Origin of the sequence: Burkholderia sp. IT-111MI5 (assembly GCF_949752865.1) — a bacterium.
GTDB classification, from domain to species: domain Bacteria; phylum Pseudomonadota; class Gammaproteobacteria; order Burkholderiales; family Burkholderiaceae; genus Burkholderia; species Burkholderia pyrrocinia_C.
In genome coordinates, this window is sequence record NZ_CATKIF010000073.1 from 1 (window position 1) to 57,144 (window position 57,144).

At 66.3% G+C, this 57,144-nt stretch carries 48 protein-coding genes and 1 riboswitch; of the genes, 24 read left to right on the forward strand and 24 right to left on the reverse strand.

Translation table 11 applies throughout. From position 1 onward, the window contains the following. The coding region (locus tag ACM6JT_RS34495) for a hypothetical protein (RefSeq protein ID WP_414858141.1) at positions 1-509 on the forward strand (509 nt) is incomplete at its 5' end. Further along, the gene (locus ACM6JT_RS34500; protein WP_414858142.1) at positions 502-1,926 is read left to right on the forward strand and encodes a DHA2 family efflux MFS transporter permease subunit; all 1,425 of its coding nucleotides are present in this window, start codon (positions 502-504) and stop codon (positions 1,924-1,926) included. The genes ACM6JT_RS34495 and ACM6JT_RS34500, both read left to right, overlap by 8 nt. Before the next feature lie 276 nt (positions 1,927-2,202). Here ACM6JT_RS34500 and ACM6JT_RS34505 read toward each other — a convergent pair whose 3' ends face one another. From ACM6JT_RS34505 to ACM6JT_RS34515, 3 genes are all read right to left on the reverse strand, one after another. Continuing rightward, positions 2,203-2,946: a 2OG-Fe(II) oxygenase gene (locus ACM6JT_RS34505; protein WP_414858143.1), complete on the reverse strand. Its 744-nt coding sequence runs from the start codon at positions 2,944-2,946 to the stop codon at positions 2,203-2,205. A gap of 294 nt (positions 2,947-3,240) precedes the next feature. Then, positions 3,241-4,833, reverse strand: coding sequence for an inorganic phosphate transporter (locus ACM6JT_RS34510; protein WP_105393479.1), 1,593 nt, complete (start codon positions 4,831-4,833; stop codon positions 3,241-3,243). 180 nt (positions 4,834-5,013) lie between these two features. Then, positions 5,014-5,601: a histidine phosphatase family protein gene (locus tag ACM6JT_RS34515; RefSeq protein WP_414858144.1), complete on the reverse strand. Its 588-nt coding sequence runs from the start codon at positions 5,599-5,601 to the stop codon at positions 5,014-5,016. 52 nt (positions 5,602-5,653) lie between these two features. Next, positions 5,654-5,790: riboswitch (cobalamin riboswitch) on the forward strand. Positions 5,791-5,822: 32 nt separating this feature from the next. Between ACM6JT_RS34515 and ACM6JT_RS34520 the strand changes: the two genes are divergently transcribed. Both ACM6JT_RS34520 and ACM6JT_RS34525 read left to right on the forward strand, forming a co-directional pair. After that, a complete protein-coding gene (locus ACM6JT_RS34520; RefSeq protein WP_034184976.1) occupies positions 5,823-6,032 on the forward strand; it encodes a CbtB domain-containing protein in 210 nt (69 codons plus the stop codon). 13 nt (positions 6,033-6,045) lie between these two features. Next, positions 6,046-6,774: a CbtA family protein gene (locus tag ACM6JT_RS34525; RefSeq protein WP_414858145.1), complete on the forward strand. Its 729-nt coding sequence runs from the start codon at positions 6,046-6,048 to the stop codon at positions 6,772-6,774. A 22-nt stretch (positions 6,775-6,796) separates the two neighbouring features. Here ACM6JT_RS34525 and ACM6JT_RS34530 read toward each other — a convergent pair whose 3' ends face one another. Further along, positions 6,797-7,705, reverse strand: a complete 909-nt coding sequence (locus ACM6JT_RS34530; protein ID WP_034184974.1) for a LysR family transcriptional regulator — start codon at positions 7,703-7,705, stop codon at positions 6,797-6,799. Positions 7,706-7,832: 127 nt separating this feature from the next. Here ACM6JT_RS34530 and metE point away from each other — a divergent pair, with 127 nt between their 5' ends. Beyond that, positions 7,833-10,127 carry a 5-methyltetrahydropteroyltriglutamate--homocysteine S-methyltransferase gene (gene metE / locus ACM6JT_RS34535; protein WP_414858146.1) on the forward strand — a complete coding sequence of 765 codons (2,295 nt, stop codon included), beginning with the start codon at positions 7,833-7,835 and terminating at the stop codon, positions 10,125-10,127. A gap of 195 nt (positions 10,128-10,322) precedes the next feature. Here the strand turns inward: metE and ACM6JT_RS34540 are convergent, their stop codons facing one another. Next, positions 10,323-11,648: an MFS transporter gene (locus tag ACM6JT_RS34540; RefSeq protein ID WP_414858147.1), complete on the reverse strand. Its 1,326-nt coding sequence runs from the start codon at positions 11,646-11,648 to the stop codon at positions 10,323-10,325. A gap of 54 nt (positions 11,649-11,702) precedes the next feature. After that, positions 11,703-12,659, reverse strand: a complete 957-nt coding sequence (gene speB / locus ACM6JT_RS34545; RefSeq protein ID WP_034180920.1) for an agmatinase — start codon at positions 12,657-12,659, stop codon at positions 11,703-11,705. Between the two features lie 139 nt (positions 12,660-12,798). On the opposite strand from speB, the gene ACM6JT_RS34550 reads away from it, so the two are divergent. Next, positions 12,799-13,710, forward strand: a complete 912-nt coding sequence (locus tag ACM6JT_RS34550) for a LysR family transcriptional regulator (protein ID WP_034180919.1) — start codon at positions 12,799-12,801, stop codon at positions 13,708-13,710. A gap of 57 nt (positions 13,711-13,767) precedes the next feature. Here the strand turns inward: ACM6JT_RS34550 and ACM6JT_RS34555 are convergent, their stop codons facing one another. Further along, on the reverse strand, positions 13,768-14,232 hold the full coding sequence (locus ACM6JT_RS34555; protein WP_414858148.1) for an Lrp/AsnC family transcriptional regulator: 465 nt from the start codon (positions 14,230-14,232) through the stop codon (positions 13,768-13,770). A 134-nt stretch (positions 14,233-14,366) separates the two neighbouring features. On the opposite strand from ACM6JT_RS34555, the gene ACM6JT_RS34560 reads away from it, so the two are divergent. From ACM6JT_RS34560 to ACM6JT_RS34570, 3 genes are all read left to right on the forward strand, one after another. Further along, positions 14,367-14,987 (forward strand): LysE family translocator, encoded by a 621-nt coding sequence (locus ACM6JT_RS34560; protein WP_034180917.1) that lies wholly within the window; start codon positions 14,367-14,369, stop codon positions 14,985-14,987. A gap of 256 nt (positions 14,988-15,243) precedes the next feature. Continuing rightward, positions 15,244-16,836 (forward strand): S53 family peptidase, encoded by a 1,593-nt coding sequence (locus tag ACM6JT_RS34565; RefSeq protein ID WP_414858149.1) that lies wholly within the window; start codon positions 15,244-15,246, stop codon positions 16,834-16,836. Positions 16,837-16,909: 73 nt separating this feature from the next. After that, a complete protein-coding gene (locus tag ACM6JT_RS34570; RefSeq protein WP_111018937.1) occupies positions 16,910-18,586 on the forward strand; it encodes a S10 family peptidase in 1,677 nt (558 codons plus the stop codon). A gap of 77 nt (positions 18,587-18,663) precedes the next feature. Here ACM6JT_RS34570 and nadE read toward each other — a convergent pair whose 3' ends face one another. The 3 genes from nadE to ACM6JT_RS34585 form a co-directional block, all read right to left on the reverse strand. After that, the gene (gene nadE, locus ACM6JT_RS34575) at positions 18,664-19,569 is read right to left on the reverse strand and encodes an ammonia-dependent NAD(+) synthetase (protein WP_105393486.1); all 906 of its coding nucleotides are present in this window, start codon (positions 19,567-19,569) and stop codon (positions 18,664-18,666) included. A 247-nt stretch (positions 19,570-19,816) separates the two neighbouring features. After that, the gene (locus ACM6JT_RS34580) at positions 19,817-20,686 is read right to left on the reverse strand and encodes a DMT family transporter (RefSeq protein WP_034180914.1); all 870 of its coding nucleotides are present in this window, start codon (positions 20,684-20,686) and stop codon (positions 19,817-19,819) included. Between the two features lie 239 nt (positions 20,687-20,925). Continuing rightward, the gene (locus ACM6JT_RS34585) at positions 20,926-21,111 is read right to left on the reverse strand and encodes a hypothetical protein (protein WP_006480515.1); all 186 of its coding nucleotides are present in this window, start codon (positions 21,109-21,111) and stop codon (positions 20,926-20,928) included. A 216-nt stretch (positions 21,112-21,327) separates the two neighbouring features. Between ACM6JT_RS34585 and ACM6JT_RS34590 the strand changes: the two genes are divergently transcribed. Both ACM6JT_RS34590 and ACM6JT_RS34595 read left to right on the forward strand, forming a co-directional pair. Next, a complete protein-coding gene (locus tag ACM6JT_RS34590; protein WP_034180913.1) occupies positions 21,328-22,086 on the forward strand; it encodes a DeoR/GlpR family DNA-binding transcription regulator in 759 nt (252 codons plus the stop codon). 105 nt (positions 22,087-22,191) lie between these two features. Next, complete coding sequence (locus ACM6JT_RS34595) at positions 22,192-23,979, forward strand: phospholipase D-like domain-containing protein (RefSeq protein WP_414858150.1); 1,788 nt, start codon at positions 22,192-22,194, stop codon at positions 23,977-23,979. 65 nt (positions 23,980-24,044) lie between these two features. Here the strand turns inward: ACM6JT_RS34595 and ACM6JT_RS34600 are convergent, their stop codons facing one another. The 3 genes from ACM6JT_RS34600 to ACM6JT_RS34610 all read right to left on the reverse strand — a co-directional run bounded on the left by ACM6JT_RS34600 (position 24,045) and on the right by ACM6JT_RS34610 (position 27,816). Then, entirely contained in the window at positions 24,045-24,719 is a 675-nt protein-coding gene (locus ACM6JT_RS34600; protein WP_034180911.1) for a TetR family transcriptional regulator, read from the reverse strand. 115 nt (positions 24,720-24,834) lie between these two features. Then, on the reverse strand, positions 24,835-26,103 hold the full coding sequence (locus tag ACM6JT_RS34605; protein WP_414858151.1) for an NAD(P)/FAD-dependent oxidoreductase: 1,269 nt from the start codon (positions 26,101-26,103) through the stop codon (positions 24,835-24,837). Positions 26,104-26,235: 132 nt separating this feature from the next. After that, positions 26,236-27,816: an amino acid permease gene (locus tag ACM6JT_RS34610; RefSeq protein ID WP_414858152.1), complete on the reverse strand. Its 1,581-nt coding sequence runs from the start codon at positions 27,814-27,816 to the stop codon at positions 26,236-26,238. Positions 27,817-28,444: 628 nt separating this feature from the next. Here ACM6JT_RS34610 and ACM6JT_RS34615 point away from each other — a divergent pair. From ACM6JT_RS34615 to ACM6JT_RS34625, 3 genes are all read left to right on the forward strand, one after another. Continuing rightward, on the forward strand, positions 28,445-29,956 hold the full coding sequence (locus ACM6JT_RS34615) for an aldehyde dehydrogenase family protein (protein ID WP_034180907.1): 1,512 nt from the start codon (positions 28,445-28,447) through the stop codon (positions 29,954-29,956). A gap of 528 nt (positions 29,957-30,484) precedes the next feature. Then, complete coding sequence (locus tag ACM6JT_RS34620) at positions 30,485-30,994, forward strand: hypothetical protein (protein ID WP_414858153.1); 510 nt, start codon at positions 30,485-30,487, stop codon at positions 30,992-30,994. 584 nt (positions 30,995-31,578) lie between these two features. Further along, complete coding sequence (locus ACM6JT_RS34625) at positions 31,579-32,100, forward strand: hypothetical protein (RefSeq protein ID WP_414858154.1); 522 nt, start codon at positions 31,579-31,581, stop codon at positions 32,098-32,100. Here ACM6JT_RS34625 and ACM6JT_RS34630 read toward each other — a convergent pair. Beyond that, positions 32,081-32,452: a hypothetical protein gene (locus ACM6JT_RS34630; protein ID WP_414858155.1), complete on the reverse strand. Its 372-nt coding sequence runs from the start codon at positions 32,450-32,452 to the stop codon at positions 32,081-32,083. The two genes, ACM6JT_RS34625 and ACM6JT_RS34630, sit on opposite strands and share 20 nt — an antisense overlap. 247 nt (positions 32,453-32,699) lie before the next feature. On the opposite strand from ACM6JT_RS34630, the gene ACM6JT_RS34635 reads away from it, so the two are divergent. After that, positions 32,700-33,482 (forward strand): TolC family protein, encoded by a 783-nt coding sequence (locus ACM6JT_RS34635; RefSeq protein ID WP_414858257.1) that lies wholly within the window; start codon positions 32,700-32,702, stop codon positions 33,480-33,482. A 51-nt stretch (positions 33,483-33,533) separates the two neighbouring features. On the opposite strand, the gene ACM6JT_RS34640 is transcribed toward ACM6JT_RS34635, so the two are convergent. Further along, positions 33,534-35,978 (reverse strand): DUF3772 domain-containing protein, encoded by a 2,445-nt coding sequence (locus tag ACM6JT_RS34640; protein ID WP_414858156.1) that lies wholly within the window; start codon positions 35,976-35,978, stop codon positions 33,534-33,536. A gap of 431 nt (positions 35,979-36,409) precedes the next feature. On the opposite strand from ACM6JT_RS34640, the gene ACM6JT_RS34645 reads away from it, so the two are divergent. The 4 genes from ACM6JT_RS34645 to ACM6JT_RS34660 all read left to right on the forward strand — a co-directional run bounded on the left by ACM6JT_RS34645 (position 36,410) and on the right by ACM6JT_RS34660 (position 41,988). Continuing rightward, positions 36,410-37,828 carry an MFS transporter gene (locus tag ACM6JT_RS34645; protein WP_217590179.1) on the forward strand — a complete coding sequence of 473 codons (1,419 nt, stop codon included), beginning with the start codon at positions 36,410-36,412 and terminating at the stop codon, positions 37,826-37,828. Between the two features lie 389 nt (positions 37,829-38,217). Next, a complete protein-coding gene (locus ACM6JT_RS34650) occupies positions 38,218-39,555 on the forward strand; it encodes a hypothetical protein (protein WP_414858157.1) in 1,338 nt (445 codons plus the stop codon). A gap of 179 nt (positions 39,556-39,734) precedes the next feature. After that, complete coding sequence (locus tag ACM6JT_RS34655) at positions 39,735-40,847, forward strand: porin (protein ID WP_034180901.1); 1,113 nt, start codon at positions 39,735-39,737, stop codon at positions 40,845-40,847. A gap of 88 nt (positions 40,848-40,935) precedes the next feature. After that, the gene (locus ACM6JT_RS34660; protein WP_414858158.1) at positions 40,936-41,988 is read left to right on the forward strand and encodes a nucleoside hydrolase; all 1,053 of its coding nucleotides are present in this window, start codon (positions 40,936-40,938) and stop codon (positions 41,986-41,988) included. A gap of 27 nt (positions 41,989-42,015) precedes the next feature. Here ACM6JT_RS34660 and ACM6JT_RS34665 read toward each other — a convergent pair whose 3' ends face one another. Then, entirely contained in the window at positions 42,016-42,927 is a 912-nt protein-coding gene (locus ACM6JT_RS34665) for a LysR family transcriptional regulator (protein ID WP_034180899.1), read from the reverse strand. 94 nt (positions 42,928-43,021) lie between these two features. Between ACM6JT_RS34665 and ACM6JT_RS34670 the strand changes: the two genes are divergently transcribed. Continuing rightward, the gene (locus ACM6JT_RS34670) at positions 43,022-44,371 is read left to right on the forward strand and encodes an NCS2 family permease (RefSeq protein ID WP_034180898.1); all 1,350 of its coding nucleotides are present in this window, start codon (positions 43,022-43,024) and stop codon (positions 44,369-44,371) included. Positions 44,372-44,415: 44 nt separating this feature from the next. Continuing rightward, positions 44,416-45,516, forward strand: a complete 1,101-nt coding sequence (add, locus tag ACM6JT_RS34675; protein ID WP_414858159.1) for an adenosine deaminase — start codon at positions 44,416-44,418, stop codon at positions 45,514-45,516. A gap of 36 nt (positions 45,517-45,552) precedes the next feature. Here add and ACM6JT_RS34680 read toward each other — a convergent pair whose 3' ends face one another. Together ACM6JT_RS34680 and ACM6JT_RS34685 are read right to left on the reverse strand one after the other, a co-directional pair. Beyond that, positions 45,553-47,784: a penicillin-binding protein 1A gene (locus ACM6JT_RS34680; protein ID WP_414858160.1), complete on the reverse strand. Its 2,232-nt coding sequence runs from the start codon at positions 47,782-47,784 to the stop codon at positions 45,553-45,555. 97 nt (positions 47,785-47,881) lie between these two features. Further along, the gene (locus tag ACM6JT_RS34685) at positions 47,882-49,417 is read right to left on the reverse strand and encodes a PLP-dependent aminotransferase family protein (RefSeq protein WP_414858161.1); all 1,536 of its coding nucleotides are present in this window, start codon (positions 49,415-49,417) and stop codon (positions 47,882-47,884) included. 123 nt (positions 49,418-49,540) lie between these two features. Between ACM6JT_RS34685 and ACM6JT_RS34690 the strand changes: the two genes are divergently transcribed. Continuing rightward, positions 49,541-50,179, forward strand: a complete 639-nt coding sequence (locus tag ACM6JT_RS34690) for an FMN-binding negative transcriptional regulator (protein ID WP_414858162.1) — start codon at positions 49,541-49,543, stop codon at positions 50,177-50,179. Positions 50,180-50,757: 578 nt separating this feature from the next. On the opposite strand, the gene ACM6JT_RS34695 is transcribed toward ACM6JT_RS34690, so the two are convergent. The 3 genes from ACM6JT_RS34695 to ACM6JT_RS34705 form a co-directional block, all read right to left on the reverse strand. Continuing rightward, positions 50,758-51,390, reverse strand: a complete 633-nt coding sequence (locus ACM6JT_RS34695) for a type VI secretion system amidase effector protein Tae4 (protein ID WP_414858163.1) — start codon at positions 51,388-51,390, stop codon at positions 50,758-50,760. Beyond that, a complete protein-coding gene (locus ACM6JT_RS34700) occupies positions 51,383-51,964 on the reverse strand; it encodes a PAAR domain-containing protein (RefSeq protein ID WP_414858164.1) in 582 nt (193 codons plus the stop codon). The genes ACM6JT_RS34695 and ACM6JT_RS34700 overlap by 8 nt, the downstream gene beginning before the upstream one ends. Positions 51,965-52,126: 162 nt before the next feature. After that, the gene (locus ACM6JT_RS34705) at positions 52,127-52,699 is read right to left on the reverse strand and encodes a thioredoxin family protein (RefSeq protein ID WP_414858165.1); all 573 of its coding nucleotides are present in this window, start codon (positions 52,697-52,699) and stop codon (positions 52,127-52,129) included. Between the two features lie 219 nt (positions 52,700-52,918). Here ACM6JT_RS34705 and ACM6JT_RS34710 point away from each other — a divergent pair, with 219 nt between their 5' ends. Together ACM6JT_RS34710 and ACM6JT_RS34715 are read left to right on the forward strand one after the other, a co-directional pair. Next, complete coding sequence (locus tag ACM6JT_RS34710; RefSeq protein ID WP_111018914.1) at positions 52,919-53,659, forward strand: response regulator; 741 nt, start codon at positions 52,919-52,921, stop codon at positions 53,657-53,659. Next, positions 53,656-54,978: an ATP-binding protein gene (locus tag ACM6JT_RS34715; RefSeq protein ID WP_034180891.1), complete on the forward strand. Its 1,323-nt coding sequence runs from the start codon at positions 53,656-53,658 to the stop codon at positions 54,976-54,978. Before ACM6JT_RS34710 ends, ACM6JT_RS34715 begins: the two co-directional genes overlap by 4 nt. Positions 54,979-54,998: 20 nt before the next feature. On the opposite strand, the gene ACM6JT_RS34720 is transcribed toward ACM6JT_RS34715, so the two are convergent. The 3 genes from ACM6JT_RS34720 to ACM6JT_RS34730 form a co-directional block, all read right to left on the reverse strand. Further along, on the reverse strand, positions 54,999-55,733 hold the full coding sequence (locus ACM6JT_RS34720) for a metallophosphoesterase family protein (RefSeq protein WP_034180890.1): 735 nt from the start codon (positions 55,731-55,733) through the stop codon (positions 54,999-55,001). 104 nt (positions 55,734-55,837) lie between these two features. After that, positions 55,838-56,374, reverse strand: a complete 537-nt coding sequence (locus tag ACM6JT_RS34725; protein ID WP_414858166.1) for a GNAT family N-acetyltransferase — start codon at positions 56,372-56,374, stop codon at positions 55,838-55,840. A gap of 12 nt (positions 56,375-56,386) precedes the next feature. Beyond that, on the reverse strand, positions 56,387-57,019 hold the full coding sequence (locus ACM6JT_RS34730) for a LysE family translocator (protein WP_105390239.1): 633 nt from the start codon (positions 57,017-57,019) through the stop codon (positions 56,387-56,389). Positions 57,020-57,144: the final 125 nt, after the last annotated feature.

A 57,144-nucleotide genomic window follows, 5' to 3' on the forward strand; every position in this document is an offset into this window, starting at 1 on the left:
TCAGCGGCGGAAATGCGGGGACGGCCAAGCAATGGCAGCGCAGTCGGAGCCAGAGCCGGAGTGCCGAAGGCATCGATTTGCGCAGCTACCGTTCTCGAGCGATCCGCAGTTCTGCGCCGCTGAATTTTTCAGGTGTCTTCTTCTACGCATCGTATCGATGCACCTTCAGCCGGTGCTTAGCGCACTTCGGCACATTCAAAGGTGATGTTGTAATGGTCGCTGATGGGCGACGTTCATCGATGATGCTCGATAAATGGCGTGTTTCTGCGAAAGACATCCATCCTCCCATGCTTCGCCTCGACCTGTCCGAGGACGTCACTCGGCGAGCGCAGCACGAAACCGTCCCCGAAATCTATGCGCATAAAGTCCATTCGTGTGACATGAGTCGGCGAAGCGAAGGTAAAGCCCTTCAGGGTAATATCGCCATTCGCCCCCGATCCCGGTGCTTGTCTGCACCTATTGGCGGTCGGTGTTTTCCGCATTCCGTCTCCTGCACCGTTCATGACTGACAGCTCTGCCCAAGGTGGTCGGACGACCGACTTCTTGCCGTACCTCGTCGCCGCAACGTTCTTCATGGAGTACCTCGATACGACCGTGATCGCGACCGCGCTGCCGCAAATGGCGCATTCGTTCGGCGTCGGGCCGAATGCGCTGAGCCTTGGGATGACGGCCTACATGCTTGCGCTTGCAGTGTTCATCCCGATCAGCGGTTGGATCGCGGATCGATATGGATCGCGCACCGTGTTCGCCAGCGCGATCGTCGTCTTTACGGGCGCGTCGGTGCTGTGCGGGCTGTCCGATGGCGTGGTGACGTTCACGGCTGCGCGGCTGCTGCAGGGTGTCGGCGGGGCGATGATGGTGCCGGTCGGACGGATGATCGTCGTGCGCAGCACCGAGAAAGCAAAGCTGATGCGTGCGATCGCGACGATCACGTGGCCGGGCATCGTCGCGCCCGTCGTCGGGCCGCCGATCGGCGGCTTCATCACCACCTATGCGTCCTGGCGATGGATCTTCCTGTTGAACGTCCCGTTCGGCATCGCCGCGCTCGTCTGTACCTGGCTGATCGTCCGGAACACGCGGACCGCCGAGCAGCGGCCGCTCGACTGGGTCGGCTTCGTGCTGGCCGGCGGAGCACTGACCTGTCTGTTGATCGGTACCGAGGCGGCCGGCCAGCAGGATGTCCACTTCACACGCGCGGCCGTCCTGGTGGGCGCGAGCGTGTTGTTCGGCGTGGCCGCGTGGCTGCATGCGCGGCGTTGCGTGCATCCGCTGCTCGATTTCACAACGCTGAAGGTGCCGACGTTCTCGGTGACCGTGATTACAGGCTCGATCACGCGGATGGCGATCAACGCCGTGCCGTACCTGCTGCCGCTGCTGTTTCAGATCGGTTTCGGGCTGTCGCCGTTCCAGTCCGGTTTGCTGCTGCTCGCGAGTGCGCTCGGCAATCTCGGCATGAAGGCGGGAACGTCGTGGATCCTCGACCGCTACGGTTTCCGGCGCGTCGCGCTCGTCGACGTGACGCTCGTCGGCATCTTCATGATCGTATGCGGCTGGCTGACCGCATCGACGCCGCTGACGATCACGCTGTTCGTCGTGTTCGTCTACGGGCTGACGCGGTCGATGCAGTTCACGACGCTCGCGACGCTGGCCTATGCGGATATCCCGGCTCACCAGACGAGCGCGGCCAGCACGTTGTGGAGCGCTGCGCAACAAATGACGATCGGGATGGGGATCGCGTTCGGCGCGTTGTCGCTGCGGCTCGCGGCGTTGGTGCGTGGCGATGTGGCCGGCATGCATTACGTGCTCGACGATTTCCGCTGGGCATTCGTCGCAGCGGGCGTGCTCGCACTGCTGACGTTGCCGGGCTACGCGCGATTGGCCTCCGATGCAGGCGATCGGCTGCGGGCGAATGTGGCGCGAGGGTAGGACGGACTGCTAATCGCGTTTGTGTCGCGACAGGTGAGTGTTTTGGTTTCCTGTCGCTCGCCAGCAACGTCGAATCGTCTTGGCTGGGATGACCTGACGGGGAGCGAAAGCTGTCATCCGTCAAAGTGGACGAGCGGGCAGATCGCGCGGCGATGCGTGGCCGTAACGTCCGCGGAACGATTACACGCGACTGGCGTGACAGACGCGCGGTGTTTACCGCGCGAACCCGTCGGCGTGATCAACCGCACGACCATATCGCGCTCGTCCCGATTACCGTCACTGCGCATCATGGAAGATGATGCCGACCGTGTGGCGATGGCCGCTTCTGATCCGGCTTACGCCGTGGCGCAGATTGACGCGATAGACGCCGCGCGTTCCCTGCACGGGCCTGCCGTGCACGGCGAAGATCACTGCGTCGCCTTGCGTCAGCGGCACCACTTCCGCACGCGACTGCATGCGTGGCCGCTGTTCCGTCAACACGAATTCCCCTCCGGTGAAATCGCGGCCCGGCGCCGACAGCAGGATCGCGACCTGCAGCGGAAACACGTGCTCGCCATACAGGTCCTGATGGAGGCAGTTGTAGTCGTCGGCACCGTATTGCAGGATCAGCGGCGTCGGTCGTGTCTGTCCCGCCGCGTGGCAGCGATCGAGGAAGGTCGCATGGTCTTTCGGATAGCGAACGTCGATCCCGAGTGCCTGGTTCCAGCGATTCGCGATCGGCGCGAGATGCGGATAGATCGTCGCACGCAACTCGGCGACGATCGCAGGCAGCGGATAGGCGAAATACTTGTATTCGCCGCGCCCGAATCCGTGTCGCGCCATCACGATGCGTGAACGATAGAGCGCATCCCGCGCATAGAGCGATGCGAGCGCATCGCACTCGCTTGCCGAGATCAGGCCCGGCACGCGCGCAGATCCGTAGCGATCGAGTTCGGCATCGACGGTCGTCCAGTCGACTGTGTCGACGCGTTGCGCGATGTCCAGCGATTCGACGGCAGGTTGCAGATCGGCGATGTTCACGGGCGTACCTCGTTTGTCAGTAGTGTGGCGCCGTGCGGTCGCGCGGAATACTCAGGAAACATCGCGTGCGCGGTTGAGTCCACGATAAAAGTTGATGAACCCAGTCTAGCGACGTTCCTGCGCCGGCGCGCTCCAGATCTTGCGCTCCAATTCGGAAAAGGAAGAGGGGGAAAGCCGCGACGTGGCATGGGCGCACGCGAATGTGTCGACGTCGGAGCACGGAAGCGAAGAAGCGAGGGTCGAATCTTCAACAGCAGGCGGCCGGCTTCCGCCGGCCACCCGCAGTGGCCCCGATCAGGCCAGCGACCGGAACAACCAGTAGAGCCCGCCCGCAAGTGCGATCGACGCCGGCAGCGTCAGCACCCACGCGAGTACGAGGCTGCGCACCGTGCTCCATTGCAACCCGGACCCGTTCGCCGCCATCGTGCCCGCGACGCCCGACGACAGCACGTGTGTCGTCGAAACGGGCAGCCCGTACACGTCGGCGGCGCCGATCGTCAGCATCGCGACGAGTTCGGCCGACGCGCCCTGTCCGTACGTCAAATGCTGTTTGCCGATTTTCTCGCCGACGGTCACGACGATCCGCTTCCAGCCGACCATCGTGCCGAGGCCCAGTGCGATCGCAACGGCGACCTTCACCCAGGTCGGAATGAACTTGGTCGCGTGGTCGAGCTGCTTGCGATAGTTGTCGATCGCGAGCTTGTCGTCGGCGGCAAGCGCGGGCTGGCCCGACTTCTCGATCAGGCGAATTGCTTCGGATACCAGATACATCGTGTTGCGCACGTTGTCGACGTCGCGCTGCGGCACGGCTGCCATCGAGCCCGACGTGCCGACCGCGGTCGCGAGCGATGTCGACAACTGCTGTACGGCCGGCAGCACGGCGGGCGTCAGCTCGCGACGCTGCACGTAGTGCTCGACGTCGGCGCGCGGGTTCGCGGACGGCGCGACGCCATTCGTGTATTTCCCGAACGTCGCGGCGGCCTGGTTCGCGACCGCAACGAAGGTTTGCGATTCGGCAGGCGTAACGGCCTTGTTCAGCGCATACGCGGTCGGCACCGTGCCGATCAGGATCAGCATGATGAGGCCCATCCCTTTCTGCCCGTCGTTCGAACCGTGCGCGAACGACACGCCCGTGCAGGTCAGGATCAGCAGGCAGCGAATCCAGAACGGCGGCGGCTGATCCTTCGGCGGCTCCTTGTACAGCTCGGGAATCCGCACGACGGCCTTCAGCACGAGCAGCAGCAGCGACGCGCACAGGAAGCCGACGATCGGCGAGAGCAGCAGCGACTTGCCGACGCCGAGCGCCTGGCCCCAGTCGACGCCGCTCGTGCCCGACGGCCCGTGCATCAACTGGTTCATCAGCCCGACGCCGATGATCGAGCCGATCAGCGTATGCGAGCTCGACGAAGGCAACCCGAAATACCATGTCGCGAGGTTCCAGACGATTGCGGCGATCAGCAGCGCGAACACCATCGCGAAGCCCGCGCCGCTGCCGACCTGCAGGATCAGCTCGACAGGCAGCAACTGCAGGATGCCGAACGCGACTGCGCCGCTCGAAACCATCACGCCGAGGAAGTTCCACATGCCGGACCAGATCACCGCGACGTTCGGCGTCAGCGAGTGCGTATAGATCACGGTGGCGACCGCGTTCGCGGTGTCGTGGAAACCGTTGACGAATTCGAAGCCGAGCGCGATCAGCAGCGCGGCGCCGAGCATCAGGTACGGGAATAGCGATCCTTCGCGGACCGGCGACAGATCGTCGATCAGGTGCGTGGCGATATAGACGGCGCCGATCGCGAGCACCAGCAGGAAGAAGGCATAGCCGACCTGCCGGTTGCGCTCGAAGGAGCCGCGATTGTTCGCGGCGGACGAAGCAGGTTGATTCATGACGGTATCTCGTGAGGGAACCGCGTCCGATCCTAGCCGCGGGCAGCAGTCAGTTTGATGACAATCGGGATGACGAACGGGTTGTCTTACGGCGGCGTAAGGTGAACGTCGGCATGCGACCGAGATGCGACACGTCGGCCCGTATCGTGGCTCACATAGTGAACACGACACGGCTGGGACTTACGCATCGGTGTCGCGCCGATCGTCGTTCGTCATCAACGCCCAGCCGTGCGGCGACGCAACGAAGGTCGTGCACGACAGCGGCGCGACGTCGATGCGGGTTGCAGCGTCGGGATCCATCCGCAGTGCGTGTGCGACGGCCGCGCGAACGATCGCCGCATGCGTGATCGCGACGATGTCGCGGCCGGGCGGCAGCGCGTTCAACCATGCTCCGACGCGGCGAACGGCGGCTTCGAACGATTCGCCGCCGTGCGGCGACGCAGACGGATCGGCGATCCATGCGCCCAGTTCGTCCGGCAGGTCGCGCGCGAGGTCGTGCAGCCGCTTGCCGCGCCAGTTTCCGTAGTCGATGTCGCGCAGCGCGTCGTCGACGTCGGCATGCAGCCCGAGCGCATCGGCGGTCTGCCGCGCGCAGCACGCGGGGCTGCACAGCACGAGCGAGCCGGCGACGCCTGTCCACCGGGCGCGCAGCGCAGCGGCGTCCGCGAGCCCGTGTGCGTCGAGCAGATCGTCGTCGGGAAACGCGCCGGTGCGCATCGCCCGGGTCGATGCGTGTGCGATCAGGCGCAGCGAGGCATGCATGTTCATGTCGGTTTTCGGATGGGCCGGGGCGGGTGTGCGGTCGTCCGCGACCTTCACTTCAATACGCGGACTTTCGCGCGTACAATTCGCCCGATACGAAACGCGGAAGCCGGTGCAATTCCGGCGCGGTCGCGCCACTGTAACCGGGGAATCCCGATCCCGGAAGCCAGACCTGCCTTCGTACCCATCCAACATTTGTCGGGGCGCGATTCCCCTGAGGTGCATCCATGAGCGAAGCAGTGCTGAAGCCGGTTGTCGTGCCGGCACCCATCCCCGTCCGTGAACTGTTGCCGTGGGCCGTGTTCGTCGGCCTGATGCTGCTGCTCGCACTCTATTTCGTCGGCGCGGAACAAGGCGCGACGTCGCTCGTGCCGGGCATGTACGTGCACGAATTCGTCCACGACGGCCGCCATCTGCTCGGCTTTCCCTGCCACTGACGCGGAGTACACGATGGTCGGAAAGCTGCTCATGCGCGGGATGCTCGCAGGCATCGCCGCGGGCCTCCTCACGTTCGGTTTCGCGAAAATCGTCGGCGAACCGCAAGTCGATCAGGCGATTTCCTTTGAAGAAAAGCTCGAGGCCGCCAAAGGCGACGTGCCGGAGCACGAGCACGAGCTGGTCAGCCGCGACACGCAGGCCGGCCTCGGCCTGTTGACGGGTGTCGTGACCTACGGCGCGGCATTCGGCGGGCTGTTCTCGCTGGTCTTTGCGTATGCATACGGGCGAGGCGGCCGCCTTCCGGCACGGCCGCTGGCCGCGTGGCTTGCGCTGGCGGCATTCGTCGCGCTCGTGATCGTGCCGAACATCAAGTACCCGGCCAATCCGCCGTCGGTCGGCGATCCCGACACGATCGGCCATCGCACGGGCCTGTTCTTCCTGATGATCGCGATCTCGATCGCGACGATGGCGTTCTCGGTCAGCGTGCGCCGCCATCTGCTGGCGAAGCTCGGCCAATGGAATGCGTCGATCGTCGCGGGGCTCGTGTTCATCGCGATCATCGCGGCCGTGCAGTTCGGACTGCCGTCGATCAACGAAGTGCCGGCCGGGTTCCCGGCCGACGTGCTGTGGAAGTTCCGCGTCGCGGCCATCGGCATGCAGGCGATCATGTGGACGACGATCGGCCTGCTGTTCGGCGCTTGGGTCGAGCGCGGCGAACGCATCGGCATGCGCGCCGCCTGACGCGCATTGCAACGGGGCGCGCCTAGCGCAGCATGCGCGGCGCGCTCCACGTCGATTCGCGCGCCAGCGCGACGAACGCGGCCAGATAGTCGATCGATGCGTCCGCTTCGCGGATGCCGAGGAAGATCTGCTTCGCGATCCCCTGCTTGCCGAGCTTGACCGGCACGACCGGCATCCGGTCCGCGTATTCGTCGGCGAGCCATCTCGGCAACGCGGCCACGCCGCGCCCGCTCGCGACCATCTGCAGCATGATGTCGGTCGTCTCGATCGACTTGTGGCGCCTCGGCACGATGCCGGCCGGCGTCAGGAACTGGTTGTAGATGTCGAGCCGGTCGGTTTCGACCGGATAGGTAATCAGGATCTCGTCGGTCAGTTGCTCGGGCGTCACGTAATCGGCATTTGCGAACCGGTGTGAGTCGGCGACCACCAGCACCTGCTCGTAGTCGAACACGGGATCGAAGCGCAGGCCCGGCTTGTTCAGCGGATCGGGCGTGACGAGCACGTCGATGTCATAGCCGAACAGCGCACCGATGCCGCCGAACTGGAAGCGCTGCTTCACGTCCACGTCGACGTCGGGCCAGCGCGACAGATACGGCGACACGACCTTCAGCAGCCACTGATAGCACGGGTGGCACTCCATCCCGATGCGCAGCGTGCCGCGCTCGCCCTTCGCGTACTGCCTCATCCGCTCCTCGGCGAGCTCGAACTGCGGCAGCAGCCGGTTCGCGAGCTTCAGCAGATAGTGCCCGCCCTGCGTGAGCCGCAGGCCGCGGCCTTCACGATCCCAGATCGGCGTGCCGAGCTGCTGCTCGATTTTCCGGACGGTGTGGCTGAGCGCCGACTGCGTGAGATGCAGCGCATTGGCGGCTGCGGTCAGCGAGCCCTGGCGCTCGACTTCACGAATGACGACGAGATGGAATCGTTCCAGCATGGATATCGCTCGCGCTACGGATGCATGAGTGAATTTAATGGATGAATGAAATAATGCCATTTTATTTCATGGTTTGAAATCCCTATCATGGCTGCCGGATCTTCTATTTCATCTGGACGGCAGCTTCATGGTCAGGACACACAACCTCGGTTTTCCGCGCATCGGCGCGAAGCGCGAACTCAAGTTCGGTCTCGAGCGCTACTGGAAGGGCGAATCGTCGCGCGACGAGCTGAAGGCGCTCGGCGCCGAATTGCGCCAGCGCCACTGGAACGAACAGCGCGATCTCGATCTCGCGCCGATCGGCGATTTCGCGTTCTACGACCAGGTGCTCGACATGAGCTTCATGCTCGGCAACCTGCCCAAGCGCGTGCAGGCTTTCCACGGCGACGTGCTCGACAACTATTTCCGTGTTGCGCGCGGCCGTTCGGCGCAGTCGGCGCAAGAGCATGCGGCGTGCTGCGGTGGCGTCGCGGCCGGTGAAATGACGAAATGGTTCGACACGAACTATCACTACATCGTGCCGGAATTCCACGCGGACACGAACTTCTCGCTCGACCCGTCGCGCCTGCTGCAGCAACTGGCCGAGGCGAACGCGCAGGGCGTGAATGCCAAGCCGGTGATCATCGGCCCCGTCACGTATCTGTGGCTCGGCAAGGCGAAGGACGATTCCGATCGTCTCGCGCTGCTGCCGAAGCTGCTGCCCGTGTACGGCGCGCTGCTCGACACGCTGACCGCGCAGGGCGTCGAATGGGTGCAGATCGACGAACCGATTCTCGTCACCGAGCTCGACGCCGAATGGCGGCAGGCGTTCCGCACTGCTTATGCGGTGCTGGAGACGCGTCGCGTCAAGCTGCTGCTTGCCACGTACTTCGGCCAGCTTCAGGACAACCTGACGCTCGCGAGCTCGCTGCCGGTCGACGGGCTGCATGTCGACGCGATCAATGCACGCGACGAAATCGACGCTCTGGTGCGCGAGCTGCCGGCCGAGCGCGTGCTGTCGGTCGGCGCGATCAACGGCCGCAACATCTGGAAGACGGACCTGAACGCGACGCTCGACTGGCTCGAGCCGCTCGCGAAGCAACTGGGCGATCGCCTGTGGCTCGCGCCGTCGTGCTCGCTGCTGCACGTGCCGGTCGATCTCGCGAGCGAGGAGAAGCTCGACGCGGAGATCCGTTCGTGGCTCGCGTTCGCGCTGCAGAAGCTCGACGAGCTGAAGGTGCTCGCGACCGCGCTGAACGAAGGCCGCGACAAGGTGGCCGATGCGCTTGCCGCGAACGCCGCCGCGATCGATTCGCGCCGCCGCTCGCCGCGCGTGAACAACCCGGCGGTGAAGGCTGCGATCGCACGCATCGACGCGCAGCTCGGCAACCGCGTGAGCCCGTATACGCAGCGTGCACCGAAGCAGTCGGCGCGACTGAACCTGCCGGCCTTCCCGACGACGACGATCGGCTCGTTCCCGCAGACCGCCGAAATCCGCCAGGCGCGCAGCCAGTTCAAGGCAGGTGCGCTCGATGAAGCCGGCTATCGCATGGCGATGAAGGCTGAAATCGAACGCAGCGTCCGCGAACAGGAGTCGCTCGAGCTCGACGTGCTCGTGCACGGCGAAGCCGAGCGCAACGACATGGTCGAATACTTCGGCGAGCAGCTCGACGGCTACGCGTTCAGCCAGTTCGGCTGGGTGCAGTCATACGGTTCGCGCTGCGTGAAGCCGCCGATCCTGTTCGGCGACATCAGCCGCCCGAAGGCGATGACGGTCGAATGGATCGCGTACGCGCAGTCGCTGACGAACAAGCCGATGAAGGGCATGCTGACCGGCCCCGTGACGATCCTGAACTGGTCGTTCGTGCGCGACGACCAGCCGCGCTCGGTGTCGTGCTACCAGCTCGCGCTCGCGATCCGCGACGAAGTGCTCGATCTCGAGAAGGCCGGCGTGCGCGTGATCCAGATCGACGAGGCCGCGCTGCGCGAAGGGCTGCCGCTGCGCCGCGCGCAATGGAGCGAGTACCTGAAGTGGGCGGTCGAGTCGTTCCGCATCACCGCGAACGGCGTGCAGGACGATACGCAGATCCACACGCACATGTGCTATTCGGAGTTCAACGACATCATCGCGTCGATCGCCGACATGGACGCGGACGTGATCACGATCGAGACGTCGCGCTCGGACATGGAGCTGCTCGACGCGTTCGACAGCTTCAGGTATCCGAACGAGATCGGGCCGGGCGTGTACGACATCCATTCGCCGAACATCCCGACGCAGGATCACATCGTCGGCCTGATGAAGAAGGCGGCCGAGCGGATTCCGGCGGAGCGTCTGTGGGTGAATCCGGATTGCGGCCTGAAGACGCGCCAGTGGGCGGAAGTGATTCCGGCGCTGACGAACATGGTCGCGGCGGCGAAGGCGCTGCGCAGCCAGGTGCAATAGCAAGCGCTGCGCCTGTCGCGACGACTGCGTCCGTCCGCACGGCCGGTTCTGCAGCGGGTTCGGCGACAAGCGCAACGCGATGCTCACCGTGCGCTCGGCCTTTCGGCGGGGAAATGAAAAAGGGCGGCGTGGTTGCGCCGCCCCTTGCATGCGACGACCGGGCAGGCGAGTGAAGCAGCCTGCCCGTTGCGGACGTTACGCGGTGCGCGCGCCGCGCGGCAGCGGCTCGTTCGCCTTGCCGGGCGCACCCGCATCGTCGATGCCGACGCGGCGCGAGATCAGCCACACGCACAGCGAAGACAGGATCGCGGCACTCGTATACTGGATCGCGAGCGGCCACCATTGCGGCGCGACGTTCTGCGCGATGATGGTCGCGACGAGCGGCGTGAGGCCGCCGGCGAGCGCGCCGCACACCTGGTATGCGATCGAGATCGCCGTATAGCGGATCCGCGCGACGAAGATGCCGCTGACGAAGCCCGCGACCACCGAGTAGTAGCCCGATTCCGCGAGCGTCGCGAGGCCGACGCCGACCGTGATCGACAGCGGCGTGCCCATGTGCACAAGCGGCAGCATCACGAACGGGACGATCGCGGCCCATGCGCCGGTGATCAGCAGCACGCGCGTGGTGCCGAAACGCTGCGCGAGGAATGCAGCGGCGAGTTGCACGACGAACTGCAGCACCGCGACGATCGCCATGCAATGCAGCACCATCGACCGGTCGAGCGACAGGAACTGCGTCGCATAGCTGATCATGAAGATGTTGCTGAAATACACACCGGCGATGCCGTACACGTTCGCGCCGATCGCGAGCAGCAGCAGCGGCCAGTACTTGAGCGCTTCGCGCAGCGGGTTTTGCGCGGTGTTGCCGCTCTTCCTGACTTCCTCGAACTCGGGCGACTCGGACACGCTCGCGCGGATCACGAAGCCGACCACCAGCAGCACGGCGCTCGCGAGGAACGGCACGCGCCAGCCCCAGCTCATCATGTCGTCCTTCGACAGCGTGCTGATCGCGCCGAACGCGAGCATCGACAGGATCAGGCCGCTCGCGCTGCCGAGCTGCGCGAACGACGCGAAGAACGTGCGCTTGCCTTCGGGCGCATGCTCGCCGGCGAGCAGCACCGCGCCGCCCCATTCGCCGCCGACTGCGATGCCTTGCAGCACGCGCATCAGCACGAGCAGGATCGGCGCGATCACACCGGCTTGCGCATGGGTCGGCAGCAGGCCGATCGCGACCGTCGACACGGCCATCAGCATCAGCGTCGCGAGCAGCGAGCGCTTGCGGCCGAAGCGGTCGCCGAGATAGCCGAACATCACGCCGCCGAGCGGCCGCGCGAAGAAGCCGACCGCGAACGAGCCGAACGATGCGAGCAGGCTGACGAAGCGGTTTTCGCCGGGAAAGAACAGCGGCCCGAACACGATGGCGGCGGCGGTCGCGTAGCTATAGAAGTCGTACCACTCGATCGTGGTGCCGACGAACGAAGCGAGCGCCGCCCGCTTCGGTTGCTTGACGGAAGTCCCCATCTTTGTGTGTGCTCCTCTGGAATCCTCTGATTTGGAATAGGTGGCGGCGCGGGATCAGTCGCGGTACTTGACGCCCGGCAGCACGCACAGCAGCTCGTACGCGAGGTTCGCGCCGAGCAGCGCGGTGGTGCCGAACGGGTCGTACGGCGGCGCGACCTCGACGAGATCGCAGCCGACGATGTTCAGCCCCTTCGCGCCGCGGATGATCTCGAGCGCCTGCGGCACCGTGAGGCCCGCGATTTCCGGCGTACCGGTGCCCGGCGCGTAGGCCGGATCGATGCCATCGATGTCGAAGCTGATGTAGACGGGTGTGTCGCCGACTCGGGCGCGCACTTCTTCCATCAGCGGCGCAAGCGACTTGTTCCAGCATTCCTCGGCCTGGACGACGCGGAAGCCCTGCTCGCGGCACCAGTCGAAATCCTCGGCCGCGTAACCGGTGCCGCGCAGGCCGATCTGCGTGACCTTGTCGCCGTGCAGCAGGCCTTCCTCGACCGCGCGGCGGAACGGCGTGCCGTGCGCGATCTTTTCGCCCATCATCGTGTCGTTCACGTCGGCATGCGCATCGACGTGGATCAATGCAACCTTGCCGTGCTTGCGGTGGATCGCGCGCAGGATCGGCAGCGCGATCGTATGGTCGCCGCCGAGCGTGATCGGCTTGCAGTCGTGCTCGAGGATCGCGTCGTACGCGGCTTCGATACGCGCGATGGAATCGTGCAGGTTGTAGGGATTGATCGCGACGTCGCCGATGTCGGCGACCTGCAGCGAATCGAACGGCGCGGCGCGCGTGGCCATGTTGTACGGGCGCAGCAGCACGGATTCGGTGCGGATCTGGCGCGGGCCGAAGCGCGCGCCGGTGCGATTGGACGTGCCGAGGTCGAACGGCACGCCGACGAAGCATGCGTCGAGGCCTTCGGCGCTCGCCACGTGCGGCAGGCGCATCATCGTCGCGATGCCGCCGCAGCGCGGCATTTCATTGCCGCCGAGCGGCTGGAAATGGGTGTGGTCGTTCATGGGGCGCCTCTTCCGATGTGGGGTTGCCGTATCATTCGACGCGGCTTGGCGCACAGTTTTACGCGCTCCGCCGGGAAAGAAGAATGCGAAGATATCGACGTTAACATCGATCTTCATCGATGTATGGAAGGGGAAGAGCGTGCTGGGGAATCTGTCGACCCTCGATCTGCGGTTGATCCGCGTGTTTCTCGCGGTCACGGACGCGGGCGGCGTATCGGCCGCGCAGGCCGTGCTGAACGTCGGGCAGTCGACGATCAGCGCGCAGCTGGCGTCGCTCGAGACGCGGCTCGGCTACCGGCTCTGCGAGCGCGGCCGCAGCGGTTTCCGGCTCACGCCGAAGGGCGAACGGTTCCATGCGATGAGCCGCAAGCTGCTCGCGGCGCTCGATGAATTCGGGATGGCCGCGCGGCACATGGACCGCCAGCTGGTCGGCACGCTGAACATCGGCCTGATCGGCCATACGCCGGTGAGCCAGAACGCGCGGATCGCCGAGGCGATCGCCGCGTTCCGCACGCGCGACGAGGCCGTGCGCTTCTCGATCTCCGTGCGCGCGCCGGGCGATCTCGAGGAGAAGCTGCTGAGCGACGAGATCCAGATCGCGGTCGGCTACTTCTGGCACCGCGTGCCGTCGCTGCACTACACGCCGCTGTTCATCGAGCGCCAGGTCGCGTATTGCGGCCGCGGCCATCCGCTGTTCGACGGCGCCGGCACGCTGACGCCGGCCGACGTCGCGGGCTTCGAATGGGCGTGGCGCTCGTATCCGCTGCCGGAAGCGCAACTGTCGACGACGCCCGACCGCGTGACCGCGACCGCCGACAACATGGAGGCGGTCGCGCTGCTGATCCTGTCCGGCCACCACCTCGGCTACCTGCCGCAGCACTTCGCGGCGCCGTACGTCGCGCAGGGGCTGCTCGCGCCGCTCAATCCGGAGCAACTGCGCTACGACGTGACGTTCCACATGGTCGTCGCGCGCAACGGGCGCGGTGATCCGCTCGTGGAGGCGTTTCTCGAGGATCTCGAACGCGCGCACCAGGCGCCGGACATCGCGTGACGCCGGCGCCGCCGGCAATGTGAACGAGCGTTACATCGGCGCGGACCGCCGCGCGCATCACGGCACCGGCAACCCCGCGTCGTGCTTCACCTCGCGCAGCGACAGCGCCGATTCGATCGACGTCACGCCGGGCAGCATCCGCAGCGAGTCGCGCAGGAACGTGCCGTAGTCGTCGAGGTTGCGCGCGACCACCTGCAGCAGGTAGTCGGCCGTGCCCGCGACGTTGTGGCACGCGAGGATCCGCTCGATGCCCAGCACTTCCCGTTCGAACCGGTCGGCGACCTTGCGGTCGTGCGTCGCGAACCGCACCAGCACGAACGCGACGACGCCGAAGCCGAGCGCCTGGCGCGACAGTTGCGCGCGGTAGCGCTCGATGTAGCCGTCGCTTTCGAGACGTTTGAGGCGCCGCGCGCAAGGCGTCTCGGACAGGCCGACGGATTCGGCGAGACGCGCGATCGGCACGCGGCCGTCGCGCTGCACCGCAGCGAGGATCGCGCGATCGGTTTTGTCGAGTTCGGTCATATTGGCGGAATCCTTGTTCTGATTTTGAGATTGTGGCGGATTCCGCTATGAATCGCCAATTCAGGGCCAAAGATGGCCAATAATCCCTCCTTCTTCAGCGGCAACATATCGTCATTGAAGGACGGGGGCAGAACATGATTTCCACGCATTTGCTGTTGATCTATCTCGCCGCGCTGGCGGCCATTTATGCGGTGCCGGGGCCTGACATGGCGCTCGTGCTGCAGACCAGCATCGGCCGCGGCGTGCGGCCGGGGATGGCGGCGGCGGCCGGCCTGTCGCTCGCGCGCAGCGCGCACGTGACGCTGTCCGCATGCGGCGTCGCGGCGCTGATCCGCAGCGCGCCGTGGCTGTACGAGGTGATTCGCTACGGCGGCGCGCTCTATCTCGCGTATGTCGCGATCCAGGTGTTCCGTTCGCCGGTGTTCGCGCTCGGCGAAGGCGACGCGGCGGCGGGCGAGCTGCGGCAGTCGTTCGTGAAGGGACTGCTGACGAACCTGCTGAACCCGAAGGCGCTGCTGTTCTGCTCGGTGCTGCTGCCGCAGTTCGTGCGGCCGGAGGCCGGGCCGGTCGTCTGGCAGATGCTCGAACTCGGCGCGCTGCTGGTCGCGGCGGGCGTGTGCTTCGACCTCGCTTGCGTGTTCGGCGCGTCGCGCATCGCGGCGTGGATGCGCGCGCATCCGCTCGCGCAGACGGTGCAGCGCTGGACGTTTTCCGCGGCGCTGATCGGTTTCGCGCTGCGCCTGTCGATGGACTGAGCGCCGCTGCCTTGCCGCCGCGCAGGTCGACGGGCCGCGCGGTGCCGCTGCGCCGATCGGCGCAGGCCGCGCGCAATGCCGGCCTTCGTGTGCATCCCCCGCCGCAGAAGGGCGTGCGCGCAAATCATCTGACTGTTCTAAACTCCTTTTAATTTCGCGCTGCTGCGAACCGACTGACCGAACGGAACCGACTTCCGCCGGCTATGTCCGATTTCCTGGCTGTTCCGTGCAACGCGGTACCAAGGAGGGTCTGAACATGGCAAGGCATCTTCACGCCGACCGTGAACCCCGAATCGTCGCCGAGTCCAAGTGCCTCGGCCCGTGCGATCCGGCAGAACGCATCCACGTCACGATCATGTTGCGGCGGCAGGAAGAAGGGCAACTCGATACGTTGGTCCAGCAGCTCGCCACCGGCGACGCACAGGCGAAACCGCTGTCGCGCGACGCGTTCGCGCAGCGTTTCTCCGCCAATCCCGACGACATCCGCAAGACCGAGGACTTCGCGCGCCGTCACCAGTTGACGGTCGATCGCGTCGATCCCGTCGAAAGCGTCGTCGTGCTGTCCGGCATGATCCAGCAGTTCGAAGCGGCGTTCGGCGTGAAGCTCGAGCGTTTCGAGCATCGTTCGATCGGCCAGTATCGCGGCCGCTCGGGCCCGATCACGCTGCCCGACGATCTCGGCGACGCCGTCACGGCCGTGCTCGGCCTCGACAGCCGCCCGCAGGCGCGGCCGCACTTCCGGCTGCGCCCGCCGTTCAGGCCCGCGCGCGGCGGTACGGCGGGCGTCACGTTCACGCCGGTCCAGCTCGCGTCGCTGTACGGCTTCCCGGCCGGCGACGGCGCCGGGCAGTGCATCGCGATCGTCGAACTCGGCGGCGGCTACCGCGCGGCCGATATCCGGCAGTATTTCAGCGGGCTCGGCATCAAGACGCCGCCGACGCTCGTCGACGTGAACGTCGGCACCGGCCGCAACGCGCCGTCCGGCGACCCGAACGGTCCGGACGGCGAAGTCGCGCTCGACATCGAGATCGCCGGTGCGATCGCGCCGGCCGCGAAAATCGCGGTCTACTTCGCACCGAACAGCGACGCGGGCTTCATCCAGGCCGTCAACGCGGCCGTCAACGACAAGACCAACAAGCCGTCGGTGATCTCGATCAGCTGGGGCGGCGCGGAAGCGGTCTGGCAGGCGCAGTCGGCGCAGGCGTTCAATCGCGTGCTGCAGGCGGCGGCTGCGCAGGGGATCACCGTGTGCGCGGCGTCGGGCGACAGCGGCTCGGGCGACGGGCTGCAGGACGGCGCCGATCACGTCGACTTCCCCGCATCGAGCCCGTACGTGCTCGGCTGCGGCGGCACGCAGCTCGACGCGCTGCCCGGGCAGGGCATCCGCAGCGAGGTCACGTGGAACGACGAGGCGTCGGGCGGCGGCGCGGGCGGCGGCGGCGTCAGTACGCTGTTCGACCTGCCGGCGTGGCAGCAGGGGCTCGCCGTCACGCGCGCCGACGGCAGCCGCACGCCGCTCGCGAAGCGCGGCGTGCCGGACGTGGCCGGCGATGCGTCGCCGCAGACGGGCTACGAGGTATCGGTCGCCGGCACGGCTACCGTGATGGGCGGCACGAGCGCGGTCGCGCCGCTGTGGGCCGCGCTGATCGCGCGGATCAATGCGGTGGCCGGCGCATCGGCCGGCTGGGTCAATCCGGTGCTGTACAAGAATCCGGGCGCGCTGCGCGATATCACGAAAGGATCGAACGGCACGTATGCGGCCGCGTCGGGCTGGGACGCATGCACGGGCCTCGGCAGCCCGGACGGCGCGCAGCTCGCCGCGATTCTCGCGCGCAAGCCGTCGAGCTGACGCGTCGGCACACGCCTTTTCGTTCGACGCGGGTGTCCTGCCCGCGTCTTTTTTCACCTCCAGGAGCAGCACGATGGGCATCGATTCCGCATCTTCCGGCGGCGTGTATCCGCTGCATCACGGCGACCACAATTCGCATGGCGTGCCGCCGACCATCAATCCGGTCGCGCTGAGCCACGGCCGCGACCAGCCGTTCTTCGATCCTGTTGCGTACGGCAACGGCCCCGACGATTCGGTGACCGACACGACCGAAGCGGCCGCGATCACGCATCACACGATCCTGATCGACGGGAAGCGCATCGCGTACACGGCGACGGTCGGCCATCTCGTGACGGTCGACCCGAGCAGTTCGCAGCCGGCCGCGAAGATCTTCTACGTTGCGTTCACGGCCGACGGCGCGAAGGAGGAAACGCGGCCCGTGACGTTCTTCTACAACGGCGGGCCCGGTTCGTCGTCGGTGTTCGTGCTGCTCGGCTCGTTCGCGCCGAAGCGCATCAAGACGTCGATGCCGAGTTTCACGCCGCCCGCGCCGTACCAGATGGAAGACAACCCGGACAGCATGATCGACCACAGCGACCTGGTGTTCATCAACCCGGTCGGCACCGGCTATTCGGCGGCCGTCGCGCCGAACAAGAACCGCAACTTCTGGGGCGTCGACCAGGACGCGGATTCGCTGAAGCAGTTCATCAAGCGCTACCTGACGAAGAACAACCGCTGGAATTCGCCGAAATACCTGTTCGGCGAATCGTACGGCACCGCGCGCAGCTGCGTGCTCGCGTACAAGCTGCACGAGGACGGCGTCGACCTGAACGGCGTCACGCTGCAATCGTCGATCCTCGACTACCGGCAGGCCGGCAACCCGGTCGGCGCGCTGCCGACCGCCGCGGCCGATGCGTGGTATCACAAGAAACTCGGCGTCACGCCGGCGCCGGCCGATCTCGGCGCGTTCGTCGAGGAAGTCGCGCAGTTTTCGCGCACCGACTACCTGAACGCGCTGCGCAAGGCTCCGCATGCAGACCCGGCCGCCGTGCAGAAACTGTCGCAATACACGGGCATCGACACGGCGACGCTGCAATCGTGGAGCCTCGACATCGCCGGCTACGACGCGCGCGGCAATTCGCTGTTCCTGACGACGCTGCTGCATGCGCAGGGGCTCTCGCTCGGTTCGTACGACGGCCGCGTGACCGCGATCTCGACGGGCATCGCTGGCAAGATCGACCCGAACTCGGGCGGCAACGATCCGACGATGACGGCCGTGACGGGTGTCTATACGGCGATGTGGAACAGCTACCTGAACGAGCAACTGAAGTTCACGTCGAATTCCGCGTTCACGGACCTGAACGACCAGGCGTTCCGGAACTGGGATTTCGGCCACATCGACCCGACCGGCGCGCAGCAGGGCATCGATGCGCAGGGGAACGTGATCCTCTACACGGCCGGCGATCTCGCCGCGGTGATGGCGCTGAACGTCGACCTGAAGGTGCTGTCGGCGAACGGCTTGTACGATTTCGTCACGCCGTTCTACCAGACCGTGATCGACCTGCAGCAGATGCCGCTCGAGGATCAGAAGGTGCGGCAGAACCTGTCCGCGCGGTTCTATCCGTCGGGGCACATGGTGTATCTGGACGGCGGTTCGCGCACCGCGCTCAAGCGCGATCTCGCGACGATGTACGACGCGACGGTCAGCGATACGGGCGCGCGGATGCGGATTCGCGCGCTGCAGGCGAAGAAGACGGGCGGGCACGCGTAGCGTTGCCCGTCGTTTGGTTGCCGCGCGTCGCCGCTACGGTGCGCGCGGCGGTCAGGTTCCGGCGCGGGGCTGGCCGGTCACGCGGCCGCAGCGCCGGATTGCGACGCGGCGGTATTTTCGCGTGGGTGGCCGGCTTGCGCGGTCGGCCAGTCGAACAGGGTGTACGGCAGCGCGCGCTTGTGGCGCGAACCGTCGTAGAAGCGCAGCACCGTTTCGTACACATGGTCGCTGACCGGCTTGCCTTCGAGGAAATCGTCGATCTCGTCGTAGCTGACGCCGTATGCGTGCTCGTCGGGACGCAGCGGGCGCAGTTCCTCGAGATCGGCCGTCGGCACCTTCATCACGGTCGCTTCGTCGCCGCCGAGCGCGCGGGCAACTGCGCGCACGCGGCGCTTGCTGAGGCCCGCGAGCGGCAGGATGTCCGCGCCGCCGTCGCCGAACTTCGTGAAGAAACCCATCAGCGATTCGGCCGCGTGATCGGTGCCGATCACGATGCCGCGCCGTGCGCCGGCCACCGCGTACTGCGCGATCATGCGCTCGCGCGCCTTGATGTTGCCGTGCACGAAATCCTGTTGCGCGGGCGTGTCGAACGCATGGCCGGATGCGACCAGTGACCCGAGCATCGCATCGGCGGCCGGTTTCACGTCGACGGTCAGTTCCTCGTCCGCGCGCACGAACGCGAGCGCGCGCTGCGCATCGGCTTCGTCGTTCTGCACGCCGTTCGGCAAACGCATCGCGATGAAGCGCGCATCGTAGTCGTCGGCGCGCAGGCGTTCGACCGCCAGTTGCGCGAGCCGCCCGGCCGTCGACGAATCGACGCCGCCGCTGATGCCGAGCACGTAGGTCCGCAGGCCGGTCGAACGAAGGTATTGCGCGAGGAAATCGACGCGGCGGGCGATCTCGGCCTCGGCGTCGAAGTGCGGGGCGACGTTCAGTTCGGCAATGATCGCGCGTTGGCGGCTGGCGTAATCGGCGGATGTCATGAAGGTGGTTCCGGAACGAAATGCAAGGCGCCCATCATAAGCGCAATCGCGGCGGGGCGCCGCGCCGGGCGTGCGATCCGGCCGTCTGGCGTTGCTTCGGCGAGACGCGCTGCGTCGCCGTGGTGCATGGTGCGCCGGGCGGGTGCGGGATGCCGCGGGACGGGGGGCCGTGAGGCCGGCTTCGATGAGTTTGAGCTTGCCGGCAAGCGTCGGCGCGGCCGCACGGCCGCGCGCATGTGCGCCCGCGTCAGCGCCGCGCGAGCACGACGCCCGCCAGCGCGAGCGCGAAGCCGAACAGCTGGATCGCCGCGAGCGTTTCGCCGAACAGCAGGTAACCCTGCAGCGCGGCAAGCGGCGGCGCGAGGAACAGCAGCGACGTCGCGCGCGCCGCGTTGCCGCGCCGTAGCATCCACATCAGCATCGTGACCGCGCCGCCGGACAGGAACACGACGCCCCACACGAGCGACACCCACAGCGCCGGCGCGCCGATCCAGCGCGTTTCATGAAGCAGCACGACGAAGATCGCCGCGACGATCGCCGCGCCGAAGTTCTGCACGGCGACCGCGGTGCGCAGGTCGCTCTGCGCGAGCTTGCCTTTCTGGTACAGCGAGCCGGCGGTGATCGACCCGACCGCGAGCACCGATACGGCGACCACGAACCACGCAGGCGCCGCACCCGGCGGCGGCGCGACGCCGCCCGCGACCTTCGGCGCCAGCACGAGCGCGACGCCGGCGAGCCCGAGCGCCATCCCGAACCAGCCGCGCGCAGGCAGGCGCTCGTTGAACAGCGGGACGGCGAGCACGGCGGTGGCGAGCGGCTGCAGCGCGCCGAGCAGCGCCATCACGCCCGCGTTCAACCCTTGCGCGACGGCCCAGTAGCTCGCGCCGAGATAGACGCCCTGCAGCAGCGCGCCCGCGATCAGGTGGCGCGGCCACTCGCGGCGGGCCGGCCACGGCGCGCGCGCGGCGAGCGCAACCGCGCCGAACAGCGCGGCCGTACCCGCGAAACGCGCGAGCAGGAACAGGTTGGGATCGGCGTAGGGCTTGATTGCCCGTGCAACGATGAAGCCGGTGGACCACAGCGCGACGAAAGCGGCGGCGACGATCGAGGTAAGCATGCGAGGCGGGCCGCGATGCGGCCGGACGGAACCGTAAAGTCGGCCAGTATCGCGGGAAGCGGCACCGGCGTCTTGTCGAATCCTGCACTCGGACCGCGCATCGTGCGAATGCGCCGACGGTCGTTGGGTGCCGGGCATCCGGCTTCCGCCGCGGGCCGGCTATCGGCGGGCGCGAGCGGGGCGCGGACGGGAAGGGCGCCGCACCGCTTGCGGTGCGGGCAAGCGCGAAGCTGCGGAGATCAGTCGATCGAGAACGTGTCGAGCGGCTGGTTGGCGCGCGCGTCGGTCGCGAAGCGCGCGGCGAGCTGCTCGTAGAGCCGGCGCGCCTCGTCGAGCGTCAGATCGATCCAGTACGGATCGCCGGCCGCATCGTTGAGTCGTTCGGGCGGAAACTGGATTTCGATCACGCTGCCTTTGCGATACATGGTGCGAGCCCCTTTGCTTGGTCTGTCGTTCGGCGAAGCGCAAAGTGTAGCAACCGGCGGCGTGCCGATTCGCGCGCGTCAGGCAATACAGAATTTCGCTTTCGGGGAATGCGGCCGGCCGCCCGGCCGCGTTTCGCGCCGCAGTCAAATACCGGTAAAGCGGCCGTAATACAATGGCCAGCTTACCCATTACCAGTCGCCCCGGGCGCACACGCGATGCTGGCGGAACAACGTCATCAATACATCCTGTCGGAGCTCGGACGGTCGGGCGCGTTGTCGGTCGCGGAACTCGTGCGCTCGCTCGACGTGTCGCGCGAAACCGTGCGGCGCGACCTGAACGCGCTCGCCGCGCGCGGCCTGCTCGTGATGACGCACGGCGGTGCGCTGGCCGCCGACCGCCGCGAACCGAGCCTGTCCGAGCGCGAAGCCGCGAACGCCGAAGCGAAGCGCACGATCGGGCGGCGCGCGGCCGAATTCGTGCCCGACGACGCATCGGTGCTGATCGATTCGGGCAGCACGCCGCATGCGGTTGCGCTTGCGCTCGCCGACCGGCACCGGCTGTCGATCTACACGAACGACTGGCGCACCGCGTTCGTGCTCGCGCGGCGCAACGGCAACCGCGTGACGCTGCTCGGCGGCGAGCTGTCCGACGACGAAGACGCAACCTTCGGGCTCGACACGATCCACCAGCTCGCGCAATACCATGTCGATTTCGCGTTCGTCGGTGCCGGCGGCATCACGGCCGACGGCGAGTGCACCGACTACTCGCGGATCGCGGCCGAAGTGCGCAGCCGGATGATCGCGGCGGCCGGCACGGCGATCATCGTCGCCGACCATTCGAAATTCGGCCGCGTGACGCCGGTGCGGATCAACGGCGCGGCGGCCGCGCGCTATCTCGTGACCGAACGCGCACCCGACAAGGCCGTGCGCCGCGCACTGACCGTGCGCGGGATCGAACTGCTCGTGTGCGACTGACGCGCTTCCGACATACAAGGTTCATCGGACCGTCATCCTGCGGGAAGAACCTCTGCCGACACTGACCCATTCATTTCGACCGGCCTCGCGGCCAGGGAGCAACGAATGACCGTCAGCGTGCGCAGCTATCTTTCCCCCACTCTCGTCCTGCTGGCCTTCGACTGGGCCGATGCGCAGTCGCGCAACGATTTCCTCGGCTTCGCGATCCGGCGCACGCCGGGCTTCTGGTCGGCCGACGGCAAGACGCGCGCGCCGGACAGCTGGCTGCCGAATCGGCTGACGTTCGACGGCCCGGCCGCCGACACGCAGGGCGATGCGCCGACCGACCAGGCGCCGATCCAGAAATTCATGTGGTGGGACGCGCGCATCGATCCGCAGGACCGCGGCGCGTCGTTCCGCTACGACGTCTATCCGGTCGTCGGCACGCCCGACAATCTGCAGGTGCTCGACGCGCAAGCCGGCGTGTGCGACGTCGTGCTGCCCGCGCATATCGAGGACGGCATCGGCACGTGGTTCAACCGCGCGGTGGTGAGCTCGCAGGCGTTCGCGAAGCAGGTCGCGGCGCTGGGGCTCGCGCCGCATGCGGCACCGAGCGATGCGCAGGCGCTGAAGCTGCGCACGTGGCTCGCGAACGACATGGAGCAGGTGTTCGCGGAGATGCTCGACCCTGCGTCGCGCGCGGCGTCGGTCGTCTATCACCTGACCGACACGCTGTGGGCGCTGCCCGCGTTCGAAGCGTTCGGGCGCAAGCACGGCGACGCGTCGCTCGCGATCGTCTACGACGCGCACATGACGGCGCGCAAGGGCCAGCCGCCGCTGCCGTCGCCGAACCAGCCGGCGGTCGACGCGCTGCAAGGGCTTGCGATGCTCGCGCCGCGCGACAGGACGCACATCATGCACGACAAGTTCATCGTGACCGATGCGCCGTCGAACCCGGCGCCCGCACGCGTGCTGACCGGTTCCGCGAACTTCACGACCGAGGGGCTGACGGAGCAGACCAACGTGCTGCACGCATTCGACTCGCCCGCGCTTGCTGCGCTGTACAACGATCGCGCGCATGCGCTGGCCGGCAATCCGTCGATCGCGGAGACGGCGCGGCTGTCGCCGGGCTGGTCGGCGCCGATGACGATCGGCAGCGCACAGGTGCGGCTGGCGTTCTCGCCAGAACCGGCGGGGCAGCGCACCGAGATCGACACGATCGTCGCCGCGATCGCGGCGGCGAAGCATTCGGTGTCGTTCTGCCTGTTCATGCCGACCGACGCGGCCTTGCGCGACGCGTGCTTCGCGGCCGGCGACCGCGGGCTGATGATGTTCGGGCTGGTGAACAAGATCAACATCGGCAGCGCGACGAAGGCCGATGCCGCGCAGCAGGCCGGCCAGCCGCTCGATGCGGCGACGCTCGCGAACCTCGAGCTGTATCACCGCAGCCGCGACAACCACGACGTGATCGATGCCGAGTACTTCTCGCCGGCGACGGTGCCGCAGGGCTTCGAGCCGGAATTGCGGCAGTTTCCGGGCGAGCCGGCGCCGGCCTATCCGCCCGTCGTGATCCATCACAAGTTCATCGTGATCGATGCGGAAGGCGCGAATCCGGTCGTGTATACGGGTTCGGCGAACATGAGCCGCAATTCGGAGCAGTACAACGACGAGAACCTGCTCGAGATTCGCGACAAGCGGATCGCGGCGATCTATCTGGCGGAATTCCTGCGGCTCTACGAGCACTATCGCGCACGGGCGCTGGCGATCAGTGCGAAGCAGCACGGCGCCGGCACGGGCACGCATGCGCGGCTCGCGCTCGCGCCCGATTCGAGCTGGGCGAAAAAGTATTACGTGGCGGGAAGCCCGGAAGAAAAGGCGCGGATCGCGCTGGCGTCGACCGCGCCGACGGATTGAAGCGAGAAGGGCACGGTTGCTTCGTGCCCTGGGGTACGCTGCCCGGGAGCCCGGGCAGCCGTCGCTTACGCGGCGACGTAGCGCAGCACGGCGTCGGCGATCGTGTCGCGATGCCGCGCGCGCAGGCGCGGCGCCGACGGGTCGCGGCCGAACGCGGCGCCGAACGTGTAGCGGTTCGACACGCGGTGGAAGCAGAACGAGCTGATCAGCAGGTGCAGGTCGAACGCGTCGATGTCCTTGCGGAACGCGCCGCTTGCCGCGCCGCGCTCGACCAGTTCCTCGAGCGTCTTGATGATGCTGACGTTGCGGTTCTTGAACGACTTGAGCTGCTCGAGATACTTCGCGCCGTGGATGTTCTCGATCGACACGAGGCGGACGAAGTCGCGATGCTTGTCGTGATAGTCGAACGTGAATTCGACGAGGCGGCGCATGCCTTCGCGCGGCTCCATGTCGCCGACGTGCAGTTCCTGCTCGAGCGCGCGGATGTCGCCGTACACCTTCTCCAGCACGGCCTCGTACAGGCCTTCCTTGCTTTCGAAGTAGTAATAGAGCATCCGTTTCGTCGTGTTCGTGCGCTCGGCGATCGCGTCGACGCGCGCACCGGCGAGGCCCATCGCGGAAAATTCCTGCGTGGCGACATCGAGGATGTTGCGCTTGGTTTGCTCGGGATCGTATTTGCGCCGCGCGTCGGACGCAAGCGCGCGGCTTTCGGACGTGGCGGCCTTGCTTCCTGCTTTCATGTGAATTTGTTCTGGCTTCGCGGCGGCTTGGACGAGGCATTCTAGCATGTGGGAAATCCGCGTCCTGCCGACCTTCCGCTCTAATCGGCGGGCAGTTGCGGCCGCCGCGGGGCGCTCAGCGGCGGCAGGACGCGAGCGCGTCGCGGGCCTGATATGCCGTGTACGTGAGCTGCGCGGCGGCGAGGCCCGCCAGCCCGAACGTGCGCGTGAGCCCGAACGCGGCGAAGCCGTCCGGCACCGGCCGGCCTTCGGCCAGCGCGGCCGCGAGCGCTTCGCCGGCGACCGTGGTCGGCGCCATCCCGTGGCCGCCGAACGCGATCGCGTGCCACACGCCGTCCGCGTCGCGGCCGATCTGCGGCATCTTGTGCCGCGCATAGCTCATCAGCCCGCCCCACGCGTAGTCGACCTTCACGTCTTCGAGTTGCGGATACACGCGCAGCAGGTCGCGCCGCAGCAGGCGAGCGATCGCGTCGGGGCCGCGGTCGAGCACCGAGATCCGGCCGCCCCACAGGATGCGCGTGTCCTTCAGCGGGCGGTAATAGTCGAACGCGAAACGCGTGTCGTAGATCGCGTACGGCGCGTCGATCGCGTCCGGCAGCCGCGCGCCGAGCGGTTCGGTTGCGATCACGTAGGTGGCGATCGGCAATACCGCGCGTTCGATGCGCGGCGACACGCCGCGCGCGTAGCCGCCGCCGGCGAACACGACGTCCTTCGCGCGCACCGCGCCCTGCGCCGTGCGCACGACGTACCCGGCGCCTTCGCGTGCGATGCCGAGCGCAGCCGAGCGCTCGTACACGCGCGCGCCGCCGTGCGATGCGGCCGCCGCGACGCCGAGCACGTACTTGAGCGGATGGAAGTGGAATGCGTTCGGCTCGAACAGGCCGCCGTAATAGCGCTGCGTCTTCAGCCGCGTGCGCAGCGCGTCCGTCGACACGGGTTCCCAGTCGACGCCGAGTTCACGCTTCATCAGCGTACGCACGCTGTCGAGCCGGGAAGGATCGTCGAACCAGTTCGCGAGCATCACGCCCTCATCGACGATGTCGCAGTCGATCCCGTAGCGCGCGATCCGCGCGCGGATCAGGTCGACCGCATCGACGGTGAGCCGGTACAGCCGGCGCCCTTCGTCGCGGCCGAGCGTGCGCAGCAGGTCGGCGTTGTCGAGGCTGTAGCCGCCGAATACGAAGCCGCCGTTGCGGCCCGATGCGCCGAAGCCGACCCGTTCGCTGTCGAGCACGACGACGTCGCGCACGCCGCGCTCGACGAGGCCGAGCGCCGTGCACAGGCCGGCGAGGCCGCCGCCGACGATGCAGACCTGCGTGTCGATCGGGCCGGTCAGTTGCGGGTAGGGCTGGCGGGTAACGGTGGCTTCGTAGAAGTTCTGCATTCGATTCGATGACTCGTAACGGCGGAAAAACGGACGGCGCGCGTCGATCTTGCCTGAACGCGCGCGCCGCGTCGAATGGGGGCGCAGGCGCCGGCTGCCACGACCGGGCAGCGGCCGGCGCGAGGCGGGCCGTCAGGCGCCCGGCGCCGGGTTGGCCGGGCGGGCGACGTAGCCCGCGTAGCCGGTTTCGGCCTGCGGTGCCGCTTCGGGCGTCGCGTTGCGTTCGATCCACGGCGCGATCTCCATGTCCTCGTAGCGCACCAGGCGGCATTTGCGCACGAGCGCGTAGCCGAGCCAGATCGCGAGGAAGAACGGCAGGCCGATGTAGGTCGCGGCGATGCCGGCCCAGTCGACCTTGTCGGCGAGGAACGCCTGGTAATCCTGGCCGAGCGCGACGACCGCGCACAGCGCGAATGCGAACAGCGGGCCGAACGGGAACCACTTCGACCGGTACGGCAACTGGTCGAGCCGATAGCCCTGCTTGAGGAAGCCCTTGCGGAACCGGTAGTGGCTGACCGCGATGCCGAGCCACGTGATGAAGCCGGCCATGCCCGACGTGTTCAGCAGCCACAGGTAGACGGTCTTGTCGCCATACAGCGACGTGAGGAAACACAGTGCGCCGACGGCGGTCGTCGCGTACAGCGCATTGCGCGGCACGCCGCCCGGCGACAGCTTCGCGAACAGCTTCGGCGCGCGGCCTTCGACCGCGAGGTTGTAGAGCATCCGCGTCGACGCGTACATGCCCGAGTTGCCGGCCGACAGCACGGCCGTCAGGATCACTGCGTTCATCACGCCGGCCGCGAATGCGAGGCCCGCGTGGCGGAACACCAGCGTAAACGGACTCACGCCGATGTCGGTCACGTCGCTCTTCAGCAGGCTCGGGTCGGTATAGGGAATCAGCACGCCGATCACGAAGATCGCGAACACGTAGAACAGCAGGATGCGCCAGAAGATCTGCTTCACCGCGCGCGGGATCGTCGTGCGCGGGTTCTCCGATTCGCCGGCCGCGACGCCGATCATTTCGGTGCCCTGGAACGAGAAGCCCGCGATCATCGCGACGCCGAGCATCGTCGCCCAGCCGCCGGCGAACGGCGCGTCGCCGATCGTGAAGTTGCCCCAGCCGGCGCTCGGGCCGCCCTGCATGATCCCGAAGATCATCAGCAGGCCGACGCCGACGAACGCGAGCACCGTCAGCACCTTGATCAGCGCGAACCAGTATTCGGCTTCGCCAAAGCCGCGCACCGACAGCGCGTTGAGCGCGAAGATCAGCGTGAGGAACAGCGCGCTCCACCAGACGCCCGGCACATGCGGAAACCAGTAATGCATCACGAGCTGCGCGGCGACGAGCTCCACCGCCAGCGTGACGGCCCAGCTGTACCAGTAGTTCCAGCCGAGCGCGAAGCCGAAGCCTTCGTCGACGAACTTCGCGCCGTAGGTCGCGAACGAACCCGACACGGGCATGAACGCGGCCATTTCGCCGAGGCTCGTCATCAGGAAATAGACCATCAGGCCGATCACCATGTACGCGAGCATCGCGCCGCCGGGGCCGGCCTGCGAGATCGACGCGCCGGACGCGACGAACAGGCCCGTGCCGATCGAGCCGCCGATCGCGATCATTCGCAGATGGCGGGCCTGCAGCGCGCGGTGGAGGGACGGCTTCGCGGGCGGCGAGCCGGACGGACGGGGCGAATCGGGGCGGGCATCTGAATGCATGGCGGGTGCTGGGCGCTGTCTCCGGGATTGTTTTTCGGCGACGAAGCGCGACGCGTTGCCGGCCGGGCAGCGGTGGTGCTTCGCGGGAACGGGCCGGATGAGCCGGGCCGCGATGCGTGTCGCGTTCGTCTGTCGTCCGGCTGCCGTAGTGGCGGCCGGCGGCGCGCCGGGTGCGTTGCACCTCGACGTCGCACCGATTGTGTGTGCCCGATGCACGAGCGGCAAACGATATTTCCGAACAGGGTGATGCGGCTTTGTCATCAACTTGCATCGCGTTGGGACGCGTCTGGCCGCCCTGCTACGGGCTTTGGAAACGTCCCGTATCGGCACTGAAAAGCATCGATCCGGGCCGCCGAGGTGTTGCGTTTTGGGAATGAAGTCGTGAGTTAATATCAATAGCGGCCCGACTTGTGGCCGCCGACAATGTGTTTCATGGATCGTGCCTCGCGAGGCTGGGGCGCGCCGTCCGGCCGGGCTTTTCGGCGGCGGCGCAGCGCGATGCGCCGTGCGGCGCACCGGGCCTGCCGAGCTGCGCATCCGCTTGCACAGGGCGCGCGAACGCGCTCCAATCGAATCACGCGGGCGGCGCTGCCGCCGCACCGATCAATCTGTCCCCGAAGAGGAAGTGATGCAATTCAACGACATTCTTGCCGCGCTCGATATCGATCTCGCCCAGTGGAAAGGCAATGCGCTGACCGCGCGTTCGCCGCTCGACGGCGCGACGCTCGCGACGCTGGCCGTCGACACGCCCGCCGACGCCGAGCGCAAGATCGACGCCGCGCACGACGCATTCCTCAAGTGGCGCACGGTGCCGGCGCCGGTGCGCGGCGAGCTCGTGCGCGTGTTCGGCAATGTGCTGCGCGAGCACAAGGCCGCGCTTGGCCACCTCGTCACGCTCGAGGCCGGCAAGATCACGTCGGAAGGCCTCGGCGAAGTGCAGGAAATGATCGACATCTGCGATTTCGCGGTCGGCCTGTCGCGCCAGCTTTACGGCCTCACGATCGCGTCGGAGCGCCCGGGCCACCGGATGATGGAAACGTGGCACCCGATCGGCGTGTGCGGCGTGATTTCGGCATTCAACTTCCCGGTCGCGGTGTGGGCGTGGAATGCGGCGCTCGCGTTCGTGTGCGGCGACCCGGTCGTGTGGAAACCGTCGGAGAAGACGCCGCTTACCGCGATCGCCTGCCACGTGCTGCTCGGGAAGGCGCTGCGCGAGTTCGGGAAGACGCATCCGGGCGTCGCGCCGGAAGGGCTGAGCCAGCTGGTGCTCGGCATGCGCGATGTCGGCGAGGTGCTGACGGCGTCGAAGAAGGTGCCGGTCGTCAGCGCGACGGGCAGCGTGCGGATGGGCACGGAAGTCGCGAAGGTGCTGAGCCAGCGTCTCGCGCGCGGCATCCTCGAACTTGGCGGCAACAACGGGATGATCGTCGCTCCGAGCGCCGATCTCGACCTCGTCGTGCGCGCGGTCACGTTCGCGGCGGTCGGCACGGCCGGCCAGCGCTGCACGACGCTGCGCCGCCTGATCGTGCATCGCAGCATCGTCGAGCAACTGCTGCCGCGCATCGAGAAGGCGTATGCATCGGTGAAGGTCGGCAGCCCGCTCGAAGAAGGCACGCTGGTCGGCCCGCTGGTCGATCGCGCATCGTTCGACGCGATGCAGAAGGCGCTGGCCGATGCACGCGAGCAGGGCGGCGAAGTGAAGGGCGGCGAGCGCGTCGACGTCGGTCACGCGGATGCGTACTACGTGCGTCCGGCAATCGTGCGGATGCCGAAGCAATCGGCGGTGGTCGAGCGCGAGACGTTCGCGCCGATCCTGTACGTGATGGTCTACGACAACTTCGAGGATGCGATCGACGTGCACAACGCGGTGCCGCAAGGCCTGTCGTCGGCGATCTTCACGAACGACATGCGCGAGGCCGAGCAGTTCATGTCGGCGGCGGGCAGCGACTGCGGGATCGTCAACGTGAACATCGGCACTAGCGGCGCGGAGATCGGCGGCGCGTTCGGCGGCGAGAAGGAAACGGGCGGCGGGCGCGAGTCGGGTTCGGATGCGTGGAAGGCTTATATGCGTCGCGCGACGAATACGATCAACTACAGCCGGCAGTTGCCGCTGGCGCAGGGGGTGAAGTTTGATGTTTGATGTCGGGGTGGGATTGGCGTGTTGTTGGCGCTGATTTCATCGGGCTACTGATGTAGCGTCGTAATCGTTTCAAGCGGGAAAGCCGGCCATGGGCCGGCTTTTTTGTTTTCTGGTTCGTTGATTGATTGGACGGGGTTCGGGGATGTTTTCGCTTGTGTGGATTCGTCGATAGTGTGTCGGAAATAAGCAATCGTACAAGTACGGAATTTCAGAATTATTTTTAACGTTTCGTATGTGTATGAAAATAAGCGGATTTCTTGTTTTCTTTCAATTCTTTCTATATCTTCATAGCGATTGCATATCGCTGGCGGTTAGTGTGAATTGTGGATTTGGTTTGGTAACGTTTTGACATATTGATTAGGTATCCATATGGTAAGGAGGTGGGGGGTAAGAGGGAGTGCTCGTGCTGGCCGGCGAGAAAAGGAGAGAGCACATCGTAGGCCACTATTGACTGCGAAAGGAGACGGCAATGGGTCTCGAAATATCTTTGTATTCTTGATCGAGTTTTATCGTCGAAGTCCAGCACTCATGGCTTTGCATCTCGCGGGCACGCTGATCGCGTGGTTTGCGCCTGATGACGCGCTGAAGCGTTTGCCAGTGCTGAAGCCAGTGGTGACCGCCATCGGAGAAGTATTTCCATTACTGCCTAAGGCAATCGAGAAATCTCTGTTTCCGGATGTCACCGAGCTCTATTTCGCACTGATGTTGGCCGCGATACCTCTCAGAATCTTTGAGGCTTTCCGCCTTTGCTATGCGGAGAGGGAGGAAATAGTTGCTGGGTACTTCGACTACTCATGGAAAAGAAAGGCTTTTGCATTTCTGGTTGCGATCTTGTTTTTTTCTGGGAGTGTGTTTCTTCTGATTTTTCATGGTCAATATTTTGACTGGAATTTCATGTCTGTTGGAAAGTCGAGATTCTGGCTTGGAATGGTTGGGCCATTGTTTGCTGGTGGATATTTGGTTATTTGCTTCGTTGTAGCGAGTGTTGCGATTCTTTCTTTGTTGTGTTGCGTATTTTTTGTTGAAAAGAGAGGCTGAGGGCCGTGATTTGACTCTGATGAAAGGAGAATCCTTCGGTGTGTGTTGGGTGTGAGCGTGAGGCGAAGGTCGAATGAGGTCGAGTCGCGATGTGGTAGAAAATCGCGGGTTTGTGGCTGATATGTTTTTATGTATCGGAGAAACCCGGGAATTCTAATTCTTCATATTTCAGGGGCGTCGATTGCATGGCTTGCGCCAGATGATATCTTAAGTAGATGGGGGTTTTTAGTCGAGGCTGTTGCTGCTATGGGTGGAATATTCCCATTGTTGAATGTGGTTGTTGAAAAATCTCAATTCCCTGAGGTAACAGCGGTTTATTTCGCACTTATGCTTGCCGCGATTCCGTATGGATTGTGGGTGGGATGTTGGATGTGGTATGCGGGGGCTAGTGAGATATCCGGATTAAATTCGATAACGTTTATAGAATTTTATTTGGTATGCATATGGAAGGACGTCGGGGGTCAAGGTGGTGTGCTCGTTCTAAAGGACGTGAGGAGAGAGCGGGCTATGGAGCAGTGAGCGAAAAGAGAGGAAGTGACACTGAGCCCACGAACATCTTTAGTCTGATGATCAGGCTCTATCGCATGAGTCCAGCACTCTTGGCGTTGCATTTGTCTGGTGTGGTGATTGCTTGGTTTGCGCCGGATGACGCGTTGACGCGTTGGCCACTTCTAAAGATAGCGGTGACCGATGTTGGAGAGATATTTCCTTTGCTACCAGAGGCGGTGAAGAAATCCAGGTTTCCTGATGTGACGGCGCTGTATTTTTTGCTGATGTTGGTCGCGGTGCCGATGAGGCTTTGGGTAGCGATTCGTTTTTGTTATTCGTATCGATCTCGGATCGAGAATGGGTATTCGAAAATTTCCCTTGTGAGGAAGATTTACTCAATTTTTGTGGTCTTGATATTTATGTGCGTGGGTTTTTCATCGATTTTGGTTGATGGATATTTCTTTGGGTGGAATTTTGTGGCAATAAGCCGATCGCGAATGTGGCTAGGTTTGATCGGGCCGTTATTTGCGGGTGGCGCTGAGGTTATTGCTATCGCGGCTGGCGTGGTCGTGATTTTCATTGCGTTGCACCGTGCCTTCACTTGTAAAGAGGAATAGGGCGGACGGCGACCGGCTGAATGCGGTACTGCAAGCCGAGCGTGCCCGGGCGTTGATCGACGCGATCGACACGGGGCGACAGCCTCGACTGGCGGGTGTGGAGGGCGTGTCGCCCGAGCGCCGGCGCGAGGTCGAGCGGCACCTGCTGGATCAATGGCGCGATTTCGTCGCGTGACGGGACCGTCTCGACAGCGAAATACACAGGTACGGTCAGGCCGCTCCGTTTGCGGCGCGTCGTGCGGACGATTACGCCAAGTTGATGGAGACCCGTGACGTTGCGGAGCACGCGTGGACCGAGGCCGAGCAGCAGCGCATCGATACGGCGGGACAGCTTGCGGATGCTTGTCACCAACGCGCGGCTCTCGTGGCAGAGACGCGAAGGAATACCCAGGATGCGTTGAACGATGCGCAGCGTATTGTGGCGCGTCGTCGGGCGACATGCGGCGTGCGGAGGCACACGGGGACCTGCTGCGTCTGACCGCCCCGATCGACGGAACCGTCCAGCAGCTTGCCGTCCATACCATTGGGACAGCTGTGCCGGCCGCACAGCCGCGACTTTGGCGGAATCGACGCTGCGTGCGTCGCGTAAGCGGCTGGCCATGGGCGTTGCATCCCGAGCAGACGTATTGCAGGCGGAAACAGCGTTGGCCAAGGCATTGCTCGCTGCACGACGAGCGGGCGGGGAGGTGGCTCGGGCCCGCGCCGAACTGGTCTTTGCGACCGGTCTGGCCGCCGGCACGCGGGTCGAGGTCGAGGAGGCAGTCGTACCGGTTGCGCTGGACGCGGAGCGCCAGCTAAGCGACTGGCTTCGCGCGGCCGAAGGTTCTCACCCCGAGATCCGGGCGGCGCGGGCCAAATGGGAGGCTGCGCAAGCGAAGGTCACGGCCGTGCGGTCCGACGGAATGCCGACCCTAGATCTAAGCGGCACGCTGTCGCGGAACGGATATCCGAATCAGGGATTGCAGTCAGTGCGGGCGACGCAAACCAGCATCGGCCTGACTTTGACGATTCCGTTCTTTGACGGCTTTTCTCGTACGTATCGGATTCGCGGCGCGCAGGCTCAGGCCGAACTGGCACAGGCACAGCTTCTCGATACGCAGCAGCAGATTCTGCGTGACGTGCTGAAGGCCCATGCCGACGCGGAGACGACAGCGGGCAACCTGGATGCGTCTGCACGCTTGCTGGCTGCCGCGGAAGCGGCGCTGACGTCGGCGCGCAATCGTTACGCGTTCGGCGCAGGAGATATTCTGGAACTGCTGTCGGCACAAGCGGCGCTTGCCGATGCCCGCCAGGAACGGGTGCGAACGCTGGCCGAGTGGGAGGCGGCACGACTGCGGCTGTTTGCCAGCACTGGCGTCATCGGACGATGGGCATTTCGGTAGTACTGGAGACGGTCGTCGCGATAGCCGCAGTACGCGACCGGCCGTCTTTGTTCACTTCTCCACCGTCGGCATATTCTGCACGACCAGCATCTGCGGGCTCGACAGCGTGATCCCCGCCGCGCGCAACTGCTTCAGGATCTCGAACAGCAGATCGCTCTTCGTCGAACTCGCGATCCGCGGGCTCGACACGTAGCCCGTCACGCTCAGCGTGATCCCGTCCGGCGCGAGCTGGCTGAACGTCACCGACGGCGCCGGTTTCTCGAGAATCGCCTCGTGCGTGCGGTACGCATCGAGCAGCAGGTCGCGCACCTGCTCGGGATCGGTGTTCAGCGGGAACGTCAGCACCAGCGTCGCGACGCCCTGCGTGCTGTTGCCCATCGTCACGTTGCGCAGGTTTTGCGAGATCAGTTGCGAGTTCGGCACGATCACGGTCGAGCGGTCGCTGAGCTGGATCTCGGTCGCGCGCACGTTGATGCGGCGAATGTCGCCTTCGACGCCCGCGATGCTGATCATGTCGCCCACCTTCACCGGACGCTCGGTCAGCAGGATCAGCCCCGACACGAAATTCTTCACGATCTCCTGCAGGCCGAAGCCGATGCCCACCGACAGCGCACTGACGATCCACGCGAGGTTGTTCCACCTGACGCCGAGCAGGCCGAGCGTCATCAGCACGAGCAGCACGTAGCCGACGTTGGTGAACAGCGTGATCAGCGACACGCGCATCCCCGTATCCATGCCGAGCGCGGGCATGAACTCGCCGTCGAGCCAGCGGCGCAGCGAACGCAGCAGGTAGAAGCCGATCGCGAAGCCGATTACCGCGTTCAGGATCCGGTCCGGCATGATGTTCAGGCTCTGCAGCCGCTGGCTGCCGATCATCGCGACCGCGCTGTCGAGCAGGTCGCTCGGCGTCGTGCCGAAGCCGCCAGTCAGCAGCGCGATAGCCGCGATCAGCATCAGCAGGCTCGTGCCGAATCCGGACAGGACCGTGCGGGCCTGGTCGAGGTGCCGGTCTTCGAGCGCGAACAGGTTCTTGATCTGCTGGCCCGTCGACAGGCTCGCGGAGAACAGGCTTTCGCTCGCGTCGCGCGTCAACTGGATCAGGATGTAGGTGGCGCACAGCACGATCTCGAACCACACGAGCTCGTAGGTGATGAAGCGCGCGACCGTGATGTAGCCGATCAGGAGTGCGATCAGCGACACGACGATCGCCAGCGTGACGCCGGCATGGATCAGCCCGGCGAGCGTCGAGCGCTGCTCGGGCGCCTCGCCGGCCGCCGCGAGCGCGCTGCGCGCGCGGTTCGAACGCAGCAGCGACGCGCCGACCGTCAGCGCGACGACGAGCGATACGATGCCGCGGCCGAACAGCGTGACCGACAGGCTGGTGTCGACGATCCGGTTGATCGATTCGAGCGTGCCGGACATCAGCAGCAGCGCGGCCAGGATGCCGGGGAACGGCCTCATCGCGAGCGCGACGGGATCGGCGAGCGCCGGCAGGCGCCACGACGGATGCTTCGTGCAGAGCAGCGCGCGGCCGAGCCCGGCGATCAGTGCGCAGGTCGCGGCAAGCTTCGCGAACTGGTCCCACAGATCGGTCAGCGACGGCGTGAGCTCGTAGTGGCGCGCGACGGCGAGGTAGAGGATCTGAACGGCAAAGGCGGTTGCCAGGAATGTCGACAACGCGGTCGACAGCGCCAGCGCGCTGCGGCGCAAGCGGGTGGGCGGCAGGCGGTTCAGGCAGATCCACGCGAGCCCGCGCTCGATGAGCCGGCGGCCGCCGAGCCACATCGCGAACGAGGCGATCAGCAGCAGCGTGGTGATCGCCCGTTGTCCGGGCACCCACGACGAGCGCAGCATGTCGCGCAGTTCGTCGTTGAAATCCTCGAGCCGCTGGATGTCGTCCGGCGAACGCTGGAACAGCGGCAGCCAGAATTGCGCGCTGAAGATGCCGCCCGAACGGAACGCGAGCTGGTTCTTCAACTGGCTGCGATGCAGCTTCGCGAACTGTTCGGTCAGGTTCGCGAGGTTGGTTTTCTGGTCGGCGGCCTGTTTCAGTGCCGCGTCGAGCTGCGTCTTGCGCGCGGTCAGTGTCGCGCGCTGCTTCGCGACGGCCGGTGTTTCCGGCGCGGCGCCCTCGGCAGGCGCCGGGCCGAGCACGTCGAGTTGGGCCTGGACCTGCGTACGCTGCGGAGCGAGCTCGCTCTGCAGCTTCGCGACGTCGGTGCTCAGCTCCTGCGTCGCTTCGTCGAGCGCGTCCAGTTCCTTGCTGTTGGACGCGGTCGAAGTCTGCTGCTTGATGCGGTCCTGTTCGGCCTGCATCTGCTTGAGCTGCGCGACGGCGTCGTTCAGCGAGATGGCCGGCACGGACGCGTCGGTGCCGCTCGCCCCCGGGGCGGAAGCGGCCGCCGGAAACGCCGACGCGGTCGCGATCGCCGCGAACTGCAGCAATGCGATCAGCGCGATCCGGCGGGCGTACGTGGATAGTCGTTGTATGAACATGGAATGCTTACGATTTGCCGACAATGCCGGTCGCCGAAAGGCGCCCGGAAGCCGGTAGTTGGCCCGGTAGCATGTTACCGGGGCGCGGAACGCGTGGTTGTACCGATTGCGTACCCAGTTTGCAGCGATTCCGGCGGTGCGCGCCCGCGCGAAACGGCGCGGCAGGCCCGTACCGTCGGGCCGGCGCCGCCGAGGCTCGGCACGGGCGGCGCCGGATCGTCGTTCCGACGCTTTTTCCATACCCGACAGACGGTTACGCAATTTACATATTGTCCGGCGCGAAATCGGGGGGGCCGAATCGGGTCGGTGCGGGCAGCGCGGCCGGCCCGCAGGACGGGCGTGCCGGTACAATGCAGCGATTCGCCCGACGGCGGCTCGACGGTCGCCGGACAACAACACACAACACGACACGATCAGGAGACGCGCCCAAGATGGCCTCAACGGACAGCCTTTCGCAGGCACCTGCCCAATCCCCATCCGTCGACCCCGGCTCGATCTCGGCCCGCCTCGACCGCCTGCCGCCCACCCGCAGCGTCTGGAAGCTCGTCGTACTGCTGAGCCTCGGCTTCTTCTTCGAACTCTACGATCTGCTCTACAGCGGCTACGTTGCCCCCGGCCTCGTGAAAAGCGGCATTCTTTCGGCGACGACGCACGGCCTGTTCGGCACCACCGGCGTCGCGAGCTTCATCGCCGCGCTGTTCTCCGGGCTCTTCATCGGCACGATCGCATGCGGCTTTCTCGCCGACCGCTTCGGCCGCCGCGCGATCTTCACGTGGTCGCTGCTGTGGTACACGGCCGCCAACGTCGTGATGGCGTTCCAGGACACCGCGACCGGGCTGAACTTCTGGCGCTTCGTCGTCGGTCTCGGGCTCGGCGTCGAGATGGTGACGATCGGCACGTACATCTCCGAACTCGTGCCGAAGCAGATCCGCGGCCGCGCATTCGCGTGCGAGCAGGCGGTCGGGTTCGTCGCGGTGCCGGTGGTCGCGTTCCTCGCGTATCTGCTCGTGCCGCATGCGCCGTTCGGCCTCGACGGCTGGCGCTGGGTCGTGCTGATCGGCGCGCATGGCGCGCTGTTCGTATGGTGGATTCGCCGCGAGCTGCCGGAAAGCCCGCGCTGGCTCGCGCAGCAGGGCCGGGTCGACGAAGCCGACCGAATCATGCGCGCGCTCGAAGCGAAGGTCGAAGCCGAATACGGGCGGCCGCTGCCGCCGCCTGCGCCGGCCGAACCCGTGCCGCCGCGCGGCAGCTTCCGCGACATGTGGGTGCCGCCGTATCGCAGCCGCACGATCATGATGACGATCTTCAACGTGTTCCAGACGGTCGGCTTCTACGGCTTCGCGAACTGGGTGCCGACGCTGCTGATCAAGCAGGGCATCACGATCACGTCGAGCCTGATGTATTCGAGCGTGATCGCGCTCGCGGCGCCGATCGGCCCGCTGATCGGCCTCGTGATCGCCGACCGCTTCGAGCGCAAGTCGGTGATCGTCGCGATGGCGGCGGCGATCGTCGTCTGCGGGCTGCTGTTCAGCCAGACGACGGTGGGCGCATTCCTGATCGTGCTCGGCATCGGCCTCACGCTCGCGAGCAACATCATGTCGTACAGCTTCCACGCGTATCAGGCCGAGCTGTTCCCGACGTCGATCCGCGCACGGGCCGTCGGTTTCGTCTATTCGTGGAGCCGCTTCTCGGCGATCTTCTCGTCGTTCGTGATCGCGGCCGTGCTGAAGGGCTTCGGCACCTTCGGCGTGTTCGCGTTCATCGCGGGCGCGATGGCGATCGTGATGGCCGCGATCGGGCTCATGGGGCCGCGCACGAAGGGCATCGCGCTCGAAACCATCTCGAAGTAGTCGGTGGTTGCGCACGCGTGTCGCATGGTTCGTGCGGCATGCGTGCGATGCGGTTTTCTCGGAGGGAAACGGCATCGCCAAAATGATTTGGCATGCGAATTTGTTTCGTGGAAACATCGTTTCGGGCGGAACGCACAAACCCACCGGGCGCATGTTTTGAAACATCCAACTTATAAGGTTGACACGCGACGAAGCCGCAAGCGGAAACGAGTTGAAACAAAGCGTGACGAAGCGCAAATCCGCCGCGAAACCGCGACTTTCGCCGCTGCCGATTCCTGCGCTGGCGCGTAGAATGAAGGGCCTGACGACTCATTAGCCGCCATCGGACCGCACGCGTTGCATCAGCGAACGGCTCCACCGCGAAGAGGCGTCGGCGCCGGGCGCACGCGATGTGCCGGACGTGTCGATGGCTCGCGCGGAAGATGCGCCGCTCGCAACAGCAGCATGCGGCGGCCGGATCGGCCGATGGCTTCGAACATATGATGCTTTCCAGCCTGACGCGGCAATTTGCGAAGCCGCGTTGCCGTACCCGCGCTGTCGCCGCGTATGTGTGGCTCGCTGCCATGCTGCCGATTGCCGCTCTTGCCTGGCGGCCTGCCTTTGCGGCATCCGGCGCTCCGTCGTCTGCTGCTACGTCATCCTCATCAGTTGCATCGCCGGCGTCGGCGGCTTCCCGTGTGCATCCGGCGTCGCACGCGCATGCATCGTCGGGTGCGTCGGCCGCGCAGCCCGCGCCTGCGGCATCGCATGTGCATCATGCGGAGCCTGCCAGCGCGGCATCGGGCACATCGGCGGGTTCCGCCGCGTCCGTCGCAGCGCCTGCATCGGCGGCTTCCGCCGCGTCCACTGCCGAACCTGCGTCGGCCGCGTCCGCCGTACCGGCCAGCGAGGCCGAGCCGCCCGTGCCGACCCCGCCGCGCCGGCATCCGCCGCTGTCGGCCGACGACGCGAAAAGCGCGACGGCACGCGCGATCGACATGCGCAAGCGCTTCACGCAGGAAGTGACGCGGCGCCTGAACGTACCCGTAAGCGAGCAGCGCGCATACGGCGAGCGGCTCCAGAAGGCGCTCGCCGATGCGGACCTCGGCGACCTGGCCGGCGAATACGTCGCGATGGTCGACCGCGCGCCGAACGTGCAGGCGCTCTTCATCTACTTCCGCGCGACGCCGGCCAATGCGTGGCTGATGATTGGCGCATCGCCGGTCGGCACCGGGCTGCCGGGCAAGTACGATCATTTCGTGACGCCGCTCGGCGTGTTCCATCACTCGCCCGACAACATGGATTTCCGCGCGGAAGGCACGACGAACGACAACGGCATTCGCGGCTACGGCCGCCGCGACATGCGCATCTACGACTTCGGATGGGAGGACGGCGAGCGCGGCTGGGGCAAGGGCGGCGTGTCGCCGATGCGCTTCCAGATGCATGCGACCGACCCCGACCGCCTCGAACCGCTGCTCGGCATCCGGCACTCGAAGGGATGCGTGCGGATTCCCGCGTCGCTGAACCTGTTCTTCGACCGGCACGGCCTGCTCGACGACGACTACCAGGCGCGCGTCGAGGCCGGCAGGTCGCTGTGGGTGCTGCGCCGCGACCGCGACATCACGCCGATCGCAGGCCGCTACCTGGTCGTGATCGACAGCGCACGCAAGACGCGCCCGGCGTGGTCGCCGCTGCCGGGGCGCAATGCGTGGTCGAAGCTGCCGAAGGGCGGTGACACCGCGGACTGACGGCCGCCCCGGCGGGCACGGGAGGCACGGGAGGCACGGGAGGCACGAGGATGAGAATAAATCCGTTTTATTGACACATAAGAAAAGCAAACTTTTATTATCCGATCCGGGTTCGTATAGTCGAGGCCAGTTTCGCGGAACCCTGCCGCGCCTGGACCACCACCGATCACACGACCCGCATGAAAACTCTCTACAAGCTCGCTCCGCTCGCGATGCTCGGCGCCTTCGCGACCCATGCCGGTGCGCAAAGCAGCATCACGCTGTACGGTCTGATCTCGGCCGGCGTCGGGTTCGCGACGAACCAGGGCGGCAAGAACGCCTGGCAGGCGCTGTCCGGCACGAACCAGAACCCGCGCTGGGGGTTGAAGGGCAAGGAGGATCTCGGGCAGGGGTTGTCCGCGATCTTCCAGCTCGAGAACGGCTTTAACGTGATGACGGGCACGGCCGCGCAAAACGGCCGCGAGTTCGGGCGCATGGCCTACGTCGGCCTTGCCGACCGCACGTACGGCTCGCTGACGTTCGGCCGCCAGTACGACGCGATCCACGACTACATCGGGCCCGTGATCATCGCGAGCAACGGCGTGAACATCGGCGACAACGACAACGGCTACAACGACATCCGCGTGCAGAACTCGGTGAAGTACGTGAGCCCCGTCTACTACGGCCTGAAATTCACCGCGCTGTACGGCTTCAGCAACGCGACGGGCTTCGCGAACAACAGCGCATACAGCTTCGGGCTCGGCTACGAGCGAGGCGCGCTGCGCTGGAGCGCGGTCTACGCGCAGTACAACCATCCGTACAGCAGCACGAACCAGGACGGCGCGATCGCGAACGACTACGCGTCGCCGCTGCTGATCTTCAGCAAGAGCGCGATGACGCCGGCGGCGTACGCGAGCCGGCAGCGGATCGCGGGCACGGGCGGCTTCTACACGATCGGCCGTGCGCAGTTCGCGGCGATGTTTACCGACGTGCGCTACGATTACCTCGACAATTCGCACCTGCACCTGCAGAACCTCGGCGTGAACATCGTCTACACGATGACGCCGCAGCTTTTTCTCGGCGCTGCGTATGCGTTCACGAACGGCAAGTACGACGTGATCGACAAGCGTCCGAAATGGCACCAGGTGAACCTGCAGGCTGACTATTTCCTGTCGAAACGCACCGACGTCGCGCTGACGGTGATCGCGCAGCAGGCGGCCGGCGACGCGGACCATGCGCAGATCTTCGCGTACGCGCGCTCGACCGGCACGCGCCAGATGATGGCGACGCTCGGCGTCCGGCACGTGTTTTGAGCGCCCCCAAACCTGCCGCTTCGAGCCAGGCCCCCCGAGGGGGTCAAGAAAACTTGGGGCGGCCCGGCGTTTTCTTGAGAGCCCGACCATGACCCATCCGATCGCATCGCGCCGCACCTTCCTGAAACTGTCCGCCGCGCTGGCCGGCACCGCGCTGCTGCCCGAAACGGGTGCGTTCGCCGCCGGCGGCGATGCCGCGCGCCGCACGGTGATCATCGATACCGACCCGGGGCAGGACGACGCCATCGCGATCCTGTTCGCGCTCGGCGCGCAGGACCGGCTCGACGTGCGCGCGCTGACCGCCGTCGCGGGCAACGTGCCGCTCGACCTGACCGAACGCAATGCGCGAATCATCCGCGACTGGGCCGGCCGCACGAAGACGCTGCCCGTCTACGCGGGCTGCCCGCGCCCGCTCGTGCGCGAGCTCGTGACGGCCGCGAACGTGCACGGCAAGACGGGGCTCGAAGGCGTCGAACTGCACGAGCCGCGCGCGCCGCTCGCGACCGGCCACGCGGTGTCGTACCTCGTCGATACGCTGAGCCGCGCGGCGCCGAACAGCGTGACGCTGTGCGCGCTCGGCCCGCTGACGAACATCGCGACCGCGCTGGTCGAAGCGCCGCAGATTCGCGGCGCGCTGCGCGAAATCGTGCTGATGGGCGGCGCGTTCTTCGAGCGCGGCAACATCACGCCGGCCGCCGAGTTCAATATCTACGTCGATCCGCAGGCGGCAGAAGTGGTGTTCGGCAGCGGCGTGCCGATCGTCGTGCTGCCGCGCGACGTCGCGGTGAAGGCGCCGATCACACCGGCGCGCGTTGCGCCGTTTCGCGCGCTCGGCAACCGCTGCGGCGCGATCGTCGCGGACATCATGACGGCCGAGCTCGCGTACAACAAGAAGCGGCGCGGCGTCGACGACGCGCCGATGTACGACCCGACCGCGGTCGGCTATCTCGTCGATCCGACGATGTTCAACGGACGCAAGGTGAATGTCGTCGTCGAGACGACCGGGCAGTGGACGCTCGGCGAGACGATCGTCGACTGGAACGGGCGCAGCGGCCGGGCGGCGAACGCGACATGGATCAACGAGGTCGACGCGGACCGCTTCTACGCGGCGCTGGTCGAGCGCATCGCGAAGCTGCCCTGAGCGCGTGACGTCGCGCGGCGAACGGAATCAGATGTGCTTGGCGATCCACTCGCGGCACGCGCGCACGTGCGGGCCGCGATCGTCGGCGGCGAGCGAGATCAGCGAGATCGCGCGCGTGACGCGCGGTTTGTCGACGCGCAGCGCGACGAGTTCGGGATCGTGCAGATGCATCGTGTAGAGGCTCGGCAGCACGGCGGTCGCGAGGCCGTTGCGCGCGAGCGCGTAGAGCGGCTCGGTGTATTCCATCCGGTACGTGACGTTCAGGCGCAGCTTCTCGGCGCCGCCGGTGCGATGCAGCGATTCGCTGACGCTGCCGCGCACGAACACGGCCAGTTCGCGATCGACGAGCTTCGCCCACGTAACGCTCTTCGCGCGGGCAAGCGGATCGTCGTGCCGCACGACGATCACGATCTCGTCCTCGAACAGTTGCCGGTAGCGCAGCGTGCCGTCGTCGCTGTCCGGTTCGCGCACGCCGATGCCGAGATCGGCGACGCCGTCGCGCACCGCTTCGACGAGTGCGCTGTTCGGCAGGTCGGTGAGCGTGAAGCGCAGCGTCGGATGCGTGCCGCGCAGCGTGTTGAGTGCGGGCAGCAGGCGGCCCGCGACCGACGGGATGAACGCGATCCGCACGGTCTGGATGCGTTCGCCGATGAGCCGCGTCATGTCGTCGAAGGTGCCGCGCGCCTGGTTGAGCAGGCGTTCGGCGAGCGGCAGCACGGCTTCGCCCGCGGACGTCAGCGTGAGCCGGTGCGCGGAACGCGCGAACAGGCGCCCGCCGAGCAGGAACTCGATCTGGCGGATCGACGCGGTGAGCGCGGGCTGCGTGAGCGACAGCGCCTGCGCGGCCTGCGTGAAGCTGCGTGCATGGGCGAGCACGACGAAGTGCTGGACCTGCCGCAGCGTGAGCGCGGGCAGCAGCGACGAGCGGTCGGACGACATCGGGCAATAACGGTCGGGGTGCGGTACGCGGCAGTATAAGACCGCGCTGCATGAATCGGCACAGGACAATATTCGGAATCACAGGAGAACCACCATGTCAGCGACTGACACGATGCCGGCGCGAGCGCCGGCCAACTGGCTCGAACGCCGCTTCGCGCTCGCCGCGCGCGGCACGAGCGTGCGCACCGAGACGATCGCGGGCGTCACGTCGTTTCTCGCGGCCGCATACCTGCTCGTCGTGATCCCGTCGCTGCTCGCGACAGGCGGCATGGAGCGCGGCGCGGCGACGACCGCGACGATCGTCGTGTTCGTGCTGTTCACCACGCTGATGGGGCTCTATGCGAACCTGCCGTTCCTCGTCGGCCCCGGCATCGGCGGCTCGGTGATCGTCGGCGTGACGCTCGCGACGACGGAACACGTCGGCTGGCAGACGGGCCTCGGCATCGCGTGCGTGTCGGGCGTGCTGTTCTTCCTGCTGACGATCCTCGGCGCGCGCGGCGTCGTGGTGCGGCTGATTCCGGTGCAGATCAAGCTCGGGCTCGGCGCGTCGATCGGGCTGTTCGTGACGATGCTCGGGCTGCGCAATGCGGGGATGGTCGTCGCGAACGCGAAGACCAACGCGTTCGCGCTCGGCGACTTCTCGCGGCCGGGCGCGCTCGTCGCGCTGATCGGCCTGGCGGTTGCGGTCGTGCTGCAGGCGCGCAAGGTGCCCGGCGCGATCCTGATCGCGATCCTCGCCGCGGCTGCGGCCGGCGTGCCGCTCGGCGTCACGCACCTGCCCGCGTCGTTCGTGTCGCTGCCGCACAGCATCGCGCCGATCGCGTTCAAGCTCGATATCGGCAGCGCGTTGAGCCTGGCGGCTGCACCTTACCTGTTCGCGTTCTTCGCGGCGGAATTCTTCTCGACGCTCGGCACCGCGCTCGCGGTCGGCGCGAAGGCGAACCTGCTCGACGAGCACGGCAACCTGCCGGACATCAACCGGCCGTTCCTCGTCGATTCGCTCGCCGCGACGATCGGGCCCGTGTTCGGCATCCCCGCGTTGACCGCGCTGATCGAATCGGCGGCGGGCGTCGAGGCCGGCGGCCGCAGCGGGCTGTCGTCGCTGGCCGCGGCCGTGCTGTTCGCCGCGATGCTGCTGTTCGTGCCGGTCGCGCTCGCGATCCCGAAGGAGGCAACCGCACCGGCGCTGATCCTGATCGGGCTGTCGATGTTCGCGACGATCCGCCATACGCATTTCGACGACTTCACCGATGCGCTGCCCGTGATGTCGATGGTGCTGCTCACGCTGATGTCGAACAGCTTCGGCACCGGCATCGCGGGCGGGCTGCTGTGCTACGTGCTGGTCAAGCTGCTGGCCGGCCGCTGGCGCGACGTGTCGTGGGGGCTCGTCGTGCTCGCGATTCCGCTCGGCTATTACTTCTGGACTGTCGTGAAGCCGCACTGAGAGACGGCTTTCGCGACGCAACCGCAATACCCAAAGAGAAAGACATGAAGGGAACACCAGGCAACGTCCCGGCCGCGCGCACGGGCATCGAGATCACGCCGGCCCATCGGGCCTTCTTCCACGCGCTGCCGAAGGTCGAGCTGCATTGCCACCTGCTCGGCGCGGTGCGGCACGACACGTTCGTCGCGCTCGCGGAACGCAGCGGTGCACCGATCGAGCGCGCGGAGATCGATGTGTTCTATGCGCGCGGCGACAAGCCGGTCGGCGTGCTGCACGTGCTGCGCGCGCTCGACAAGTATCTGCTTACACAGCCCGACGATCTGCGAAGGATTGCATACGAGTATCTGGAGGATGCGGCCGCACACAACGTGCGGCATGCGGAATTCTTCTGGAATCCGACCGGCACGGTGCGCGTATCGGGCATCGCGTATGCGGACGCGCAAGCTGCGATCGTGACGGCGATCCGCGATGCCGCGCGTGATTTCGGGATCGGCGCACGCCTGATCCCGAGCATCGACCGCGAGCAGGATTCCGATGAGGCCGTCGCGATCGTCGAGTGGATGAAGGCGAATCGCGCGGATGAAGTGGCGGGGCTCGGGATCGACTATCGCGAGAACGACCGGCCGCCGGAACTGTTCTGGAAGGCGTATCGCAACGCGCGTGAGGCCGGTTTCTGCACGACCGCGCATGCGGGCGAGTTCGGGATGCCGTGGCGCAACGTCGAGACGGCCGTCGATCTGCTGCAGGTCGACCGCGTCGATCACGGTTATACGATCGTCGATAACCCCGAGCTGTGCGCGCGCTATGCGGAACGCGGGATCGTCTTCACCGTCGTGCCGACGAATTCATACTATCTGCGCACACTGCCGCCGGAGCAATGGGCGGAGCTGCATCCGATGCGCAAGATGCCGGGCCTCGGGCTGAAGATCCATCCGAATACCGACGATCCGACGCTGCACAAGGTCAACCCGAGCGAGGCGTGGGAGCTGATGTTCAGCCATTTCGGCTTCACCGTTGCCGAGCTGAAGCAGTTCATGCTGAACGGGATCGACGGCGCGTGGGTGGACGACGCGACGAAGGCAACGTGGCGTGCGGCGTGGGCGCCGGAGTTCGATGTGCTGGCCGCCACTATCGCGGCGGGCTGAGCGCAGTTGTATGTATATGTTCCGCCGACGGCATGCTCAGCGGAACAGCTTCAGCCAGTCGAACAGGCCGGGATGCGGGCGCCGCCTCGGCGCCGGCGCCGGTGCGCTGCGCGGCCGGAAGTCGGGCGAGAACTGCGCATGCGGATCGATCGCACGCGCGCGCAGCGCCGCATCGTAGAAACTGCCGACGATCGGCAGCGCGCTGTGCGCGCCCGCACCCCAGTAGTCGCTGCGAAGCGTCACGCTGCCGTCGTCGAAGCCGACCCATGCGCCGGCCACCAGTTGCGGATGCATCAGGATGAACCAGCCGTCCGTGTTGTCCTGCGTCGTGCCGGTCTTGCCGGCGACATCCACGCGAATCCCGTAGCGCGAACGGATGTCGGCGCCGGTGCCGCGATCGACGACATCGCGCATCACGTCGACGAGCGTCTGCGCGGCAGGCGCCGGCAACGCGCGTTCGGGCGGCGCGCTGCCGAATGCGGCGAGCACCTTGCCGTCGCGATCCTCGATGCGCGTGATCGCCTGCGGCGCGACGTACACGCCGCGGTTCGCGATCGTGCCGTACGCGGACACCATCTCCTTCAGCGTGACGGGGCTCGTGCCGAGCGCGAGCGACGGCACCGCGTCGAGCGGACTGTCGCGCACGCCCATTGCGCGCGCGAGCTGCGCGACCTTCGCGGCGCCTTCCTGCTGCATCACCTGCGCGGTGATGCGATTGCGCGACAGCGCGAGCGCGTCGCGCAGCGTCATCGGCTCGCCCGTCGGCGGCTCCTCGTCGGTCGGGCGCCAGACCGCGCGGCCGTCGATCGGAATCGCGACCGGGCGGTCGATGAACGTATCGCCCGGCCGCATGCCGTCCGCGAACGCGGCGCCATAGACGAACGGCTTGAACGTCGAGCCCGGCTGGCGCCGCGCCTGCGCGACGTGATCGAACGGCTCGCTGCCGAAATCGGGACTGCCGACCCATGCCCTGATCGCACCGTTGCGCGGATCGATCGCGACGAAGCCGGCCTGCACCTGCGTCTTGCGTTCGCACAGCGCATGCATGAACTCGCGATTTGCGCCGAGTTGCTTCAGCGCCGCCGCATCCGCGAGCCCCGCGTCGCGGGCGCTGCGATAGTCGGGTGTCTGGCGGATGAAGCCGCGGAACAGGTCGTTGCGCAGCCCGCAGCCGGACGGGCCGCGCCATGCGCTGTCGGCGATCGCCTGCAGCCGCTCGGTCTGCTGCGTCAGCGCCTGCGTCGCCATGTCCTGCAGCCGCGCATCGAGCGTCGTACGCACGACGAGGCCATCCGAGTAGAGGTCGTAGTTGTTGCGGTCGGCCCACGCGATCAGCCACTTGCGAAGCTGCACCGCGAAGTGCGGCGCGAGGCCGGGCTGCGCCGTCTGCGGCTCGAAGTCGACGCGCAGCGGCTGGCGCTGCAATTTCGCGAGCTGCCGCGGCGACAGCATGCCCATCGTCGCCATCCGGTCGAGCACGATGTTGCGCCGCTGTACCGCGCGTTCCGGATTCAGCACCGGGTTGTAGTAGCTGTTGCCCTTCAGCATCCCGACGAGCGTCGCGCTTTCGGCGATGTCGAGCTGGTTCGCCGATTTGCCGAAGTAGGTGCGCGCGGCCATTTCGACGCCGAACGCGTTGTACAGGAACGGCACGGTATTCAGGTAGGTTTCGAGGATCTCGTCCTTGCTGTACACCGTCTCGATCTTGAACGCGGTGATCAGCTCCTTCACCTTGCGCGTGAGCGTCAGCGAGCGGCCGACTTCGTCCGGGTACAGGTTGCGCGCGAGCTGCTGGGTGATCGTCGAGCCGCCCTGGCGCGCGCCCGAGAACGTATGCAGCCCGGCCGCGATCGTGCGGCGCCAGTCGATGCCGTGATGCGCGTAGAAGCGGTGATCCTCGGTCGCGATCAGCGCGTCGACCATGTGCGGCGAGATCTGCTTGAGCGGCACCCATTCGCGGTTGACGGGCCGGAACTCGGCGATCAGCTCGCCGTCGGCGGACAGCACGCGCGCGGGGCGATCGATGCGTGCCTTGCGGATGTCGCCGATGCTCGGCGTGAACGGGACGAACGCAAGCAGGACCAGCAGGCCCAGCACCGGTATCGCGGCGAGCGTCAGTGCCACGCCACGCCGCGTCGGATGACGCAGGCGATGCAGCACGCCGGCGCACAGCGCGCGGGTGCGCGAACGGCAGGCGGCGGCGAGCGGCGCGACACGGGCGCGGCAACGGAGCCACGCGTCTCGAAGAAACGGCACGAAGCGATTCACGGCGGCAGGGGCGTGGACGGAAGAGGCGCGATCCTAGCAAACGGCGCACGCTTGCCGGCGGCCGAAACGGCTGTTTGCTTGCAGGATTTACAGACGATTACGTTTGTTGCCTGCGGACAACCTTTTGCGGCGCGACCGGCCGCGATTCTTCCGACGAAACCACGTCCGCGAGCCGCTGCGCGGCCGCCTCCATCTGCGCACGGCCGAACCCGCCGAAGCCGAGCACGAGCCCCGGGCGGGCCGTGCCCGGCGCGAACATCGGCGACACCGCGCGCACCGCGACGCCGGCCTGCGCCGCGCGCGCGACCACGTCGAGATCGTCGATCCCTTCGGCGAGCCACAGCACGACGTGCATCCCCTGGTCGCCCGGCTGCACCCATGCGCGTTCGCGCGGCAGCCGCGCGCCGAGCGTGTCGATCAGCAGCGCGCGCTGCTCCGCGTACACGCCGCGCACGCGGCGGATGTGGCGGTCGAGATGGCCTTCCGCGATGAACGCGGCCAGCACGTGCTGGTCGGCGGTCGGTGCATGGCGATCCATCAGCACGCGCGCGCCGCAGAACGCGGGCACGAGATCGTCGGGTGCGATCACGTAGCCGAGCCGCAGCGACGGAAACAGGATCTTGCTGAACGTGCCGAGATAGATCACGCGGTCGGGCGCGAGCCCCTGCAGCGACGGGAACGGATAGCCTTCGTAGCGCAGCTCGCTGTCGTAGTCGTCCTCGACCACCCATGCGTGATGCGTGCGCGCCCACGCAAGCAGCGCGTTGCGCCGCGCCATGCTCAGCGGCATGCCGAGCGGGTACTGGTGCGACGGCGTGACGAATGCGGCCCGCGCATGCGGCGCCAGGCGGATGCCCGCGTCGACGTCGATGCCGTCGGCGTCGACCGGCACGCGGACCATCGCGTCGCGTCGCCCGGTGCTTTCGAGCAGCGCGGTGATGCCGCGATAGGCCGGATTCTCGACCCACGCCTGGTCGTCCGCACCGAGCAGCACCTGGCTCGCGAGATGCAGCCCCTGCTGCGTGCCGCTCGTGATCACGACCTGGTCGGCCGTGCAGCGCACCGAGCGCGACCGGCGCACGTAGCCGGCGATCGCTTCGCGCAGCGGCAGCGCGCCTTGCGGATCGGCATAACCGGACGGCGCGCCGGCGCCGCGCGCGCGCAGGCGGTTGCCGAGCCGGCGCCAGATGTCGTCGGGCGCGGTGAGGCCGACCGGCACCGAGATCGCGAACGGCATGGCCGGCAGCGGAAGGAATTCGCGGGCGATCCGCGCGAAGGTGGCGGCCGGCTCCGGCAGCCCGGCGTGGGCCGGGCGCCTGCGTTGGGCGGGCGGTTCGGGCTCGTCGACGGGCGGCGGCTCGGCGAGTGCGTGCGCGACCCGCGTGCCCGCGCCGCCGCGCGATTCGAGGAAGCCTTCGGCGACCAGCTGCGCATACGCGTCGACGACGGTGCCGCGCGCGACCTGCAGCGCGGCCGCCAGCAGCCGCGTGGATGGCAGCGTATCGCCCGGACGGACATCGCCGCGGCGCACGGCGTCGCGCAGCGCCTGCGCGAGCTGGCGGCTCAGGTCGCCGGCCGCGCGGTCGAGCGCGCCGAGCGACGGGATTTCGATGTTCCGGGCCGTTCTTGCCATGATTCTGGTCTGCTGAAAATGTTCCAAACCGGCTCTACAGCATAAACCAGTTTGGGGTAACAATTTGCGCAAGACGGGCCAGCGCCCGAGCCATTTCAACCGCCGCACGACCGTGGAGCCGACATGTACGTCCCCGCCGATTTCAACGAGCCCAACCCCGACGCATTGCGCGAACTGATCGTGCAGCATCCGTTCGGCAGCCTGATCACGCACGGGAAGAGCGGACTCGACGCGAACCACATCCCGTTCGAGCTGCTGCCGGGCGACGGCGGGCTCGGCGAGCTGCATGCGCACGTCGCGCGCGCGAATCCGGTCTGGCAGGACGTTGCGAACGGTGACGAGGTGCTCGTGATCTTCCGCGCCGGCGACGCGTACATCTCGCCGAACTGGTATCCGAGCAAGCACGTCGCGCACCGCCAGGTGCCGACCTGGAACTACGTGGTCGTGCATGCGCACGGCCGCATCACGGTGCGCGACGACGAGAAGTTCGTGCGCAGCGTGGTCGCGCGGCTGACGCGCACGCACGAAGCGTCGCAGCCGGTACCGTGGAAGATGGGCGACGCGCCGGCCGATTATCTCGACACGATGCTGCAGGCGATCGTCGGGCTGCAGATCGAGATCACGCGGCTCGTCGGCAAGCGCAAGCTCGGGCAGAACAAGGCGGCCGAGGATATCCGCGGCGCCGGCGACGCGCTGATCGCGGACGGGAAGCTTGCGATCGGGGAAGCGATGCTGATGGAAATCGAGCGCAAGGTTAAATAGCGCTGCGGCCGTAAAGTGAACCAGGATCGCCAACAAGGTCACGGCGGCGCACGAGACGGCCCATCTGCGCCAATGCCATTGTTTGTATGACAAGGCATTGAGTGCGGCAAAGACAATCGACGGCGATAGGAGAATCAGAAAGCATTGTTGAGAATAAGTCGTATGAACGGAAATCCATGCAACGAGCCCCTCAAAAAAAAACCATCCGGTGATGTCGGCAGCCGTTTCATTTGGCCTCTATGGGGCGAATGGTTAGGCGCTAGGGCCTAGCATGGGCATCACATAGGTCGCAAGGTGAAACAGAACCGCCAACAAGGTCACGGCGGCGAACGAGACGGTCCATTTGCGCTGAGACCATCGTTTGTAAGAAAAGGCATTGAGTGCGGCAAAGACAATCGATGGCCATAAGAGAATAAATAGCATCGTCGCGACTAGCCCGGCGTGAGATCCACAGGGTTCTCCACAACCGGCTGAAGGGGACGATGGTTTGGGCCAATTGATTCGATTGAAAATATAGAACGATGCCCCCGTGACGAGTAGACCCCATACGAAACCTAGAGCAACGAAAGCTATGCGCTTCATTTCACTTCCCAAAATAAAATTTCCTTGGATTCCCCTAGATCAGATATCCGATTCTCGATTCGGCCACGAAACCATGACATTGGATCTGGCATTGTTTGTCTGCCAAGGCGAAACCGCCAAAATGAAGCAAAAGACGGAGTAAGCGTATCTTTGTTCCACAAATCAATATGGCCGCCGCTCAATGCACCGGCGGAGTCGCCTTCCTGCCGCCAATAGCCGAAAAAGTAGATGATGCCGGTTCGACCTTTTACCTTGTCTTGCCATTCCTGACCGGTGATGTTTTCAGGTTTACCCATACCTAGAAACGGACGAAGCTTCAACCATTCGGCCAGTTCGTAAGCGCGGGTCGCGGTCGCCTTTCCATTCAGAATCAAACGGCCGAGCGTCTTCTTGTCAGGCATCGGTTTTAACACATTTTGCGAAAACGACTTCATGTCGCTACCAATGCTGTGAAACGTGACGCTCATGCGAATGGCGCATTGGTTCTCATACTCGCCAGTGGGGTCGTTGTATGGGTCTTTAGTCGGGTACGCGTTCCAAAGCTCCTGAAAGGATAGCGCTTTGAGTTGTACGGGCTTCTTTGATTTCGGTGTGTCGATCGTGCGGACCTTCGTGGCGGGATTAGGCATGCCTTACCCCTCCGTGTTGTTTGGCAATGGCCTCGTCTCCCCAATAGACGGTGAACTCTCCTGAGGCATCACCGGTATGGATGCGTGGTAGCTCGCCGCTCGCATCGAGCACGCCTGAATGTACGCGTCCGTCCGCAGTCTCGATGTAGTACGGATAGCCTTCTGGCCTGACAATAGCACCGCTGGCCACCGTCGCCGCGACTTGCTGGTGAAATGCGCCTTTCCTGATCGATGCGACGCCTCCCGTTGTCGTGCGACTCGAAACAACTTCTCCGAGGCCCTTTAGCCCGTCACTGCACCACGCCTCACCGGCAAGTAATGCAACGATGCGAGGTGGAGTCGAGCAGCCACACAGGACGACATCGTCGTCTAGCGCTACTTCTCCCCGGAACTTGAGTCGATATGGGCCGCCTGCTTTCGCGATGGTGCCGATGCTTTGGCATGCGGGGCAGAATGCACTACCCCCAATCAGGGCTGCTTGATGGCCGTGCACGAGGAATCGCGGGCCGTCGTATGGGCTAATTGTCCCGCCGCTTGAAAGACTATCGCCAACAACGGCAATTCTTCTATTCATTGTTCGGCCCTCTCGGAAAGCAGTAATCGTAGCTGCGCGGCGCTATAACGTATCTTGATATTGATAGGATGGGTTGAGATGGAACGTTGCAGCCATCAACTGTTGCGGACAAAACATCATGCTGCGATCGCCGAATCGGTTTCCGCCGGCTGCTGGTACCCTCTATTGCGTCCGTTTCTCCCCTGTCGCCGCCTGCGCGAGCGCACCGCGGATCGCCGCCTCGGTCTTGTCGTACCCGCCTTCGCCATAACGCGTATAGACGACCTTGCCGTTCGCATCGATCAGGTACAGCGCGGGCCAATACTGATTCCCGTACGCGCGCCACGTGTCGTAGCGGTTGTCCTGCGCGACCGGGTACTGGATGCCGAAGCGCTTGATCGCATCGGCGACGTTGCCCGCGTCGCGCTCGAACGGATATTCGGGCGTATGCACGCCGACCACCACGAGCCCCTGGTCGCGATATTTCCGGTACCAGTCGTTCACGTACGGAATCGTATGAATGCAGTTGATGCACGAGTACGTCCAGAAATCGACCAGCACGACCTTGCCGCGCAACTGGTCGAGCTTGAGCGGCGTGCTGTTGTGCCAGCGGTCGATGCCGGTGAAATCGGGTGCCGGCGTGCCGGTCAGCGAGGTCGTCATGCCCGCGTCGTCGCGGGTGCCGGCGAAGGCGGCGAGCCCGGCCGTGGCGGCGAGGGCGATGACGAGGGTGGCGGTCTTGAGGCGGGGCAGCATGGCGTTCTCCTGATCGGGAGGCCGCCGCTCGGAGCGGCGGCCGGACGGGTTTCGACAGGCCCCATTAGGCTGCGCCGACGTATCCGAGATATGTCCGGCAAGCCGCGCGTGTGCAATGTTGTGTGTCGTCACGGCGGCGCGATACATTGGGATACAAACACATGCCCGCCGTGCGGTATAAAAGCGGACAACACCTGCCGAACTACCCGACACCGACTCATGGACAAGATCGACCACGTGCTGATCGTCGACGACGATCGCGCGATCCGCGAACTGATCGCGGGCTACCTGGAGAAGAACGGCATGCGCGTGTCGCTGGCCGCGAACGGCCGCGAGATGCGCAACGCGCTGGACGACGGCGCGCCCGACCTTATCGTGCTCGACCTGATGCTGCCGGGCGAGGACGGCCTGACGCTGTGCCGCGACCTGCGCGCCGGCAAGTTCCGCACGGTGCCCGTGCTGATGCTGACCGCGCGCGGTGAGGAAACCGACCGCATCATCGGCCTCGAGATGGGCGCCGACGACTACCTGGCCAAGCCGTTCGCGGTGCGCGAGCTGCTCGCGCGGATTCGCTCGGTGCTGCGCCGCGCGCGCATGCTGCCGCCCGGCATGCAGGTGACGGAAACGGCCGAGCTGCTCGCGTTCGGCGAATGGCGGCTCGACACGACGGGGCGCCACCTGCTCGACGCCGAAGGCACGCTGGTCGCGCTGAGCGGCGCCGAATACCGGCTGCTGCGCGTGTTCCTCGACCATCCGCAGCGCGTGCTGACGCGCGACCAGCTGCTCAACCTCACGCAGGGGCGGCAGTCCGACCCGTTCGACCGGTCGATCGACCTGCTCGTGAGCCGGCTGCGCCAGCGGCTGCGCGACGGTGCGCGCGAACCGCGCTACATCAAGACGCTGCGCAACGAGGGCTACGTGTTCTCGTCGGCCGTGACCGCCGTCGACGGTACGTCATGAGCGCGCGCACGCTGCGGCACTGGCCGCGCTCGCTGTTCGCGCGGCTCGCGCTGATCCTGTGCGTGGGCCTCGCGCTCGCGCAGACGCTGTCGTTCTGGCTCACGGTGACCGAGCGCGACCAGGCGACCACCAACCTGATGATGGGCTACATCGAGCGCGAGGTCGCGAGCTCGGTCGCGCTGCTCGACCACCTGCCGCCCGCCGAGCGCGCCGCGTGGCTGCCGCGCCTCGCGCGGCGCAGCTATACGTTCATCCTCGGGCCCGGCGAAACGGGCACGCCGCCGGAAGCGCGGCTGTCGGCGCGCGTCGAGCGGTCGATTTCCGACGGCATCGGCGGCGACTACCCGCTGACCGCGAACGCGCTCCCCGGCGACCGCGAACATCTGCAGGTGCACCTGCGGCTGACCGACGGGTCGCCGCTGACGATCGACATTCATCCGATGTCGACGGTGCCGCTGTCGGGCTGGCTGCCGGTCGTGCTCGTGCTGCAGCTCGCGGTGCTGGCCGCGTGCTGCTGGCTCGCGGTGCGGCTCGCGACGCGTCCGCTCAAGCAGCTCGCGCAGGCCGCCGACGCGCTCGGCCCCGACCTGAAGGGCGAACGCCTGAACGAAGACGGGCCGTCCGAGGTCGCACGCGCCGCGCGTGCGTTCAACGCGATGCAGGACCGCATCGCGCAGTACATGGCCGAACGCATGCAGATCCTCGCGTCGATCTCGCACGACCTGCAGACGCCGATCACGCGGATGCGGCTGCGTGTCGACGTGATGGACGACGACGTGCAGGGCACGAAGCTGCGCCAGGACCTGATCGAGATGGAGCATCTGGTGAAGGAGGGCGTCGCGTATGCACGGACGCTGCACGGCACCGAGGAAGCCGCGCGCCGCATCGATCTCGACGCGCTGCTCGACAGCATCGTGTACGACTACACGGATGCGGGGCAGGACGTCGCACTGCACAGCCGCGCGCCGCTCGCGCTCGTCACGCGGCCGAAGGCGCTGCGCCGCATCGTCGGCAACCTCGTCGACAACGCGCTGAAGTTCGCGGGCGCGGCCGAGATCGACGTGCACGCCGCGCCGGATGGCGGCGCGGTCATCGCCGTGCTCGATCGCGGGCCCGGCATTCCGGACGATCAGCTCGACGCGGTGTTCGAGCCGTTCCGGCGCGTGGAGACGTCGCGCAATCGCGAGACGGGCGGCACGGGGCTCGGTCTTGCGATCGCGCGGCAACTGGCGCTCGCGATGGGCGGCACGCTCACGCTGAACAACCGGCCGGACGGCGGCGGGCTGGAGGCGAGGCTGACGCTGAGGAATGCGGGGTGATGTGAGACGGCGCGGGCATGTCAGCACCGGCCGGTGCGCAGCGCGACGGTCCAGTCGTCGCGCCCGCGCGATGCCGCGGTGGCGGCGGCCGTGTGCCAGTCGTATTCGACCGCGTGGAATTCGACGTTCCAGCCGGCCGCCGTGCGCGACACCATCGCGTAGCGCGCATGCGGCGAGCCCGTCTCGATCCGGTGCGGATGCGGCCGGTCGTCCGTGTACGCCTGCAGCCCGACGCTGCCCGGGTTGACGATCAGCCGGCCGTCGGCAAGCTTCGCGGTGCGCGGCACATGCGTGTGGCCGCACAGGATCAGCGATGCCGGTGCGTCGCCCGCGCGCTGCGCGATCTCGTCGGGCGTGGCCGCGCGGCAGCCGTCGGGCGTGACCGTTTCGAGGAAATAGACGAGGTCGCTGGCCGGCGTGCCGTGCACCATCAGCACGTCGTCGTCGAGCGTCACGCGTTCGGGCAGCGCGGCGATCCAGTCGAGATGGTCGGCGCGCAGCGTGTCGCGCGCCCAGCGATCCGACAGCCCCATCGACTCGCGATCGTCGGCGAGCAGTTGCCGTTCGTGATTGCCCTTGACGGTCGGCAGGTCGAGCGCGATCAGGCGGTCGGCCGTTTCGGCCGGATGGAGCGCGCCCGACACGATGTCGCCGAGATTGACGATCACGTCGGCGCCGCGGCGGCGGACGTCGTCGAGCACAGCGTCGAGCGCGGCGAGATTGCCGTGGATGTCGGAGAGCGCGGCGATTTTCATGGCGGACCGTCGAGGCAGGGAACGGCGATTGTCGCCAATTCGGCGCGGGCCGGTCAATCGCATCCGCGGTGAGGCCCGGTGCGATGCGTCAGTCAGTCAGTCAGTCAGTCGGTCGCGAGCCGCGCGTACATCGCGAAATCGCCCGGCGTGCCGCGCACCATCCGGTACGCGCGCAGCAGCCCTTCGTAGCGGTAGCCGCACTTCTGCAGCACGCGCGCGGAGCCGGCGTTGCTGGTCAGCACGACGCCCTGGACGCGCATGAAACCGCCATCGGCGAATGCCCACGCGGTGACGGCTTCGCACACTGCACTCGCGATTCCGCGCCCCCAGTGCGCCGGCGCAAGGTCGTACGCGATTTCCGCCGAGCGGTTCGCGGTGGACACCGTATGCAGCCCGATCGTGCCGGCGAGCGCGCCCGATGCGGTGTCGACGATCGCAAGACGCCGGATCGAATCGGGGTCGGCCGATTCGACGTTGTCGAACAGCGGCAGCAGATCGTCGCGCGAGCGCAGGTTCCAGCTCGTGTGGCGGATCACGTCGGGGTTCGACAGGTACGCATACCACGCGCCGAGATCCGCGCGTTCGAGCTGCCTGAGCGACAGGCCCGGAAAGCCGGAGCGGGGCGGCGCATCGACTCTCATCGGAACCCGCTCCTACGCGGCATGACGCCGGTACAGCGCCAGCGACCCGGCAAGCGCGAGCAGCATCGCGCCGCACGTGCGTTCGAGCCACAGCGCGCCCGAGCGCTTCAGCAGCCGCACCGCGCGTGCGCCGAGCAGCGCATAGCCGAACATCACCGCCCCGTCGAGCAGCGCGAACGTGACCGCGAGCGCGACGTATTGCGGCGCGAGCGGCGCGGACGGATCGAGGAACTGCGGCAGGAACGCGGAGAAGAACAGATAGCCCTTCGGGTTCGTCACCGCGGTCAGGAAGCTCTTCGCGAAGATCGACGCGTTGCGCCCGGGCGCCGCGCTGCCATGCGCGGCGGCGACGTCGAGCGAACCCTTCGACGTCAGCAGCCGGATGCCGACATACGCGAGGTATGCGGCGCCGAGCCACTTCACCACCGAGAACCAGAACGCCGACGCCATCAGCAGCGCACCGAGGCCGAGCGCGACCGCGACGATCAGCACGAAGTCGGACAGCATCGCGCCGGCGAAGCCGTAGGCCGCGCGGCGCACGCCGTAGCGCGAGCCGTTGGTCAGCGCGAGCAGCACGGTCGGGCCGGGTGTCGCGATGCCGACGAACGCGACGGCGGCGAAGATCAGCAGGGTCGTTTCATTCATGAAGGAACTCCCGATGGATGGCGCGCGTTCGATTATCGGGGGCGTGCGCCCGTGCTGTACAGGCACGGCGATCGTGTGCCTGGCCGTGTTTTCGACTATCTCGATTTTGGCAAGAAACTGTTTTC

Bases quoted from the DNA above. Each gene is read 5' to 3' on its own strand.
- ACM6JT_RS34500 (WP_414858142.1), top strand. From the start codon at position 502: ATGACTGACAGCTCTGCCCAAGGTGGTCGGACGACCGACTTCTTGCCG.
- ACM6JT_RS34510 (WP_105393479.1), bottom strand. From the start codon at position 4,833: ATGAATCAACCTGCTTCGTCCGCCGCGAACAATCGCGGCTCCTTCGAG.
- ACM6JT_RS34515 (WP_414858144.1), bottom strand. From the start codon at position 5,601: ATGAACATGCATGCCTCGCTGCGCCTGATCGCACACGCATCGACCCGG.
- ACM6JT_RS34520 (WP_034184976.1), top strand. From the start codon at position 5,823: ATGAGCGAAGCAGTGCTGAAGCCGGTTGTCGTGCCGGCACCCATCCCC.
- ACM6JT_RS34525 (WP_414858145.1), top strand. From the start codon at position 6,046: ATGGTCGGAAAGCTGCTCATGCGCGGGATGCTCGCAGGCATCGCCGCG.
- ACM6JT_RS34530 (WP_034184974.1), bottom strand. From the start codon at position 7,705: ATGCTGGAACGATTCCATCTCGTCGTCATTCGTGAAGTCGAGCGCCAG.
- metE (WP_414858146.1), top strand. From the start codon at position 7,833: ATGGTCAGGACACACAACCTCGGTTTTCCGCGCATCGGCGCGAAGCGC.
- ACM6JT_RS34540 (WP_414858147.1), bottom strand. From the start codon at position 11,648: ATGGGGACTTCCGTCAAGCAACCGAAGCGGGCGGCGCTCGCTTCGTTC.
- speB (WP_034180920.1), bottom strand. From the start codon at position 12,659: ATGAACGACCACACCCATTTCCAGCCGCTCGGCGGCAATGAAATGCCG.
- ACM6JT_RS34555 (WP_414858148.1), bottom strand. From the start codon at position 14,232: ATGACCGAACTCGACAAAACCGATCGCGCGATCCTCGCTGCGGTGCAG.
- ACM6JT_RS34560 (WP_034180917.1), top strand. From the start codon at position 14,367: ATGATTTCCACGCATTTGCTGTTGATCTATCTCGCCGCGCTGGCGGCC.
- ACM6JT_RS34565 (WP_414858149.1), top strand. From the start codon at position 15,244: ATGGCAAGGCATCTTCACGCCGACCGTGAACCCCGAATCGTCGCCGAG.
- ACM6JT_RS34570 (WP_111018937.1), top strand. From the start codon at position 16,910: ATGGGCATCGATTCCGCATCTTCCGGCGGCGTGTATCCGCTGCATCAC.
- nadE (WP_105393486.1), bottom strand. From the start codon at position 19,569: ATGACATCCGCCGATTACGCCAGCCGCCAACGCGCGATCATTGCCGAA.
- ACM6JT_RS34580 (WP_034180914.1), bottom strand. From the start codon at position 20,686: ATGCTTACCTCGATCGTCGCCGCCGCTTTCGTCGCGCTGTGGTCCACC.
- ACM6JT_RS34585 (WP_006480515.1), bottom strand. From the start codon at position 21,111: ATGTATCGCAAAGGCAGCGTGATCGAAATCCAGTTTCCGCCCGAACGA.
- ACM6JT_RS34590 (WP_034180913.1), top strand. From the start codon at position 21,328: ATGCTGGCGGAACAACGTCATCAATACATCCTGTCGGAGCTCGGACGG.
- ACM6JT_RS34595 (WP_414858150.1), top strand. From the start codon at position 22,192: ATGACCGTCAGCGTGCGCAGCTATCTTTCCCCCACTCTCGTCCTGCTG.
- ACM6JT_RS34600 (WP_034180911.1), bottom strand. From the start codon at position 24,719: ATGAAAGCAGGAAGCAAGGCCGCCACGTCCGAAAGCCGCGCGCTTGCG.
- ACM6JT_RS34605 (WP_414858151.1), bottom strand. From the start codon at position 26,103: ATGCAGAACTTCTACGAAGCCACCGTTACCCGCCAGCCCTACCCGCAA.
- ACM6JT_RS34610 (WP_414858152.1), bottom strand. From the start codon at position 27,816: ATGCATTCAGATGCCCGCCCCGATTCGCCCCGTCCGTCCGGCTCGCCG.
- ACM6JT_RS34615 (WP_034180907.1), top strand. From the start codon at position 28,445: ATGCAATTCAACGACATTCTTGCCGCGCTCGATATCGATCTCGCCCAG.
- ACM6JT_RS34620 (WP_414858153.1), top strand. From the start codon at position 30,485: ATGGCTTTGCATCTCGCGGGCACGCTGATCGCGTGGTTTGCGCCTGAT.
- ACM6JT_RS34625 (WP_414858154.1), top strand. From the start codon at position 31,579: ATGAGTCCAGCACTCTTGGCGTTGCATTTGTCTGGTGTGGTGATTGCT.
- ACM6JT_RS34635 (WP_414858257.1), top strand. From the start codon at position 32,700: ATGGGCGTTGCATCCCGAGCAGACGTATTGCAGGCGGAAACAGCGTTG.
- ACM6JT_RS34640 (WP_414858156.1), bottom strand. From the start codon at position 35,978: ATGTTCATACAACGACTATCCACGTACGCCCGCCGGATCGCGCTGATC.
- ACM6JT_RS34645 (WP_217590179.1), top strand. From the start codon at position 36,410: ATGGCCTCAACGGACAGCCTTTCGCAGGCACCTGCCCAATCCCCATCC.
- ACM6JT_RS34650 (WP_414858157.1), top strand. From the start codon at position 38,218: ATGTGCCGGACGTGTCGATGGCTCGCGCGGAAGATGCGCCGCTCGCAA.
- ACM6JT_RS34655 (WP_034180901.1), top strand. From the start codon at position 39,735: ATGAAAACTCTCTACAAGCTCGCTCCGCTCGCGATGCTCGGCGCCTTC.
- ACM6JT_RS34660 (WP_414858158.1), top strand. From the start codon at position 40,936: ATGACCCATCCGATCGCATCGCGCCGCACCTTCCTGAAACTGTCCGCC.
- ACM6JT_RS34665 (WP_034180899.1), bottom strand. From the start codon at position 42,927: ATGTCGTCCGACCGCTCGTCGCTGCTGCCCGCGCTCACGCTGCGGCAG.
- ACM6JT_RS34670 (WP_034180898.1), top strand. From the start codon at position 43,022: ATGTCAGCGACTGACACGATGCCGGCGCGAGCGCCGGCCAACTGGCTC.
- add (WP_414858159.1), top strand. From the start codon at position 44,416: ATGAAGGGAACACCAGGCAACGTCCCGGCCGCGCGCACGGGCATCGAG.
- ACM6JT_RS34685 (WP_414858161.1), bottom strand. From the start codon at position 49,417: ATGGCAAGAACGGCCCGGAACATCGAAATCCCGTCGCTCGGCGCGCTC.
- ACM6JT_RS34690 (WP_414858162.1), top strand. From the start codon at position 49,541: ATGTACGTCCCCGCCGATTTCAACGAGCCCAACCCCGACGCATTGCGC.
- ACM6JT_RS34695 (WP_414858163.1), bottom strand. From the start codon at position 51,390: ATGCCTAATCCCGCCACGAAGGTCCGCACGATCGACACACCGAAATCA.
- ACM6JT_RS34700 (WP_414858164.1), bottom strand. From the start codon at position 51,964: ATGAATAGAAGAATTGCCGTTGTTGGCGATAGTCTTTCAAGCGGCGGG.
- ACM6JT_RS34705 (WP_414858165.1), bottom strand. From the start codon at position 52,699: ATGCTGCCCCGCCTCAAGACCGCCACCCTCGTCATCGCCCTCGCCGCC.
- ACM6JT_RS34710 (WP_111018914.1), top strand. From the start codon at position 52,919: ATGGACAAGATCGACCACGTGCTGATCGTCGACGACGATCGCGCGATC.
- ACM6JT_RS34715 (WP_034180891.1), top strand. From the start codon at position 53,656: ATGAGCGCGCGCACGCTGCGGCACTGGCCGCGCTCGCTGTTCGCGCGG.
- ACM6JT_RS34720 (WP_034180890.1), bottom strand. From the start codon at position 55,733: ATGAAAATCGCCGCGCTCTCCGACATCCACGGCAATCTCGCCGCGCTC.
- ACM6JT_RS34725 (WP_414858166.1), bottom strand. From the start codon at position 56,374: ATGAGAGTCGATGCGCCGCCCCGCTCCGGCTTTCCGGGCCTGTCGCTC.
- ACM6JT_RS34730 (WP_105390239.1), bottom strand. From the start codon at position 57,019: ATGAATGAAACGACCCTGCTGATCTTCGCCGCCGTCGCGTTCGTCGGC.